The sequence below is a fragment of the Mycobacterium innocens genome (assembly GCF_900566055.1).
GTDB classification, from domain to species: domain Bacteria; phylum Actinomycetota; class Actinomycetes; order Mycobacteriales; family Mycobacteriaceae; genus Mycobacterium; species Mycobacterium innocens.
Window position 1 is genome coordinate 1 of sequence record NZ_UPHQ01000276.1, and the last position, 57,671, is coordinate 57,671.

At 67.2% G+C, this 57,671-nt stretch carries 42 protein-coding genes, 3 tRNA genes and 2 pseudogenes (1 of these 47 running past the window's edge); 28 read left to right on the forward strand and 19 right to left on the reverse strand.

Going from position 1 to position 57,671, the window contains the following annotated elements:
- The 3 genes and pseudogenes from EET03_RS26525 to EET03_RS26535 form a co-directional block, all read left to right on the forward strand.
- Positions 1 to 94, forward strand: a pseudogene (locus EET03_RS26525) (ExeA family protein); the annotation flags it as partial.
- A gap of 375 nt (positions 95 to 469) precedes the next feature.
- A complete protein-coding gene (locus EET03_RS26530) occupies positions 470 to 757 on the forward strand; it encodes a hypothetical protein (RefSeq protein WP_075544602.1) in 288 nt (95 codons plus the stop codon).
- Positions 754 to 1,155, forward strand: coding sequence for a type II toxin-antitoxin system VapC family toxin (locus EET03_RS26535; RefSeq protein WP_075544603.1), 402 nt, complete (start codon positions 754 to 756; stop codon positions 1,153 to 1,155). The genes EET03_RS26530 and EET03_RS26535 overlap by 4 nt, the downstream gene beginning before the upstream one ends.
- A gap of 334 nt (positions 1,156 to 1,489) precedes the next feature.
- Here EET03_RS26535 and EET03_RS26540 read toward each other — a convergent pair.
- Together EET03_RS26540 and EET03_RS26545 are read right to left on the reverse strand one after the other, a co-directional pair.
- Positions 1,490 to 1,562: transfer RNA gene (locus tag EET03_RS26540), tRNA-Arg, on the reverse strand.
- Positions 1,563 to 1,595: 33 nt separating this feature from the next.
- A tRNA-Ser gene (locus tag EET03_RS26545) sits at positions 1,596 to 1,684 on the reverse strand.
- 83 nt (positions 1,685 to 1,767) lie between these two features.
- Here EET03_RS26545 and hisC point away from each other — a divergent pair.
- The gene (hisC, locus tag EET03_RS26550) at positions 1,768 to 2,832 is read left to right on the forward strand and encodes a histidinol-phosphate transaminase (protein ID WP_075544604.1); all 1,065 of its coding nucleotides are present in this window, start codon (positions 1,768 to 1,770) and stop codon (positions 2,830 to 2,832) included.
- 46 nt (positions 2,833 to 2,878) lie between these two features.
- Here hisC and EET03_RS26555 read toward each other — a convergent pair whose 3' ends face one another.
- Positions 2,879 to 3,460: a TIGR03086 family metal-binding protein gene (locus tag EET03_RS26555; RefSeq protein ID WP_063473076.1), complete on the reverse strand. Its 582-nt coding sequence runs from the start codon at positions 3,458 to 3,460 to the stop codon at positions 2,879 to 2,881.
- Positions 3,461 to 3,483: 23 nt separating this feature from the next.
- Between EET03_RS26555 and EET03_RS26560 the strand changes: the two genes are divergently transcribed.
- From EET03_RS26560 to EET03_RS26575, 4 genes are all read left to right on the forward strand, one after another.
- Positions 3,484 to 4,308, forward strand: coding sequence for a crotonase/enoyl-CoA hydratase family protein (locus EET03_RS26560; protein ID WP_099193838.1), 825 nt, complete (start codon positions 3,484 to 3,486; stop codon positions 4,306 to 4,308).
- A 119-nt stretch (positions 4,309 to 4,427) separates the two neighbouring features.
- Complete coding sequence (gene lipE / locus EET03_RS26565; protein WP_075544606.1) at positions 4,428 to 5,663, forward strand: lipase LipE; 1,236 nt, start codon at positions 4,428 to 4,430, stop codon at positions 5,661 to 5,663.
- Between the two features lie 29 nt (positions 5,664 to 5,692).
- Positions 5,693 to 5,881 (forward strand): hypothetical protein, encoded by a 189-nt coding sequence (locus tag EET03_RS26570; RefSeq protein WP_075544607.1) that lies wholly within the window; start codon positions 5,693 to 5,695, stop codon positions 5,879 to 5,881.
- 43 nt (positions 5,882 to 5,924) lie between these two features.
- Positions 5,925 to 6,692 (forward strand): baeRF2 domain-containing protein, encoded by a 768-nt coding sequence (locus tag EET03_RS26575; protein ID WP_279637756.1) that lies wholly within the window; start codon positions 5,925 to 5,927, stop codon positions 6,690 to 6,692.
- Here the strand turns inward: EET03_RS26575 and EET03_RS26580 are convergent.
- A tRNA-Ser gene (locus tag EET03_RS26580) sits at positions 6,674 to 6,760 on the reverse strand. The two genes, EET03_RS26575 and EET03_RS26580, sit on opposite strands and share 19 nt — an antisense overlap.
- Before the next feature lie 33 nt (positions 6,761 to 6,793).
- Between EET03_RS26580 and EET03_RS26585 the strand changes: the two genes are divergently transcribed.
- Positions 6,794 to 7,780, forward strand: coding sequence for an NAD(P)H-quinone oxidoreductase (locus EET03_RS26585; RefSeq protein ID WP_075544608.1), 987 nt, complete (start codon positions 6,794 to 6,796; stop codon positions 7,778 to 7,780).
- A 66-nt stretch (positions 7,781 to 7,846) separates the two neighbouring features.
- On the opposite strand, the gene EET03_RS26590 is transcribed toward EET03_RS26585, so the two are convergent.
- The gene (locus EET03_RS26590; RefSeq protein ID WP_075544609.1) at positions 7,847 to 9,043 is read right to left on the reverse strand and encodes a cysteine desulfurase-like protein; all 1,197 of its coding nucleotides are present in this window, start codon (positions 9,041 to 9,043) and stop codon (positions 7,847 to 7,849) included.
- A gap of 119 nt (positions 9,044 to 9,162) precedes the next feature.
- Between EET03_RS26590 and EET03_RS26595 the strand changes: the two genes are divergently transcribed.
- The 13 genes from EET03_RS26595 to EET03_RS26655 all read left to right on the forward strand — a co-directional run bounded on the left by EET03_RS26595 (position 9,163) and on the right by EET03_RS26655 (position 26,059).
- Complete coding sequence (locus EET03_RS26595; protein WP_099193839.1) at positions 9,163 to 11,169, forward strand: DUF6541 family protein; 2,007 nt, start codon at positions 9,163 to 9,165, stop codon at positions 11,167 to 11,169.
- Positions 11,170 to 11,184: 15 nt separating this feature from the next.
- Positions 11,185 to 11,712, forward strand: a complete 528-nt coding sequence (locus EET03_RS26600; protein ID WP_099193840.1) for a bacterial proteasome activator family protein — start codon at positions 11,185 to 11,187, stop codon at positions 11,710 to 11,712.
- A gap of 3 nt (positions 11,713 to 11,715) precedes the next feature.
- A complete protein-coding gene (gene wzt / locus EET03_RS26605) occupies positions 11,716 to 12,558 on the forward strand; it encodes a galactan export ABC transporter ATP-binding subunit Wzt/RfbE (protein WP_075544611.1) in 843 nt (280 codons plus the stop codon).
- Positions 12,551 to 13,462, forward strand: coding sequence for a galactofuranosyltransferase GlfT1 (gene glfT1, locus EET03_RS26610; RefSeq protein ID WP_075544612.1), 912 nt, complete (start codon positions 12,551 to 12,553; stop codon positions 13,460 to 13,462). The genes wzt and glfT1 overlap by 8 nt, the downstream gene beginning before the upstream one ends.
- Positions 13,462 to 14,304 carry a galactan export ABC transporter permease subunit Wzm/RfbD gene (wzm, locus tag EET03_RS26615; protein WP_075544613.1) on the forward strand — a complete coding sequence of 281 codons (843 nt, stop codon included), beginning with the start codon at positions 13,462 to 13,464 and terminating at the stop codon, positions 14,302 to 14,304. Before glfT1 ends, wzm begins: the two co-directional genes overlap by 1 nt.
- A gap of 149 nt (positions 14,305 to 14,453) precedes the next feature.
- A complete protein-coding gene (locus tag EET03_RS26620; RefSeq protein ID WP_122508848.1) occupies positions 14,454 to 16,523 on the forward strand; it encodes a spermine/spermidine synthase domain-containing protein in 2,070 nt (689 codons plus the stop codon).
- Between the two features lie 434 nt (positions 16,524 to 16,957).
- Positions 16,958 to 17,365 (forward strand): hypothetical protein, encoded by a 408-nt coding sequence (locus EET03_RS26625; RefSeq protein ID WP_244232559.1) that lies wholly within the window; start codon positions 16,958 to 16,960, stop codon positions 17,363 to 17,365.
- 190 nt (positions 17,366 to 17,555) lie between these two features.
- A complete protein-coding gene (locus EET03_RS26630) occupies positions 17,556 to 18,041 on the forward strand; it encodes a GreA/GreB family elongation factor (protein WP_075544615.1) in 486 nt (161 codons plus the stop codon).
- A gap of 136 nt (positions 18,042 to 18,177) precedes the next feature.
- The gene (locus EET03_RS26635) at positions 18,178 to 18,543 is read left to right on the forward strand and encodes a GtrA family protein (RefSeq protein WP_099194290.1); all 366 of its coding nucleotides are present in this window, start codon (positions 18,178 to 18,180) and stop codon (positions 18,541 to 18,543) included.
- A 110-nt stretch (positions 18,544 to 18,653) separates the two neighbouring features.
- Positions 18,654 to 20,036, forward strand: a complete 1,383-nt coding sequence (gene dprE1 / locus EET03_RS26640) for a decaprenylphosphoryl-beta-D-ribose oxidase (protein WP_075544616.1) — start codon at positions 18,654 to 18,656, stop codon at positions 20,034 to 20,036.
- Positions 20,037 to 20,046: 10 nt separating this feature from the next.
- On the forward strand, positions 20,047 to 20,811 hold the full coding sequence (dprE2, locus tag EET03_RS26645) for a decaprenylphospho-beta-D-erythro-pentofuranosid-2-ulose 2-reductase (RefSeq protein WP_036411172.1): 765 nt from the start codon (positions 20,047 to 20,049) through the stop codon (positions 20,809 to 20,811).
- Positions 20,812 to 20,813: 2 nt separating this feature from the next.
- On the forward strand, positions 20,814 to 22,787 hold the full coding sequence (locus tag EET03_RS26650) for a galactan 5-O-arabinofuranosyltransferase (RefSeq protein WP_075544617.1): 1,974 nt from the start codon (positions 20,814 to 20,816) through the stop codon (positions 22,785 to 22,787).
- The gene (locus EET03_RS26655; RefSeq protein WP_099193841.1) at positions 22,787 to 26,059 is read left to right on the forward strand and encodes an arabinosyltransferase domain-containing protein; all 3,273 of its coding nucleotides are present in this window, start codon (positions 22,787 to 22,789) and stop codon (positions 26,057 to 26,059) included. Before EET03_RS26650 ends, EET03_RS26655 begins: the two co-directional genes overlap by 1 nt.
- Before the next feature lie 62 nt (positions 26,060 to 26,121).
- Here the strand turns inward: EET03_RS26655 and EET03_RS32055 are convergent.
- A pseudogene (locus EET03_RS32055) lies at positions 26,122 to 26,488 on the reverse strand (transposase); the annotation flags it as partial.
- Between the two features lie 313 nt (positions 26,489 to 26,801).
- Between EET03_RS32055 and EET03_RS26665 the strand changes: the two are divergent.
- Positions 26,802 to 30,077, forward strand: coding sequence for an arabinosyltransferase domain-containing protein (locus tag EET03_RS26665; protein WP_075544620.1), 3,276 nt, complete (start codon positions 26,802 to 26,804; stop codon positions 30,075 to 30,077).
- A complete protein-coding gene (embB, locus tag EET03_RS26670; protein WP_099193842.1) occupies positions 30,074 to 33,307 on the forward strand; it encodes an arabinosyltransferase EmbB in 3,234 nt (1,077 codons plus the stop codon). The genes EET03_RS26665 and embB overlap by 4 nt, the downstream gene beginning before the upstream one ends.
- A gap of 81 nt (positions 33,308 to 33,388) precedes the next feature.
- Here embB and EET03_RS26675 read toward each other — a convergent pair whose 3' ends face one another.
- Together EET03_RS26675 and EET03_RS32060 are read right to left on the reverse strand one after the other, a co-directional pair.
- On the reverse strand, positions 33,389 to 34,936 hold the full coding sequence (locus tag EET03_RS26675; protein ID WP_244232565.1) for an arylsulfotransferase family protein: 1,548 nt from the start codon (positions 34,934 to 34,936) through the stop codon (positions 33,389 to 33,391).
- Positions 34,937 to 35,022: 86 nt separating this feature from the next.
- A complete protein-coding gene (locus tag EET03_RS32060; protein WP_244232560.1) occupies positions 35,023 to 35,205 on the reverse strand; it encodes a hypothetical protein in 183 nt (60 codons plus the stop codon).
- Between EET03_RS32060 and EET03_RS26680 the strand changes: the two genes are divergently transcribed.
- The 4 genes from EET03_RS26680 to EET03_RS26695 all read left to right on the forward strand — a co-directional run bounded on the left by EET03_RS26680 (position 35,204) and on the right by EET03_RS26695 (position 38,494).
- Complete coding sequence (locus EET03_RS26680; protein ID WP_244232561.1) at positions 35,204 to 35,590, forward strand: hypothetical protein; 387 nt, start codon at positions 35,204 to 35,206, stop codon at positions 35,588 to 35,590. The genes EET03_RS32060 and EET03_RS26680 overlap by 2 nt on opposite strands.
- Positions 35,591 to 35,730: 140 nt before the next feature.
- The gene (locus EET03_RS26685; protein ID WP_244232562.1) at positions 35,731 to 36,198 is read left to right on the forward strand and encodes a hypothetical protein; all 468 of its coding nucleotides are present in this window, start codon (positions 35,731 to 35,733) and stop codon (positions 36,196 to 36,198) included.
- A 102-nt stretch (positions 36,199 to 36,300) separates the two neighbouring features.
- A complete protein-coding gene (locus EET03_RS26690) occupies positions 36,301 to 36,603 on the forward strand; it encodes a hypothetical protein (protein WP_075544624.1) in 303 nt (100 codons plus the stop codon).
- A gap of 118 nt (positions 36,604 to 36,721) precedes the next feature.
- Positions 36,722 to 38,494 (forward strand): acyl-CoA dehydrogenase family protein, encoded by a 1,773-nt coding sequence (locus tag EET03_RS26695; protein WP_075544625.1) that lies wholly within the window; start codon positions 36,722 to 36,724, stop codon positions 38,492 to 38,494.
- 70 nt (positions 38,495 to 38,564) lie between these two features.
- Here the strand turns inward: EET03_RS26695 and EET03_RS26700 are convergent, their stop codons facing one another.
- The 11 genes from EET03_RS26700 to glf form a co-directional block, all read right to left on the reverse strand.
- Positions 38,565 to 40,118 (reverse strand): acyl-CoA carboxylase subunit beta, encoded by a 1,554-nt coding sequence (locus tag EET03_RS26700; protein WP_075544626.1) that lies wholly within the window; start codon positions 40,116 to 40,118, stop codon positions 38,565 to 38,567.
- A complete protein-coding gene (pks13, locus tag EET03_RS26705) occupies positions 40,115 to 45,421 on the reverse strand; it encodes a polyketide synthase Pks13 (protein ID WP_099193843.1) in 5,307 nt (1,768 codons plus the stop codon). Before pks13 ends, EET03_RS26700 begins: the two co-directional genes overlap by 4 nt.
- 23 nt (positions 45,422 to 45,444) lie before the next feature.
- Entirely contained in the window at positions 45,445 to 47,334 is a 1,890-nt protein-coding gene (gene fadD32 / locus EET03_RS26710) for a long-chain-fatty-acid--AMP ligase FadD32 (RefSeq protein ID WP_075544628.1), read from the reverse strand.
- A gap of 349 nt (positions 47,335 to 47,683) precedes the next feature.
- Positions 47,684 to 48,700 carry a carboxylesterase Culp6 gene (gene culp6 / locus EET03_RS26720; RefSeq protein ID WP_075544629.1) on the reverse strand — a complete coding sequence of 339 codons (1,017 nt, stop codon included), beginning with the start codon at positions 48,698 to 48,700 and terminating at the stop codon, positions 47,684 to 47,686.
- 230 nt (positions 48,701 to 48,930) lie between these two features.
- On the reverse strand, positions 48,931 to 49,836 hold the full coding sequence (locus EET03_RS26725; RefSeq protein ID WP_075544653.1) for an esterase family protein: 906 nt from the start codon (positions 49,834 to 49,836) through the stop codon (positions 48,931 to 48,933).
- Between the two features lie 209 nt (positions 49,837 to 50,045).
- The gene (gene ag85A / locus EET03_RS26730; protein WP_063473049.1) at positions 50,046 to 51,077 is read right to left on the reverse strand and encodes a diacylglycerol acyltransferase/mycolyltransferase Ag85A; all 1,032 of its coding nucleotides are present in this window, start codon (positions 51,075 to 51,077) and stop codon (positions 50,046 to 50,048) included.
- A gap of 384 nt (positions 51,078 to 51,461) precedes the next feature.
- On the reverse strand, positions 51,462 to 53,453 hold the full coding sequence (gene aftB, locus EET03_RS26735) for a terminal beta-(1->2)-arabinofuranosyltransferase (RefSeq protein WP_208649143.1): 1,992 nt from the start codon (positions 53,451 to 53,453) through the stop codon (positions 51,462 to 51,464).
- The gene (locus EET03_RS26740) at positions 53,428 to 54,336 is read right to left on the reverse strand and encodes a decaprenyl-phosphate phosphoribosyltransferase (protein ID WP_075544631.1); all 909 of its coding nucleotides are present in this window, start codon (positions 54,334 to 54,336) and stop codon (positions 53,428 to 53,430) included. The genes aftB and EET03_RS26740 overlap by 26 nt, the downstream gene beginning before the upstream one ends.
- Positions 54,333 to 54,890, reverse strand: a complete 558-nt coding sequence (locus EET03_RS26745) for a phosphatase PAP2 family protein (RefSeq protein ID WP_063473046.1) — start codon at positions 54,888 to 54,890, stop codon at positions 54,333 to 54,335. The genes EET03_RS26740 and EET03_RS26745 overlap by 4 nt, the downstream gene beginning before the upstream one ends.
- A complete protein-coding gene (locus tag EET03_RS26750) occupies positions 54,883 to 56,802 on the reverse strand; it encodes a glycosyltransferase (protein WP_075544632.1) in 1,920 nt (639 codons plus the stop codon). Before EET03_RS26750 ends, EET03_RS26745 begins: the two co-directional genes overlap by 8 nt.
- On the reverse strand, positions 56,799 to 57,671 hold the 3' portion of the coding sequence (glf, locus tag EET03_RS26755; protein WP_244232563.1) for a UDP-galactopyranose mutase. 381 nt of this gene lie beyond the right edge of the window; the window shows 873 of its 1,254 coding nt (coding positions 382-1,254); its start codon lies off the right edge, out of view; it ends in the stop codon at positions 56,799 to 56,801. Before glf ends, EET03_RS26750 begins: the two co-directional genes overlap by 4 nt.

The window sequence follows — 57,671 nt, forward strand, 5'->3', positions numbered from 1 at the left end:
GCTACAAGCCCTCGTCGCCGCGTTCGCCGCCGACAAGGCCATCGTCGACGAATCCTCCACCCGCACCGCTGTTGCCGAAGTCACGGCGGACTGAACACCACACCGACACCCCGAACACCACCGACCCCGCCGGACATCCACCGGCGGGGTCGTTTCATACCCGCACATCCTCACGATCAACGCCGCCATCATCCTCATCGTGAATGCCGGTCAACAAACCATTCCGACCTGCAAGGCTTCATCGTCGGCCAAGACGACGCAATCGCCCTCGCCGAGGGCGCATTCGGGCCCCTGCTCGCCAGCTGACCAACCAGCTCAACCACATCCGAGGCAGCTGACGACCAGCACACTTCACTCCCGTGAAACCCTCGGATTGCAGCCAGGGACAGCCGCCTCTCGGCTCATCGATCAGGCGGGCTCGCAGGCTCTCCTAAGGCCGTTTCACCATGAACGCCCGCTCAACCCGTAGATGTCCCTCGTGATCGGGTATTTCTCCGACGTATCCTGTTCCGACGGGTGTCCGGGTATTTCCCTGCACACTGTCACCACATTCGTGCAGGTCGATAGAGTGGAGTTCGTGGCTGGCTTCCCCGATACCCCGTCGGACCCGGCGGTGGTCGTCCTGAACCCCGATGATGAGATCACGCCGGAGTCCTTCGCTGCGTGGCTTGATCGTCGTCAGACGGGTGAACCAGTTGATCCGGGCGTGCGGGCTGCTGACACCCTTGCCGAAGCGCGCGCCGCTGGCGAGGTGTGAACCCGGTCGTCATCGACGCCTCCGCTGGCGTCGAACTGGCCGCGGACACGCTGCGCGGGCGAGCGCTACGAGCGTTGTTGCCCGCCGACGGGGTGCCATGGGTGCCCGAGCTGTTCTTCGTGGAGTGCGGCGCGGTGTTGCGCCGATGGGACCTGAACCGCATCCTGACGCGCCCCCAGATCGATCAGGCCATCGATGCCCTGATGGGCTGGCCGCTGCGCGTTACCCAGGTGCGGGGGTTGTTCGCCGACGCATGGCAGTTACGGACAAACGTCACCTTCGCTGACGCGGTGTACGTGGCGCTCGCCGAGCACCTTGGCGCCGACCTGCTTTCCGACGATCGCCGACTGGCCAACACCCCTGGCCTGCCGGTCCGGGTGCTGCACCTCCCAGGCTGACGGCACCCATACGGGCAAACAAGACGCATCGTCCCGATACGTAACTGCGACGTTGCCTGCCGATGATTCGCCGCGGGATACGGTTGCTCGCGTTCCCCGCCCCGATGATGTCGACCTTTCGGCAACCTGTGTCGACTTGTGGCGAAATTGGCTGGCGTAGTGGAAAAGCTACCTAGGAGTGTTCGATGATGTGGCGTTCACGATGCGGACGTATGTGCACTCGCAGCCCGACGCGCTGGCCGACGGCGCGCAGAGTTTGGCACGAGTTGTGACAATCCGTGACAACTTTACCGGCAGCCTGATACCAACGGAACGCATTGGCGCTGGTAGAGAGCGCGCCCGAAGAGATTCGAACTCCCAACCTTCTGATCCGTAGTCAGATGCTCTATCCGTTGAGCTACGGGCGCTTGTCTTCAGTTGTGTTCCCCGGAAGGGTCCAGCGGAGGCGAGAGGATTTGAACCTCCGGTCCCCTTGAAGGGGGACAACTCATTAGCAGTGAGCCCCATTCGGCCGCTCTGGCACGCCTCCATGAACTTCCTGAGGGTACCCGATGCCGGGAACCCGGAGCTGCCGGACGCTTAGCGTACACAGCTGCCACATATGCTGTCGACGTGCCTGCCCGTCTGCGACCCGTGCTGGACGGGCTGCCAGTCTATATTCCCGGCAAGACGGTGCCCGGGGCGATCAAATTGGCCAGCAACGAGACCGTGATCGGCCCGCTGCCCAGTGTGCGCGCGGCCATCGAACAGGCCACCGACTCGATCAACCGCTACCCCGACAACGGCAGCGTCGAGCTCAGGGCAGCGTTGGCCAAGCACTTGGACGTCGGTCCCGAGCACGTTGCCGTCGGGTGCGGTTCGGTCAGCCTGTGCCAGCAGCTCGTTCAAATCGTCGCCTCGGTGGGCGACGAGGTGATCTTCGGCTGGCGCAGCTTCGAGCTCTACCCGCCGCAGGTTGCGGTCGCGGGCGCGACCGCCGTCCCGGTGCCGTTGACCAATCACACGTTCGACCTCGAAGCGATGCTGGCCGCGGTCACCGACCGCACCCGGCTGATCTTCGTATGCAATCCGAACAATCCGACGTCGACCGTTGTTCCCCCGTATGTGCTCGCCGATTTCGTCAACGCGGTTCCGGCGCACATCCTGATCGCGATCGACGAGGCCTACGTGGAATACGTCCGCGACGGCATGGCCCCCGACAGTCTGGAGTTGGTCCATTCCCACGACAACGTGGTGGTGATGCGAACCTTCTCGAAGGCGTACGGGCTGGCGGGTTTACGCGTCGGGTATGCGATCGGCCACCCGGACGTGATCGTCGCGCTGGACAAGGTCTACGTGCCGTTCACCGTGTCGAGCATCGCGCAGGCGGCGGCCATTGCCTCACTGGATGCCGCCGACGAACTGCTGGCCCGCACCGACGCGGTGGTCGCCGAGCGCACCCGGGTGGGTGCGGCGTTGCGCGACGCCGGATTCGACCTGCCGCCGCCGCAGGCCAACTTCGTCTGGCTGCCGCTGGGAGCGCGCACTCGCGACTTCGTGGAACAGGCGGCCGCCGCGCGCATCGTGGTCCGCCCCGTGAGCAGCGAAGGCGTCCGGGTCACCGTGGGTGCGCCGGAAGAAAACGACGCCCTGTTGCGGTTCGCCCGCAGCTGGATCACTGCCGCGGCTGCGACGTGATGAGTATGGCCGCGGCGCGATTCGTCGAAAAATCCGCTGCCGACGCTCAAGCCGGGTTGCGGCCGGTGAACGCGACGAGCCGATGCAGCGCGCTGGCGTGCTCGGGAACCTCGACCGGCGCATCAAACCCGGCGGCGCTGCGTTCGTGCGGCTTGATCAGCGTGTGCGCCAATCCCAGCACGTACTCGGCCAACGAATCGGCCACGCGCACCTCACGTCCCACTGCCGTCGCGTAATCCCAGGCGTGGACCAGGAATTCGATCGAAAAGACAGACACCGCCACCCTGGCGGACATCGAACCCGGACCCAGCGACACCTCACCTTCCAGGCCGTGGCGGTGCCAGGCATCCAGCGCCGGCCGAGCGGCGCCGATCACCAGACGCTCCACCGAGTCGGTGTCCTCTCGCATGGAGAATTCCGCGTCGACCATGCCGCCGAGAACCATGATCGAGTTGAGCAGATGCCCGGTCAGGCCCTTCACGTCGTACTCGGTGCACGGCGTCTGCTTGGCCCTGTCGTCGGCGGCGATGGTGTGCAGCACCTGCTGCAGGACCCCGAGTGAGGCCTCGGCGCTTTGCAGCTCGTCGGTCGGTGGAGAATCTGGTCCGGGTCGCAAATCGGAGGACATACTCGCCACGCTACGGTCTCGGCATGGGCGAAACATACGAATCCGTTACCGTCGAAATCAAGGACCGGGTCGCGCAGGTGACCCTGATCGGGCCCGGTAAGGGAAATGCGATGGGCCCGGCGTTCTGGTCGGAGATGCCCGAAGTGTTCGCAAAGCTGGACGCCGACCGCGAGGTGCGGGCCATCGTCATCACCGGTTCCGGCAAGAACTTCAGCTACGGCCTCGACGTCCCGGCGATGGGCGGCTCGTTCACCCCGCTGCTGTCCGGCGACGCCCTGGCGGGCCCGCGCGCGGAGTTCCACGCCGAGATCAAGCGCATGCAGAACGCGATCAGCGCGGTCGCCGATTGCCGCACCCCCACCATCGCCGCGGTACACGGCTGGTGCATCGGCGGCGGCGTCGACCTGATCTCGGCGGTGGACATCCGCTACGCCAGCGCTGACGCCAAGTTCTCGGTGCGCGAGGTCAAACTGGCCATCGTCGCCGATGTCGGCAGCCTCGCCCGCCTGCCGCTGATCCTGAACGACGGTCACCTACGCGAACTGGCGCTGACGGGCCGCGACATCGACGCTGCCCGCGCCGAGAAGATCGGCCTGGTCAACGACGTCTACCCGGATGCCGACGCCACGCTGGCCGCGGCGCACGCCACGGCCGCCGAGATCGCTGAAAACCCGCCGCTGACCGTGCACGGCATCAAGGATGTCCTTGACCAGCAACGTATTTCCGCCGTGTCGGAGAGCCTGCGCTATGTCGCCGCGTGGAACGCCGCGTTCCTGCCGTCGAAGGACCTGACCGAGGGCATCTCGGCGATCTTCGCCAAGCGGCCACCGCAGTTCACCGGGGAGTAAGTCCTGCCGCCCGGTACAGCGGCGAGATTGCCGTCATGGCTGTGGTTGCGGCGCCGACCACGACCGTGGCGGCAATCTCGCTGCGGCTATAGCCACGTACCCTCGCGAAGGTGGCAGAGATGACCCCCGACGGAAAGATCCGCGTCCCCGCCGACCTGGACGCCGTGACGGCGATCGCCGACGAAGACCACTGCGACATCGACAGCGCGGCCGTCGAACGGATCTGGCAGGCCGCCCGCTACTGGTACCAGGCCGGAATGCACCCCGCTATCCAGGTGTGCCTGCGGCACAACGGAAACGTGGTGCTCAACCGGGCGATCGGCCATGGCTGGGGCAACGCCCCGACCGATGCACCCGACGCCGAGAAAATTCCGGTCACCACCGACACCCCGTTCTGCGCCTACTCGTCGGCCAAGGCTATTACCGCGACCGTCGTGCACCTGCTCGCCGAACAGGGCCACTTCAGCCTCGACCACCGCGTCTGCGAGTACCTGCCCACCTACACCAGCCACGGCAAGGACCGCACCACGATCCGCCACGTGCTGACCCACAGCGCCGGCGTCCCGTTTCCCACCGGCCCCAGGCCGGACGTGACCAAGGCCGACGACCACGATTACGCGCTGCAGAAGCTGGGCGAATTGCGGCCGCTCTACCGGCCCGGGCTGGTCCACATGTACCACGCCCTGACCTGGGGTCCGCTGATGCGCGAGATCGTCTGGCGGAGCACCGGCAAGGAAATTCGCGACATCCTGGCCGCCGAGATCCTCGACCCGCTGGGCTTCCGGTGGACCAACTTCGGTGTCGCCAAGAAGGACGTCCCACTGGTCGCGCCCAGCCACGCCACCGGACGGCCGTTGCCGCCGCTGATCGCAGCGGCGTTCCGCAAGGCCATCGGCGGAACCGTGCACGAGGTCATCCCGTACACCAACCAGCCGCTGTTTCTGAGCACCATCGTCCCGTCGTCCAACACCGTCTCCACCGCTAACGAGCTGTCGCGGTTCATGGAGATCCTGCGCCGCGGCGGCGAACTCGACGGGGTACGGATCATGCGGCCCGAGACGGTGCGCAACGCGGTCAAGGAATGCCGGCGGCTGCGGCCCGACGTCGCGACCGGTCTGATGCCGTTGCGCTGGGGCACCGGATACATGCTGGGTTCGACGCGGTTCGGGCCATTCGGGCGCAACGCGCCGGCCGCGTTCGGTCACCTCGGCCTGGTCAACATCGCCGTCTGGGCCGACCCGCAGCGCCGCCTGGCCGCCGCGGTGATCAGCAGCGGCAAACCCGGCAGAGATCCCGACGCCGGCCGCTACGGGGCGCTGCTGAACACGATCACCGCCACGATCCCATCCGGTTGACCTCGCCGGCCGGCGGGAACCCTGGGGGCATGTCTACCTACCGAGTGATCAACCCGCACGGCGAAGTTGTCGCCACCAAGGACATCGCCAGCGCCGACGACGCCCACGCGTGGTTCGTCGATAACCAGGCCGACAAAACCGAGTTCGGCTGGCGGATGGAAGTCGATATTGACGGCGACTGGCGATTCTTCGACCAAACCGACGGGGACCGGGCTTAGCGGGTTTGCCCGCCGACCGGCACGGCAACCCGACAGGTATGCAATCCGACCGCTTCCGCCAATTGTTGGACACACCGTCCGCAGCCACGACACCTTGCGCTCAGAAACCGTCGACGGCGGCGGTTATCCGGTCCACAAAGCCGCCGGCGCGGAAACGGCGGGATATGGCGACCCGCAGTTGCGCACCGACGAAGCCGCGCGCAAGAACCTGCGCGCCGTCGCCGACCGCGTCACCGAATTGGTCGACGAGACAGGCGTCGGCGCGTTCTTCGTGGTCGGCGAGGTGCGATCACGCTCCGACCTGCTGGTGGCCCTGCCGGAGCGGGTACTCGGCCGGGCGGTCCCGCTGAAGGTCGGTGCACGCCACAGCGGATACGACGTCGACGAGGTCCAACACGCCATCGAGTCCTGGTTCGTCCGGCGCCGACTCCGAGCGATCGATGACGCCGCGGAACGCTTCGGCGCCGAGATCGGCCGACGGTCCGGACGTGCCGCGCAGGATCTGGGCGCCGTCTGTTCAGCGTTGCGGCAGGGGGCGGTCGACACCCTGATCGTCGGCGACATCGGAGCCGCCACCGTGGTCGCCGACGAGACACCGAGCAGCGTCGCCCCCAACGCGGACGTGCTATCCGAGCAGGGGGCCGCGCCGGCCAAAACGCTGCGGGCCGACGAGGCGCTGCCGCTGTTGGCGATCTCGGTCGGGGCCTCGCTGGTACGCACCGACGAGCGGATGGCTTCGACCGACGGCGTCGCCGCCGCGCTTCGGTATGCGCCGACACTTGCACTGAACGGCGGTGGCGGAGGGATTTGAACCCCCGGACGGTTTTAGCCGTCTCTCGCTTTCAAGGCGAGTGCATTAGGCCGCTCTGCCACGCCACCGCTGCTTAGGGTAGCGGTTGTAGCGTGGCCCTCATGCGTGCCATCGTCGCCGAATCGGCGGATCAACTGGTTTGGCAGGAAGTGCCCGATGTCTGCGCGGGCCCGGGCGAGGTGCTAGTCAAGGTCGCCGCGGCTGGCGTCAACCGCGCCGACGTACTGCAGGCGGCCGGAAAATATCCGCCGCCGCCGGGCGCCAGCGAGACCATCGGTATGGAGGTCAGCGGCACGGTGGCCGACGTGGGTTCCGGTGTCTCGGATTGGGCTGTGGGACAAGAGGTTTGCGCGCTACTGGCGGGCGGTGGCTACGCCGAGTACGTCGCCGTTCCGGCTGGCCAGGTGATGCCGCTTCCACCGAATGTCGGTCTTGTCGATGCCGCGGCGCTTCCCGAAGTCGCCTGCACGGTGTGGTCGAACCTGGTGATGACCGCCCACCTGAGCCCGGGTCAGCTGCTGTTGATCCATGGCGGCGCCAGCGGCATCGGCACCCACGCGATCCAGGTCGCGCGCGCTTTGGGCGCCCGGGTGGCGGTGACCGCCGGGACGCCGGAAAAGCTGGAACTCTGTCGCGGCCTCGGGGCGCAGATCACCATCAACTATCACGACGAGGACTTCGTCACTCGCCTCAAAGAGGAGAGCCCCGGGGCCGACGTGATCCTCGACATCATGGGCGCGGCCTATCTGGACCGCAATATCGACGCCCTGGCCGTCGACGGCCAACTGGTGGTCATCGGCATGCAGGGCGGGGTCAAGGCGGAGCTCAACCTGGGCAAGTTGCTCACCAAAAGGGCCCGGATCATCGGCACCACGCTGCGGGCCCGTCCGGTGGCCGGTCCGAACAGCAAGAGCGCCATCGCGTCGGCGGTGACGGCCTCGGTCTGGCCGATGATCGCCAACGAGCGGGTTCGGCCGATCATCGGCAACCGGCTGCCCATCCAACAGGCGGCGGAGGCGCATCAACTGATGTTGTCGGGCAAGACGTACGGCAAGATCCTGCTGACCGTCTCGAACCCGCGAGCGTAACGCCGCGGCGATATCAGCGCGCCGAAATTTCGCCCTGGCGTTGCGGTCGCGAGTGATTAGCCCGACTCAACCCAGAGAAGCCAGCGCGCGCACCAACTGGTCCACTTCGGCCGTCGTCGAATAGTGAGCCAGCCCGACGGTCACCGCGCCGCCCACGTCGTTGGCGCCCAGCACGTCCAGCGCGCGGGAGTTGGCATTCGCGATCGCCAGAATGCCGTTGTCGGCCAGGCGCTGTACCACCCGATCGGCCGGCACGTCTTGAAATGCGAAGCTCAGCACCGGTATCCGCGCTTCCGGGCGGCCGATCAGGATCACCAACGGCAACGACCGCAACGACACCATCAGGTAGTCGAAGATCCGGTTCAGGTAGGCCGACGCCGAATGCATCGACACCGACAGGCGTTCGCGGCGGGTTCCGCGAGCCGACTCGTCCAGCGAGGCGAGGTATTCGATGCTGGCGACCACGCCGGCCAGCAGACCGAACTGGTGCCCGCCGATCTCCAGCCGTGCCGGACCGGTGGCATGCGGATGCGTCGACACCGAGGCGAAGGTGTTCAGCAGCGCCGGCTCACGGAAAACCATCGCCCCGACCGGCGGCCCGCCCCAGCCGACGGCGTTGACCGCCACCACGTCGGCCTCGGTTTCCTTGATGTCGATCAGCCGGTACGGGGCGGCAGCAGAATGGTCGACCACCACCAGACCGCCGACGTCGTGGACCAGCTTGGTCATCGCTCGCAGGTCGGTGACCGCGCCCAGCGTCCCGGATGCGGACGTGACCGCGACCAGCCGGGTCGACTTGCTGATCAGGCTCTCCCACTGCCACGTCGGCAGCTCACCGGTCTCGATGTCGACCTCGGCCCACTTCACCTTGGCGCCGTAGCGGTGTGCCGCCCGCAGCCACGGCGCGATATTGGCCTCGTCGTCGAGGCGGCTGACGATGACCTCGTAGCCCAAGCCGGCGCGCGAGGACGACGCCTCGGCCAACGACGACAACAGCACCGCGCGATCGGCGCCCAGCACCACGCCACCCGGATCACCGTTGACCAGATCGGCCACCGCGTCACGCGCCGCATCCAGCACGGCGGCGCTGCGTCTCGCCGAGGGGTGCGCACCCGCCGTGCTGGCGGCAGACCTGCGAAATGCCGTCGACACGGTGGTCGCGACAGAATCGGGAATCAACATGCCGGCCGGCGCGTCGAAGTGCACCCATCCGTCACCCAGCGACGGGTGCAACCCCCGCACCCGGGCGACGTCATATGGCATGCCAGCCACCCTAATGCTCTCGCTATATCTGCAAACTGGTGACGGTCGTGGGTGCCCCATCGACGTTGTAGCCGTTACGGCTTCCCGAGCCAGGACACCCGGCCAGCCATACTAGTCCAGTGAGCTTGTGGTTCGGAACGCTGATCGCATTGGTATTGCTGATCGCGCCCGGGGCAATCGTCGCACGCGTCGCTCAGCTGAATTGGCCCACCGCCATCGCGGTAGGCCCGCCGCTGACGTACGGCGTCATCGCCGTGGCGATCCTGCCCTATGGCGCGCTGGGCATCCCGTGGAACGGCTGGACGGCACTGCTGGCCTTGGCCGCCGTGACCGCGGCGGCCACCGGCCTTCAGCTGTTGCTCGGCCGCTTTCGGGACCGGGACGCCGAGGCGCGGGCGGTCGGTCGCGGTCCGGCGCTGACGATCGCGGCCGGGGTGCTGCTGGGGGTGCTGTTCATCGGCTGGGCGGCCTACCGCGGGATCCCGCACTGGCAGTCCATCCCCAGCACCTGGGACGCGGTGTGGCACGCCAACACCGTGCGCTTCATCCTCGACACCGGCCAGGCGTCGCCCACCCACATGGGCGAGCTCCGCAACGTCGAAACCCACGCGCTGCTGTACTACCCGTCGGTGTTCCACGCGCTGGCCGCGGTGTTCTGCCAGCTCACCGGCGCCGCAGCCACCACCGGTTACACGCTGAACTCGCTGGCCGCAGCGATCTGGCTGTTTCCGGTGAGCGCGGCGGTGCTGACCTGGCGGGTGCTGCGCTCACGGTTGGCCGAATGGCCGGCCACCTCGGCCTCCGCGGAGTGGCTGACCGCCGGGGCGGCCGCCACCGCGGCGGCATTGTCGGCGTCGTTCACCGCGGTGCCGTATGTCGAGTTCGACACCGCCGCGATGCCCAACCTGGCCGCCTACGGGGTCGCGGTACCCACCATGGCGCTGATCACCTCGACGTTGCGCCACCGCGACCGGATCCCGGTGGCCGTGCTGGCGTTCGTGGGGGTGTTGTCGGTGCATATCAGCGGGGGCGTCGTGGTCGTGCTGTTGGTGTCGGCCTGGTGGCTCCTCGAGGCGTTGTGGCGTCCGGTCCGCGGCCGGCCGGCCGATCTGCTGACCCTGGCCGGCGTGACGGTGATTTCCGGGCTGATCATGCTGCCGCAGTTCCTCAGCGTCCAACAGCAGGAAGACGTCATCGCCGGGCACTCGTTTCTCACCTACCTGAGCACCAAGCGAGGCATCTTCGACGCGGTTTTCCAGCACTCCCGCCACCTCAACGACTTCCCCGTCCAGTACGCCCTGATCGTGCTGGCCGCCATCGGCGGGTTCCTGCTGCTGGTCAAGAAGATCTGGTGGCCGCTGGCGGTGTGGTTGCTGCTGATCGTGATGAACGTCAACGCCGGCACCCCGCTGCGCGGCCCGATTGAAGTGGTGGCCGGGGGGCTCGGCAAATTCTTCTACAACGATCCGCGCCGGATAGCGGCAGCCACCACGCTGCTGCTGATGTCGATGGCCGGCGTCGCCTTGTTCACGATCGTCATGCTGGCAGTGGCCGGAGCGAAACGACTGACCCAGCGCTTCAAGCGCTTCAAGACGCTGCCGCAACCGTTCTGGACCTCGGTGACCGCCGCGCTGCTGATAGGGATATGCCTGGCCAGTTCCTGGCATTACTTTCCGCGGCACCGCTTCCTGTTCGGCGACAAGTACGACTCGGTGATGATCGACCAACGCGACCTCGACGCCATGGCGTACCTGGCGACCCTGCCCGGCGCCCGCGACACCCTGATCGGCAACGCCAACACCGACGGCACCGCGTGGATGTATGCGGTCGCCGACCTGCACCCGCTATGGACCCACTACGACTACCCCGTGCAGCAGGGCCCCGGCTACCACCGGTTCATCTTCTGGGCCTACGCGCGCAATGGCGATGCCGATCCGCGGGTACCGGAGTCCATCAAGGCGCTCAATATCCGCTACATCCTGACCAGCAGCCCGACGGTCAGGGGGTTCCCCGTTCCCGACGGACTAGTCTCTCTGGAGAAATCGCCGTCGTGGAAGAAAATTTACGACAACGGCGGAGCCCGGATTTACGAGTGGCGCGGGCAGGCCCTGGCGACGCACTCCTAGTCGACGCGTAAGAGGATGGTGACTGGATTGACTACCGGCAACGATGACCAAGATGTCGAGGGCGTCGAGATCATCGGTGACGAACCGCGGTTCATGGCGATAGCCGAAGACGACTCCGACGAGCGTTCGCTGACCGACCTCGTCGAACAGCCCGCCAAGGTGATGCGAATAGGCACCATGATCAAGCAACTGCTCGAGGAGGTCCGCGCCGCGCCGCTGGACGACGCCAGCCGCAACCGGCTACGCGATATCCACGCCACCAGCATCCGCGAGCTCGAAGACGGCCTGGCGCCGGAGCTGCGCGAGGAACTCGACCGGCTGACGCTGCCGTTCAGCGAGGACGCCGCGCCTTCGGACGCCGAATTGCGGATCGCGCAGGCACAGTTGGTCGGCTGGCTGGAAGGTCTGTTCCACGGCATCCAGACCGCGCTGTTCGCCCAGCAGATGGCCGCCCGCGCGCAGCTGGAGCAGATGCGCCAGGGCGCACTGCCCCCGGGCGTCGGCAAACCGGGTCACGGCCACGGCCACGGACAGTACCTGTAGACCGTGTCCAAGGGTCCGCACATCGAGACGCGCGAAGCGTGGGTGGAGTTTCCCATCTTCGACGCCAAATCGCGTTCCCTGAAGAAGGCCTTCCTGGGCAAGGCCGGCGGTGCGATCGGCCGCAACAGCTCCAACGTCGTCGTCATCGAGGCGTTGCGGGACATCACCATGTCGCTCGAACTCGGCGATCGGGTCGGACTCGTCGGCCACAACGGAGCCGGGAAATCGACTCTGCTGCGCCTACTTTCAGGCATTTACGAGCCGACGCGCGGCTGGGCCAAGGTCACCGGCCGGGTGGCGCCGGTCTTCGATCTGGGCATCGGCATGGACCCGGAGATCTCCGGCTACGAAAACATCATCATCCGCGGCTTGTTCCTGGGTCAAACCCGAAAGCAGATGCAGGCCAAGGTGGACGAGATCGCCGAGTTCACCGAGTTGGGCGAGTATCTGTCGATGCCGCTGCGCACCTATTCCACCGGTATGCGGGTGCGGCTGGCGATGGGTGTGGTGACCAGCATCGACCCGGAGATCCTGTTGCTGGACGAAGGCATCGGCGCGGTGGACGCCGAATTCCTCAAGAAAGCCCAGTCGCGGTTGCAGAGCCTGGTCGACCGTTCCGGAATCCTGGTGTTCGCAAGCCATTCCAACGAATTTCTGGCCCGCCTGTGCAAGACCGCGATGTGGATCGACCACGGCGTCATCAAGCTGACCGGCGGTATCGAAGACGTGGTGCGCGCCTACGAGGGTGCGGACGCGGCCCGGCACGTGCACGACGTGCTGGCCGAGACGGCGAACACCGGCATGGCGCAACAGCCGCTGGCGCAACAAGTGTCCGGGGATGAGTGAGTTCATCGCTGCCGTCGTGGTCACCCACCGGCGCCTCGACGAACTCGCCACGTCGCTGGATGTGCTGAGCACCCAGACCCGGGCGCCGGATCACCTGATCGTCGTCGACAATGACGCCGACGAACGGGTCCGCGATTTGGTTGCGGCCCAACCGATCCCCACCACTTACCTGGGTTCGCGCCGAAACCTGGGCGGCGCAGGCGGTTTCGCTCTCGGCATGTTGCACGCGCTGGCGCTGGGCGCCGATTGGGTGTGGTTGGCCGACGACGACGGACACGCCCAGGACACCGGCGTGCTCGCGACGCTACTGGCCTGCGCCGAGAAATACGGCTTGGCCGAGGTGTCGCCGATGGTGTGCAATTCCGATGATCCGCAGCGGCTGGCGTTTCCGCTGCGGCGCGGTCTGGTATGGCGCAGCCACACCAGCGAATTACGCACCGAACAGGGGCAGGAGCTGCTGCCCGGGATCGCGTCGCTGTTCAACGGGGCACTGTTTCGGGCCGCCACCGTGGAGGCGATCGGTGTGCCGGACCTACGGCTGTTCATCCGCGGCGACGAGGTGGAGATGCACCGCCGGCTGGTTCGGTCCGGCCTGCCGTTCGGCACCTGCCTGGACGCGGTGTACCTGCACCCGTGCGGATCCGACGAGTTCAAACCGATCCTGGGCGGCCGCATGCACACCCAATACCCCGACGACCCCGGCAAGCGGTTCTTCACCTACCGCAACCGCGGCTACGTGTTGTCGCAGCCGGGTCTGCGTAAGCTCCTGCCACAGGAGTGGCTGCGGTTCGGCTGGTTCTTCCTGGTGACCCGCCGCGACCCCAAAGGCCTGGTGGAATGGATTGGGTTGCGCCGCTTGGGACGTCGCGAGAGGTTCGGGCGGCCTGATCTGGGAGGGTCGTGATGACGTTCATCGACGCTCAAGCTAGTTTCAAAGCGCACTCGCGCACACTTGCCCGCGCCCGGGCCGATCTGATCGACGGGTTCCGCCGTCACGAGCTATGGCTGCACCTGGGCTGGCAGGACATCAAGCAGCGTTACCGGCGCTCGGTGCTGGGCCCGCTTTGGATCACCATCGCCACCGGAACCACCGCGGTGGCGATGGGCGGGTTGTACTCCAAGCTGTTTCACCTCGAGTTGTCGGAACATCTGCCCTACGTCACGCTCGGGCTGATCATCTGGAACCTGATCAACGCCGCCATCTTGGACGGCGCCGACGTCTTCGTCTCCAACGAGGGTCTGATCAAACAATTGCCGACGCCGTTGAGCGTGCACGTCTATCGGCTGGTGTGGCGGCAGCTGATCTTGTTCGCCCACAACATCGTGATCTATCTGGTGGTGGCGATCATCTTCCCCAAGCCGTGGTCGTGGGCGGATCTGTCGGTGATTCCCGCATTGGGACTGATCGTGCTCAATTGCGTATGGGTGTCACTGTGTTTCGGCATCCTGGCCACCCGCTACCGCGACATCGGCCCGCTGCTGTTCTCGGTAGTGCAACTGCTGTTCTTCATGACCCCGATCATCTGGAACGACGACACGCTGCGCCAGCAGGGCGCCGGACGGTGGTCGCGCATCGTCGAACTCAACCCGCTGCTGCACTACCTCGACATCGTGCGTGCCCCGCTGCTCGGCGCGCACCAGGAGCTGCGGCACTGGATGGTGGTGGTGATCCTGACTGCCGTCGGTTGGGCGCTGGCGGCGATTGCCATGCGGCAGTATCGCGCGCGGGTGCCCTATTGGGTTTGACAGCCACGGTGGCGACGTCGCGTCATCCCGTTGAAGGCCGCCAGCTCGTCGTCGCGACACTGCAGCCACGTCGCGCTTGAGGCTGTCGCGATTCGGCGACTATTTGTTCAAGGGCCTCGACGGCGGTCACGACATGTCATGATGCGGCGGTGAGCTCCTCGCTGCGGGCCCGGACCTCGACCCGGCCCGGGCAACCGGCGCCCGAACGGGCAACAGGGCGCGGTGCCCGGGCCGTCATCGCCCGATTGGTGCTGGGCAGCTCGGCGATACTGTTCATCGAGCTCGTCCTGATCCGCTGGCTCGGGTCGAACGTGCTGCATCTGTCGTACTTCACCAACTTCGTGTTGCTCGGCTCGTTCCTGGGCATCGGCATGGGTTTCTTGATCTCCCGGAAATCCTGGTCGATCCTGCCGCTGTCCAGCGTGTTGCTGATGCTGCTGGTGCTCGCCGTGCAGCTGTTTCCGATCAGATTGAACCGCAGCGGCAGCGACATCATCTACTTCACGTCGGCCAGCCCCAGCGGCCTGCCGGCCTGGATCGTGCTGCCGGCGGTCTTCGTCGTCGTAGCGGCGCTGATGGCCGGACCGGGCGAGGTGGTCGGTCGCTGCTTCGGGCAACTCGATGCGCTCACCTGCTACCGCTGGGACTTGATCGGCTCGCTGCTCGGCATCGGCCTGTTCACGCTGCTGTCATTCCTGCGGGCGCCGTCGGTGGTGTGGGGGATGATCGCCGCCGTCATGCTGGTGGCGCTGAACCAGCGCGGATTCAAAGTGGTTACCGCGATCTCGGGTGCCGGGCTGATCCTGGTCCTGCTGGCGGAGTCGATCACGGCCGGCGTCTCCTGGTCGCCGTACTACAAGGTGCAGACCTGGGGGCACCGGTCGTGGGACGGCGCGACGCTGGTGGCGATCTCGGTCAACGGCATCCCGCACCAGGTGATGGCGCCCGCAGACTGGATTCTCGCCCAGTCCGCTCCGACATACCAGCAGTACCGGGTGCCCTATGAGCGGACGAACTCGCTGCGCCTGGATAACGTGCTCGTCGTCGGGGCGGGGTCGGGGTCCGATGTCGCCATTGCCTTGTCCAAGGGGGCCAAGCACGTCGACGCGGTGGACATCGACCCGCGGCTCGTGCAGATCGGCGTCAGGCGCAACCCCGACCGGGCTTACGCGGACCCGCGCGTCACCGTGCACATCAACGACGGCCGGGCCTTCCTGCAATCGACCGACGCCACCTACGACCTGATCCTGTTCGCGCTGCCGGACTCGCTGGCTCTGGTCAACGGCGCCTCGCAGATTCGCCTGGAATCGTTCCTGTTCACCGATCGCGCGCTACGGACGGCCTACGAGCACCTCAAGCCGAGCGGTGTCTTCGCGATGTACAACGCCTATCGCCAGCCCTGGCTCATCGACCGGCTGGCCGAGACGGCGGCCGCCGCCTTCGGACATCGGCCGTGCGTCGACCAGACGGCCAGTCGCCGTGCGGTGATCACCGTCGCGGTCGATCCGGCCAATCAGAAGTGCGCCGCGCCGTACGCACCGCCGAGCGAGGTGGTCTCACCCGCCACCGACGACCGTCCGTTCCTCTACTACAAGGGCGGCGCGATCCCGGCCATGTATCTGTGGGCACTGGCCGGAATCATGCTGATCACGCTGCTCACAGTCCGGCTGCTGGGCGGGTCGTTTCGATCGATGCGGTCCTACTTCGACCTCTTCTTCATGGGCGCCGCGTTCCTGCTGCTGGAGACCAAGAACATCGCTACCTTCGCGCTGCTGTTCGGCACCACCTGGCTGGTGAACGCGCTGGTCTTCGGTGGGGTGCTGGTGATCGTCCTGGCGGCCGTCGAGACCACCCGGAAATTCCGCACTCCACCGCTTCCGGTGGTGTGGGGGACCATCGTCGCGTCCCTTGTAATGGCGTACGTGATCGACCCGGCCTGGTTGCTGAGTTGGCCGTTCTGGCCGCGACTGCTGCTGGCCTGCGTGGTCGGGTTCCTGCCGATTTACCTGGCCAACATCGCCTTTGCCAAACGCTTCGCCGCCACCGAGCACGCACAGTCGGCGTTCGCCATCAATCTGCTGGGTTCCATTCTCGGGGGCTGCCTCGAATATGGCGCCCTGGTCACCGGCTACCGCAATCTGTTGATCGTCGTCGGGGTACTCTACCTGCTCGCGTTCGTGCTGACCCCGAAACGGGACGGGGCGCTGGTCACCGTCTGACCACGGCCGCCTTGCACCGCATCCGCGTTGAGATGCATTGCGCCAGAAGCGATGCCGACGCCGGTGGTGGCGACGCAGTACCGCACGACGGGGTGCCCCGAGTGAACCCGGATTCGGCTGACAATTCCCAATTTTCAGCGCGGGCATTCGATTAAAGTCCTCGGGCGCGATACCGCCCAGCTGCCCGCCGGCCACGAGCCGGTCGCCCGATCGTCAACCGGAGCAGAACTGAGTCATCAAGGGCGACAACGGTTCCCGACCCGATCACGATACCGGGTCCGCCGGATCGGTAGCGGAGTCGACACTGGTGCCCCGGGTGCCGGCCCAAATCCGCGTAGCAGTTTTCCGTTCGAATTCGAATCGCTCTACCAGGTATCACGCGACGACCGATATGGGCAGCGGTTTGTCGGACGCGGCCGGCAAAACTCGACGCCGTGCCCCTTGAAGGAGCAGGATGCCTTCGTGAGCGACGCCTCGGTGATCGGTTGCGTCGGGACGTTGATCGTGGCGACCAGGGGCGCAGACGGGTCCGGATCCTGGCCGTCGCCGACGCGGAGAAAATGAAGATTCAGGCCGAAGCGGCGGCGTCGCACAACCGGGTGGCGCTGGACCGGATGCTCATCGACCAGCTGCCGGTCATCGTGGAGAAGGCCGCCCGAGGCCTGGCCGGGGCGAATCTGACCGTGCTCAACGGCGCCGAAGGGCTCAGCCAGGTGGCCGCCGGGCTGGTTTCGCAAGGTGTGGCCATCTTCGACGCGCTGCGCGGCGGAACGCTGGACTACGACGAGGACTCGGACAACGTGGTGTCGCCGCTCACCAGCGGCGCCAAAGAGGGTGCGTAACCACGTGATCGGCACGCCGCTCCGGGCGGCAGGGCCGCCCGATGGTTAACCGCGCGAATAAGCGGCTATATCCGCTTGGCGAATATCAGTGACGGCCGGGCGTTAGTGGTGTAACACTGAAACGCCGCGATTCCGATGTGCAATCGGCGCACGGCACCTACCGGCAACCTGGGGCGAAAGGTCTGCGGACGTGAGCGAGGAAGTCCAATCAACGGGGCTGGCGGAAGCGGCACGCGATCACCTCGCCGCCGAGCTGGCCAGGCTGCGGCAACGCCACGACCGCCTCGAGATCGAGGTCAAGAATGACCGAGGGATGGTCGGTGACCACGGGGACGCCGCCGAGGCGATCCAGCGCGCCGACGAGCTGGCCCTACTCGCAGACCGGATCAACGAACTGGACCGGCGGCTCAAGTCCGGGCCGCTGCGCGACACCGGGTCCGACACACTGCCCGGTGGCACCGAGGTGACGTTGCGGTTTCCCGACGGTGAGGTCGTCACGATGCACGTGATCTCCATCATCGAAGAGAGTCCCGAAGGCCACGAAGCGGAAACGCTGACCGCCAATAGCCCGCTCGGTCAGGCGCTCGCCGGGCGTCAACCCGGCGACACCGTCACCTACTCCACCCCCCGGGGGCCGAGTCAGGTCGAGCTGATCGCGATGAAGTTGCCCGCCTGATCGGCCGACGCACGGAAACGGAAGGCACCCGAGGCGCGGGCCGGCCCAGTTAGACTTCCCCCCGATGATCCCGCCCGAGCCTGATGCCGCGCCCACGCGCGAGCACCATCAGCACTTGCATCTGACGACCCAGATGATGCGTTTCGTCGTCACCGGCGGTTTCGCGGCGATCGTCGACTTCAGCGTCTACGTGGCGCTCTACAAAGGGGTGGGCCTGCAGGTTGACCTGTCGAAGTTCATCAGCGTCGTGGTCGGCACCATCACCGCCTACCTGATCAACCGCCGATGGACCTTCCAGGCCTCGCCGAGCGGAGCGCGGTTTGCCGCGGTCATGGGCCTTTACGCGGTTACCTTCGCCGTGCAGGTCGGGCTCAACCATCTGTGCCTGGCGCTGTTGCACTACCGGGGGTGGGCGATACCCGTCGCGTTCGTGATCGCGCAGGGCACCGCCACGGTGATCAACTTCGTCGTGCAGCGAGCGGTGATCTTCCGGATCCGCTGAGCGGACTGCGGACCTATCGTCCGGCTTCGCCGCACACTCGATCGAGCTGTTCCGCTGCCGGACGTCGGCGTCCCGCGGCGTCACCGCGGGAGGCGGTACCCTCTTTGACGATGTCGAGCAACGCCAGTTCCACCACCCCAACCCGGTTGACCGGGTGGGGCCGCACCGCGCCCTCGGTGGCCGACGTGCTGCGCACGCCCGATCCGGAAGTGATCGCCAAGGCGGTGGCCCGGGCGGCCGAATCCGGTGCCCGGGGTGTGATCGCCCGCGGCCTGGGCCGCTCCTACGGCGACAACGCGCAAAACGGCGGCGGCCTGGTGATCGACATGAGCGGGCTGAACAACATCCACTCCATCAGCGCCGACACCAAGCTGGCCGACGTCGACGCCGGCGTCAACCTCGACCAGCTGATGAAGGCCGCCCTGCCGTTCGGGCTGTGGGTGCCGGTGCTGCCCGGCACCCGGCAAGTCACCGTCGGTGGCGCGATCGCCTGCGACATTCACGGCAAGAACCACCACAGCGCGGGCAGCTTCGGCAACCATGTGCGGTCGATGGACCTGCTGCTGGCGAACGGCGAGGTCCGACGGCTCTCCCCGGACGGTGACGAGGCCGAGTTGTTCTGGGCCACCGTCGGCGGCAACGGGCTGACCGGCATCATCCTGCGCGCCACCATCGAGATGACACCGACCGAGACCGCGTACTTCATCGCCGACGGTGACGTCACCGCCACCCTGGACGAGACCATCGCCCTGCACAGCGACGGCAGCGAAGCCGACTACACCTATTCCAGCGCCTGGTTCGACGCGATCAGCGCCCCCCCGAAGCTGGGCCGGGCGGCCATATCGCGCGGCTCGCTGGCCCGGCTGGAACAGCTGCCCACGAAGTTGCAGCGCAACCCGCTGAAATTCGATGCGCCCCAACTGCTCACATTCCCCGACGTGTTCCCCAACGGGCTGGCCAACAAATACACCTTCGGGCCGATCGGCGAGCTGTGGTACCGCAAGTCCGGAACCTACCGCGGCAAGATCCAGAACCTGACGCAGTTCTACCACCCGCTAGACATGTTCGGTGAATGGAACCGCGCCTACGGTCCGGCGGGTTTTCTGCAGTACCAGTTCGTGATTCCCACCGAGGCGGTCGACGAGTTCAAGAAGATCATCCGCGACATCCAGGCCAGCGGCCACTACTCGTTTCTCAACGTGTTCAAGTTGTTCGGCCCCGGCAACCGGGCACCGCTGAGCTTTCCGATCCCGGGCTGGAACATCTGCGTCGACTTCCCGATCAAGGCCGGCCTGAACGAGTTCGTCAGCGAACTGGACCGCCGGGTACTGGAATTCGGCGGCCGGCTCTACACCGCCAAGGATTCCCGCACCACCGCCGAAACCTTCCACGCCATGTATCCGCGCATCGACGAATGGATTGCCGTGCGCCGCAAGGTCGACCCGCTGCGGGTGTTCGCCTCCGACATGGCCCGACGTTTGGAGCTGCTCTAGATGGTGCGCAATGGTTCTTGATGCCGTGGGAAACCCCCAGTCCATCCTGCTGCTGGGCGGCACGTCCGAAATCGGGCTGGCCATCTGCGAGCGCTACCTGCGCAACGCTCCGGCCCGTATCGTGTTGGCCTGCCTGCCCGACGACCCGGGCCGCGACGACGCGGTCGCTGCGATGAAGGCCGCCGGCGCGCGGTCGGTGGAACTCGTCGACTTCGACGCGGTGGACACCGAAAGCCACCCGAAGGTGATCGAGCAGTGCTTTGCCGATGGCGACATAGACGTGGCCATCGTCGCGTTCGGCCTGCTCGGGGACGCCGAAGAGCTGTGGCAGAACCAGCGCAAGGCGGTGCAAATCGCCGAGATCAACTACACCGCGGCGGTTTCGGTGGGTGTGCTGCTGGCCGAGAAGATGCGTGCCCAGGGCTTCGGCCAGATCATCGCAATGAGCACCGTGGCCGGCGAACGGGTGCGCCGGTCCAACTTCGTCTACGGCTCCACCAAGGCCGGTCTGGACGGCTTCTACCTTGGATTGTCAGAGGCGTTGCGCGAGTACGGGGTTCGGGTTCTGGTGATCCGGCCGGGCCAGGTCCGTACCCGGATGAGCGCGCATATCAAGGAAGCTCCGCTGACCGTCGACAAGGAGTACGTCGCCAACCTCGCGGTGACCGCGGCCGCAAAAGGTAAGGAATTGGTTTGGGCGCCAGCAGCATTCCGTTACGTGATGATGGTGTTGCGACACATCCCGCGAAGCATCTTCCGCAAGCTGCCCATCTGAGCATGCCGGGCGCCCGCAACGCGCTGGCCACTATTGGCCAGATGGCCCTGGCAGCGCTGGTGGCTGTGGTCGTAGCCGTGGTAGCGCTGAACGCTATTTCGCGGGTGGAGTGGCCGGCTTTCCCGTCGTCCAACCAGTTGCATGCGCTGACCACTGTCGGCCAGGTCGGCTGTTTGGCCGGGCTGCTCGCCGTCGGCTGGGGGTGGCGCTCCGGGCGGTTTCGCCGGCTGGCGCAGCTGGGCGGGCTGGTGCTGGTGTCGGCGTTCACCGTCGTCACGCTGGGCATGCCGCTGGGCGCCACCAAGCTGTACCTGTTCGGCGTCTCGGTCGACCAGCAGTTCCGCACCGAGTACCTGACCCGGCTCGCCGACAGCCCCGCCCTGCAGGACATGACCTACCTCGGGCTGCCGCCGTTCTACCCGCCCGGCTGGTTCTGGATCGGCGGTCGCGCCGCCGCCCTGACCGGCACACCCGCCTGGGAGATGTTCAAACCCTGGGCGATCACCTCGATCACCGTCGCTGTCGCGGTCGCGTTGGTGCTGTGGTGGCGGCTGATCCGCTTCGAATACGCGCTGCTGGTCACCACCGCCACGGCGGCGGTGACGCTGGCCTACAGCTCGCCGGAGCCGTACGCCGCGATGATCACCGTGCTGCTGCCGCCGGTGCTGGTGTTGACCTGGTCGGGGCTGCGCGCCGGCGATCGCCGCCGCGAGCGTGACGCCACAGTCACGCCCGAAGCCGAGGGTGACGCCATAGTCACACACGCCTGGATGGCGCCGACGAGGGCGGGTTGGGCCGCCGTCGTCGGCGCCGGCGTCTTCCTGGGCTTCGCGGCGACCTGGTACACGCTGCTATTCGCCTACAGCGCGTTCACTGTCGCGCTGATGGCGCTGCTGCTGGCCGGGTCCCGGTGGCGTCAGGGCGGCCTCAAGGCGGCCGTCGACCCGCTGCGCCGGCTGGCCGTCATCGGCGTCATCGCGGCGGCCATCGGCTCCAGCACCTGGCTGCCGTATCTGCTGCGGGCGGCCCGCGACCCGGTCAGCAACACCGGCAGCGCCCAGCATTACCTGCCGGCCGACGGCGCCGAACTGGCCTTCCCGATGCTGCAGTTCTCGCTGCTGGGCGCGCTGTGCCTGCTGGGCACCCTGTGGCTGGTGGTCCGGGCGCGGTCGTCGACCCGGGCCGGCGCGCTGGCCATCGGTGTGCTGGCCGTCTACCTGTGGTCGCTGCTGTCGATGCTGACCACGCTGGCGCGCACCACGCTGCTGTCGTTTCGGCTGCAGCCGACGTTGACCGTGCTGCTGGCCGCGGCGGGCGTGTTCGGCTTCGTCGAGGTGGCACAAGCGCTGGCCGTAAGGCGGCACGCTGTGCTCCCGGTGGCCGGCGCGATCGGACTGGCCGGTGCCATCGCGTTCAGCCAGGACATTCCCGACGTGCTGCGGCCCGACCTGACGGTCGCCTACACCGACACCGACGGCCACGGCCAGCGCGGTGACCGGCGCCCGCCCGGCTCCGAGAAGTACTACCCGGCGGTCGACGCGGCCATCCGAAAGGTCACCGGCAAACCGCGCAATCAGCTAGTGGTGCTTACCGCCGACTACAGCTTCCTGTCGTACTACCCATATTGGGGTTTCCAGGGGCTGACGTCGCACTACGCCAACCCGCTGGCGCAGTTCGACAAGCGCGCCGCCCACATCGAGAGCTGGGCGAAGCTCAAGACCGCCGGCGAGTTCATCGCCGCCCTGGACAAGCTGCCCTGGCCGGCGCCGACGGTGTTTCTGATGCGCCGCGGCTCCAATGCCGCTGGAGCTAATACCTACACCCTGCGGCTGGCCGAAGACGTCTACCCCAACCAGCCCAACGTCCGTCGCTACACCGTGGATCTGAAGTCCGCCCTCTTCGCCGACCCCCGTTTCAGCGTCGACACCATAGGCCCCTTCGTCCTGGCCATTCGCAAACCGGCGGCGGGCGCCTGATGGCCACCGAAACCGCACCGGGCGCGCTGCAACAATTACCATCTACCTCCGTGAGCGACGCGGGAGCAAACTACCGGATCGCTCGGTTCGTCGCCGCCGTCGCGGGCCTGCTCGGGACCATCCTGGCGCTGGCCACCCCGCTGCTGCCGGTCAAGGAGACCACCGCGCAACTGAACTGGCCGCAAAGCGGCACCTTCACCAGCGTCGAGGCGCCGCTGATCAGCTATGTGGCCACCGAACTCAACATCGCCATCCCCTGCCAGGCCGCCGCCGGACTGGCCGGGCCGCAGAACACCGGCAAGACCGTGCTGTTGTCGACGGTGCCCAAGCAGGCCCCCAATGCCGTCGACCGCGGGCTGCTCATCCAGCGCGCCAACGACGACCTGGTGCTGGTGGTGCGCAATGTCCCGGTGGTCAGCGCTCCGCTGAGCCAGGTGCTGAGCCCCGCATGTCAGCAGTTGTCGTTTACCGCCCACGCCGACAAGGTCGCCGCCGAATTCGTGGGGCTCAAACAGGGTCCCAACGCCGAACATGCCGGCGAACCGCTGCGCGGGGAGCGCAGCGGCTACGACTTTCGGCCGCAGATCGTCGGGGTGTTCACCGATCTGTCCGGGCCGACACCGCCGGGTCTGAGCTTCTCGGCGACCGTCGACACCCGCTACAGCAGCAGCCCCACCCCGCTGAAGATGGCCGCGATGATCCTGGGCCTGCTGTCCACCGCCGTCGCCCTGGTGGCATTGCACGTCCTCGACACCGCCGACGGCACTCGCCACCGGCGCATCCTGCCGCAGCGCTGGTGGTCGATCGGCGGGCTTGACGCCCTGGTCATCGCCGTGCTGGTGTGGTGGCACTTCGTCGGCGCCAACACCTCCGATGACGGCTACATCCTCACCATGGCCAGGGTGTCCGAACGTGCCGGCTACATGGCGAACTATTACCGTTGGTTCGGCACGCCCGAGGCGCCCTTCGGCTGGTACTACGACCTGCTGGCACTGTGGGCACACGTCAGCACCGCCAGCGTCTGGATGCGGCTGCCCACCCTGGCGATGGCCTTGACGTGCTGGTGGTTGATCAGCCGCGAGGTCATCCCCCGTCTCGGCCACGCCGTCAAACACAGCCGCGCTGCGGCGTGGACGGCGGCGGGGATGTTCCTGGCGGTGTGGCTGCCGCTGAACAACGGCCTGCGGCCGGAGCCGATCATCGCCCTGGGCATCCTGCTGACCTGGTGTTCGGTCGAGCGCGCGGTGTCCACCAGCCGGCTGCTGCCGGTGGCGATCGCCTGCATCCTCGGTGCGCTGACGCTGTTCTCCGGGCCAACCGGCATCGCCTCCATCGGCGCGCTGCTGGTCGCGATCGGGCCGCTGCGGACCATCCTGCACCGGCGCTACAAACAGTTCGGCGCGCTGCCGCTGCTGGCGCCGTTGCTCGCCGCGGCCACCGTCACCGCGATCCTGATCTTCCGCGACCAGACGTTTGCCGGCGAGACCCAGGCAAGCCTGCTCAAGCGGGCCGTCGGCCCCAGCCTCAAGTGGTTCGACGAACACATCCGCTACGAGCGGCTGTTCATGGCCAGCCCCGACGGGTCGGTGGCCCGCCGCTTCGCGGTGCTGGCGCTGGTCGTCGCGCTCGCCGTCGCGGTGGCAATGTCGTTGCGCAAACGGCGAATTCCGGGCACGGCCGCCGGTCCCAGCCGCCGCATCATCGGGATCACCATCATCTCGTTCCTGGCGATGATGTTCACCCCGACCAAATGGACCCACCACTTCGGGGTGTTCGCCGGGCTGGCGGGCTCACTGGGGGCGCTGGCCGCGGTCGCGGTAACCGGGGCGGCAATGCGGTCCCGACGTAACCGCACCGTGTTCGCCGCCGTGGTGATCTTCGTGATGGCGTTGTCCTTCGCCAGCGTCAACGGCTGGTGGTATGTCTCCAATTTCGGTGTTCCGTGGTCGAATTCGTTCCCGAAGTGGCGCTGGTCGCTCACCACCGCGCTGCTCGAGCTCTCGGTCGTGGTGCTGGTGGTGGCGGCGTGGTTTAACTTCGTCGACACCGACGACGGGTCGCCCAAGACCCGGATCGGGGCACGGCTGGCCCGGATAATCCAGTCCCCGTTGGCAATTGCGACGTGGCTGCTGGTGATCATGGAGGTCGCGTCGCTGACTCTGGGGATGATTTCCCAGTACCCGGCGTGGTCCGTCGGCCGGTCCAACCTGCAAGCTGTCACCGGCAAGACATGCGGGCTGGCCGAAGACGTACTGGTGGAGCTCGATCCCGACGCCGGCATGCTGCCGCCAGTGAGCGCTCCGGTTGCCGAGGCGCTCGGGGCCGGATTATCAGAATCCTTTACGCCCAACGGAATTCCCGCTGACGTCTCCGCCGACCCGGTGATGGAACGTCCGGGCGACCGCAGCTTCATCAACGACGACGGCCTGGTCACCGGCACCGAAGCCGGCACCGAAGGCGGCACCACCGCCGCACCGGGGATCAACGGCTCCCGCGCCCGGCTGCCCTTCAACCTGGACCCAGCCCGGACCCCGGTGCTGGGCAGCTGGCGGGCCGGCATCCAGGTGCCCGCGCTGCTCCGGTCGGGCTGGTATCGCCTGCCCCCCAAGGAGGAACGCAACAAGACACCGCTGCTGGTCGTTTCGGCAGCCGGCCGCTTCGATCCCCGTGAAGTCCAGGTGCAATGGGCCACCGACGACCAAGCGGCGTCCGGACACCCCGGCGGCTCGATGAGCTTTGCCGATGTCGGCGCGGTGCCGGCCTGGCGTAACCTACGCGCGCCGCTGTCGGCCATTCCCGACAGCGCCACCCAGATTCGCCTGGTGGCCGACGACGAGGACCTGGCTCCGCAGCACTGGATCGCCTTGACACCGCCGCGGATTCCGCGGCTGCGCACACTGCAGGACGTGGTGGGTTCCAAGGATCCGGTGTTCCTGGACTGGCTGGTCGGGCTGGCATTCCCATGCCAGCGACCGTTCGGCCATCAGAACGGCGTCGTCGAGACACCGAAATGGCGGATCCTGCCGGACCGGTTCGGCGCCGAGGCCAACTCTCCCGTCATGGACAAAAACGGCGGCGGCCCGCTGGGCATCGCCGAGCTGCTGCTGCGCGCGACGACGGTGGCCAGCTATCTCAAGGACGACTGGTTCCGCGACTGGGGCTCGCTGCAGCGGCTGACCCCCTACTACCCCGACGCCGAGCCGGCACGCTTGCAGCTGGGCACGGTGACCCGTAGCGGTCTGTGGAATCCCGCGCCAATGCGCAAGGGGTAGGGGTGGCGGTTGACCTCTTGAGTGTTGGGGCCCGGCCCACCGACAAGATCCAGCCGGCACGAGGCAACGGCTACGCATGGCGCTTCCTTCGGAAAGCTCGCTGTCAGAGCGTCAGCGACCCAGATCCAATTTCGCGCCGACCTCCTCGGGATCGGCGTGGGCGAAGATTGCCTTGACCGCCGCGGTCGCCCACCGCAGCCTGTTTGCCGGTAACCGCCGGGTGCAGGTTGTGCACCAAATGGACTCGGCGCCGCTGCCACGATGCTCCGTGGAACTATTGGGCCACACGGGCTTTCAATCCGGCGTGGGTATCGGAGATGACCAGATGTACCCGCACAATCTGCGAGCTTGCAATGACGCCACAAACTCCCGCCAGAACGAATCGCTGTCACCAACGGCGGTACCTAACACCTCGGGGCTGCTCTCGATCGGGCGTTAGTTAGCTAACAAAGCTATACAGCGGGAGCAGGTTTTTCCGGCGTCGCAGCATGCTGCTTTCAGAAACGGCCTGGATACCTGCGCATTTCCGACGGCTCCTCCTGGCCCCAGGCAGAAGTTTTCGCAGTTCGATGCCACCAGCCGCCCACCGTCCGAGCCCGCGCTGACGGCGCCGAGACTGCGCCCACATCGCCGCTTAGCGCCGGCTTCACGCACCTGACGCAGACTCGATCGCAATAACCGCCCACGCTGTCCGGCCCCGCATCGCAAAGCCACTCAGCCTCGTCGCCTACGATCGACCCTCGTGCCCCTCGACGGTAATGAGCGATCTCACCGGATCGCCCGCCTAGTTGCCGTCGTCTCGGGAATCGGCGGATTGCTGTTGTGCGCCCTGGTTCCGCTGCTGCCGGTGAAGCAGACGACGGCGACGATCCTGTGGCCCCAGGGCAGTACCGCCGACGGCGGCGTCACCCAGATCACCGCCCCATTGGTATCCGGGGCACCGCGGGCACTCGACATCTCGGTCCCGTGCCCGGCAATCGCCACCCTGCCCGCCGGCGGCGGTCTGGTGCTGTCGACCCTGCCGGCCGGCGGCGTCGACACCGGTAAACATGGCCTGTTCGTCCGGGCCGACAAGGACACCGTCGTCGTCGCCTTCCGCGACACGGTGGCCGCGGTGGCATCGCGGTCGGCAATCGCCGAGGGACGCTGCAGCGTGCTGCACCTGTGGGCCGACGCCGGCGGCGCGCACGCCGACTTCGTCGGCATTCCCGCCGCCGCGGGAACGCTGCCCGCCGAAAAGAAGCCGCAGGTCGGCGGGATCTTCACCGACCTGAAGGTGCCCGCCCAGCCCGGCCTGTCGGCCCGCGTGGACGTCGACACCCGATTCATCATCAACCCCACCGCCGTCAAAACGATCGCGATGACCCTGGGCGCGCTGGCGGTCGCGGCCGCGATCCTGGCTTTGGCGGTCCTGGATCGCCAGAGCCGGGGCGGTGTGCGGCTCTCCCGACGCCGCCCCCGGGCGGGCTTTGCGGCCTGGCTTGCCGACGCCGGGGTGATCGCCACGCTGCTGCTCTGGCACATCATCGGCGCCACCTCGTCCGACGACGGCTACAACCTGACCATCGCCCGCGTCGCGCCCAAGGCCGGCTATGTCGCCAACTACTACCGCTACTTCGGCACGACGGAGGCGCCGTTCGACTGGTATCTCGGGGTGCTGGCCCGTCTGGCGTCGGTGAGCACCGCCGGCGTGTGGATGCGGCTGCCGGCCACACTCGCCGGCATCGGCTGCTGGCTGATCATCAGTCACTTCGCGCTGCGGCGGCTGGGACCGGGCAAGGGCGGCCTGGCGTCCAACCGGGCGGCGGTGCTGACCGCGGGCGCGGTGTTCCTGGCCGCGTGGCTGCCGTTCAACAACGGCCTGCGCCCCGAACCGCTGATCGCGCTGGGCGTGCTGGTCACCTGGGTGCTGGTGGAACGCTCGATCGCGCAACGGCACCTGGCGCCGGGCGCGCTCGCCGTCATCGTCGCAATGCTGACCGCCACGCTGGCGCCGCAGGGCCTGATAGCGCTGGCCCCGCTGCTCACCGGCGCCCGCGCCATCGCCCAAATCATCCGGCGGCGCCAGGCCACCGACGGCCTGCTGGCGCCGCTGGCAGTGCTGGCGGCATCACTGTCGCTGATCACCGTGGTGGTGTTCCGCAGCCAGACGTTGGCGACGGTCGCCGAGTCGGCGCGGATCAAGTACCAGGTCGGCCCCACGATCGCGTGGTACCAGGACTTCCTGCGCTACTACTTCCTCACGGTCGAGTCCAATGCGGACGGGTCGATGTCGCGGCGATTCGCCGTGCTGGTGATGTTGCTATGCCTGTTCGGAATGCTGTTCGTGCTGCTGCGGCGCGGCCGGGTGCCGGGGCTGGCCAGCGGTCCGGCCTGGCGGCTGATCGGCACCACGGCTGTCGGCCTGCTGCTGTTGACGTTCACCCCCACCAAATGGGCCATCCAGTTCGGCGCGTTCGCCAGCCTGGGCGGCGCCCTGGGGGCGGTCACCGCGTTCACCGTGGCGCGGATCGGCCTGCACAGCCGGCGAAACCTCACGCTCTACATCACCGCGTTGCTGTTCGTGCTGGCGTGGGCCACCTCGGGCATCAACGGCTGGTTCTACGTCGGCAACTACGGCGTGCCGTGGTACGACATCCAGCCGGTCATCGCCAGCCGCCCGGTGACGTCGATGTTCCTTGCGCTGTCGGTGCTGACCGGCCTGCTGGCCGCCTGGTACCACTTCCGGATGGACTACGCCGGACACACCGAGGTCAAGGACAACCGGCGCAACCGGGTCCTGGCCTCAACCCCGCTGCTGGTCGTCGCGGTGATCATGGTGCTGGGCGAAGTCGGCTCGCTGACCAAGGGGGCGGTGTTCCGCTACCCGCTGTACACCACCGCCAAGGCCAATCTGGCCGCCCTGGAATCCGGGCTGTCGCCCAGCAGCTGCGCCATGGCCGACGACGTGCTGGCCGAGCCTGATCCCAATGCCGGTATGCTGCAACCGGTTCCGGGTCAGACCTTCGGACCCGACGGACCGCTCGGCGGCGTCAACCCGGTCGGCTTCAAGCCCGAGGGCGTGGGTGAGGACCTGAAGTCCGACCCGGTGGTCAGCAAACCCGGAGTGGTCAACTCCGACGCATCGCCCAACAAGCCCAACGCCGCCATCACCGACTCCGCCGGCACCGCCGGCGGCAAGGGCCCGGTCGGGGTCAACGGGTCGCACGCGGCGCTGCCGTTCGGGCTGGACCCCACTCGCACCCCGGTGATGGGCAGCTACGGCGAGAACACCCTGGCCGCCACGGCCACCTCGGCCTGGTATCAACTGCCTGCCCGCAGCGCGGACCGGCCGCTGGTCGTGATCTCGGCCGCCGGGGCCATCTGGTCATACAAAGAGGACGGCGACTTCGTCTACGGCCAGTCACTGAAACTGCAGTGGGGTGTCACCCGGCCCGACGGCGGCATCCAGCCGCTCGGGCAGGTGTTCCCGATCGACCTCGGGCCGCAACCGGCGTGGCGCAACCTGCGGTTCCCGCTGATCTGGGCCCCGCCGGAGGCCGACGTGGCGCGCATCGTCGCCTACGACCCCAACCTGAGTCCCGAGCAATGGTTCGCCTTCACCCCGCCGCGGGTCCCGGTGCTGGAAACGCTGCAGCAGCTGATCGGCTCCCGGACACCGGTGTTGATGGATATCGCGACCGCCGCCAACTTCCCCTGCCAGCGGCCGTTCTCCGAACACCTTGGCGTGGCCGAACTTCCGCAATACCGGATCATGCCCGACCACAAGCAGACGGCGGTGTCGTCGAACCTGTGGCAGTCCAGCTCCACCGGCGGGCCGTTCCTGTTGACCCAGGCGCTGCTGCGGACCTCGACGATCTCGACGTACCTGCGTGGCGACTGGTATCGCGACTGGGGAACGGTGGAGCAGTACTACCGGCTGGTGCCGGCCGATCAGGCACCGGATGCCGTCGTCCAACAAGGCGTGGTGACCGTGCCCGGCTGGAGCCGGCAAGGACCGATCAGGGCTCTCCCATGACCGGGGCCATGAGCATGACCGCAGCCAGCCGCGACGTCCGGGTGACCCGCTGGGTGGCGACGGTCGCCGGCCTGGTCGGCTTCGTATTGTCGGTCGCGACGCCATTGCTGCCCGTCGTGCAGACCACCGCGATGCTCAACTGGCCGCAAAACGGACAACTCAATAGCGTGACGGCACCGTTGATCACGCTGACGCCGGTCGACCTGACCGCCACCGTGCCGTGTGAGGTGGTGCGCGGCATGCCGCCGCAGGGCGGGGTGGTCCTGGGCACCGCACCCAAGCAGGGCAAGGACGCCAACCTGCAGGCGATGTTCGTCGTCGTCAGCAGTCAGCGGGTCGACGTCACCGACCGCAACGTGGTGATCCTGTCGGTGCCGCGTGACCAGGTGGTCGGCGGCGCAAATGCGCCGGGATGTTCAAGCATCGAGGTCACCTCGACGCACGCCGGAACGTTCGCCACCTTCGTCGGTCTCAAGGATCCCGGCGGACAACCATTGCGCGGCGGTTTCCCCGATCCCAACCTGCGCCCCCAGATTGTCGGGGTGTTCACCGACCTCACCGGCCCCGCACCGGCCGGGCTAAGGCTGTCGGCGACCATCGACACCCGGTTCTCCACCACCCCCACCACGCTGAAACTGCTGGCGATCATCGGCGCGATCGTGGCCACCGTCGTCGCGTTGATCGCGCTGTGGCGGCTCGATCAGCTGGACGGCCACCGCATGCGTCGGTGGATTCCACAAAACTGGCGCAGCTTCACCCTGCTCGACGGCGTGGTGATCGTCGCGTTCCTGCTCTGGCACGTCATCGGCGCCAACTCCTCCGACGACGGCTACATCCTGGGCATGGCCCGCGTCGCCGACCGCGCCGGCTACATGTCCAACTACTTCCGCTGGTTCGGCAGCCCGGAGGACCCGTTCGGCTGGTACTACAACCTGCTGGCGCTGATGACCCACGTCAGTAACTCCAGCTTCTGGGACGCCAGCATCTGGATGCGGTTGCCGGACCTGTTCGCCGGACTGGTGTGCTGGCTGCTGTTATCGCGTGAGGTGCTGCCACGGCTGGGGCCGGCGGTGGCGGCCAGCAAACCTGCCAACTGGGCCGCGGCGATGGTCCTGCTGACCGCGTGGATGCCGTTCAACAACGGCCTGCGGCCCGAAGGCATTATCGCGCTGGGCTCGCTGGTCACCTATGTGCTGATCGAGCGGTCGATGCGGTACAGCCGGCTCACCCCGGCGGCGCTGGCGATCATCGCCGCCGCGTTCACGCTCGGAGTCCAGCCCACCGGCTTGATCGCGGTGGCCGCACTGGTGGCCGGCGGCCGCCCGATCCTGCGGATCTTCGTGAAACGCCACCGCCTGGTGGGCACGTTGCCGTTGCTGTCGCCGATGCTGGCCGCCGGCACCATCATCCTGACCGTGGTATTCGCCGACCAGACGCTGTCAACGGTGTTGGAAGCCACCAGGGTTCGCGGCAAAATCGGTCCCAGTCAAGCCTGGTACACCGAGAACCTGCGCTACTACTACCTCATCCTGCCCACCGTCGACGGTTCGCTGTCGCGCCGGTTCGGCTTTCTGATCACCGCGCTGTGCCTGTTCACCGCGGTGTTTATCATGTTGCGGCGCAAGCGAATTCCGGGAGTGGCGCGGGGGCCGGCGTGGCGGTTGATGGGCGTCATCTTCGCCACCATGTTCTTCCTGATGTTCACCCCGACCAAGTGGGTGCACCACTTCGGCCTGTTCGCCGCGGTGGGGGCGGCGATGGCGGCGCTGACGACGGTGTTGGTATCACGAGAGGTGCTGCGCTGGTCGCGCAACCGGATGGCGTTCCTGGCGGCGGTGTTGTTCATGCTGGCGTTGTGCTGGGCGACCACCAACGGCTGGTGGTACGTCTCCAGCTACGGCGTGCCGTTCAACAGCGCGATGCCGAAGATCGCCGGAATCACGGTCAGCACAATCTTTTTCGCGCTGTTCGCGATCGCTGCGCTGTATGCGGCCTGGCTGCATTTCGCACCCCGGGGCAGCGGTGAGGGGCGCCTGACCCGAGCTGTCACCAGCGCGCCGGTCCCACTGGCGGCCGGCTTCATGGCTTTGGCGTTCGTCGCGTCGATGGTGGCCGGGATCGTGCGCCAGTACCCCACCTACTCCAACGGCTGGTCCAACCTGCGGGCGTTCGTCGGCGGCTGCGGCCTGGCCGACGACGTGCTCGTCGAGCCGGATCCCAACGAGGGCTTCATGACGGCGCTGCCCGGCGATTACGGCCCGCTGGGGCCGCTGGGCGGCATCGACCCGACGGGCTTCACCCCCAACGGCGTGCCGGAACACACCGTCGCCGAGGCGATCGTGATGAAACCCAACCAGCCGGGCACCGATTACGACTGGGATGCGCCGACCAAGCTCAAGACCGCGGGCATCAACGGGTCCACGGTGCCGCTTCCCTACCGGCTCGATCCGGCACGGGTTCCGCTGGCCGGCACCTACACCACCGGGCCGCAGCAGCAGAGCAGACTCGCCTCGGCGTGGTATCTGCTGCCCAAGCCGGACGACGGACATCCGCTGGTGGTGGTGACCGCCGCCGGGAAGATCGCCGGGCACAGCGTGCTGCACGGCTACACCCCCGGGCAGACGGTGGTGCTGGAGTACGCCCGGCCGGGGCCGGGCGCGCTGGTGCCCGCCGGACGGCTGGTGCCCGACGACCTCTACGGGGAACAGCCCAAAGCCTGGCGCAATCTGCGGTTCGCCCGCGACAAGATGCCCGCCGACGCCGTCGCCGTCCGGGTGGTGGCCGAGGACCTGTCCCTGACCCCCGAGGACTGGATCGCGGTGACCCCGCCGCGGGTGCCGGACCTGCGGTCGTTGCAGGAATACGTCGGCTCCACCCAACCGGTGCTGCTGGACTGGGCGGTCGGGCTGGCGTTCCCGTGTCAGCAGCCGATGCTGCACGTCAACGGCGTCACCGAGATCCCGAAATTCCGCATCACACCGGACTACAACGCCAAGAAGCTGGACACCGACACCTGGGAGGACGGCGTCAACGGCGGCCTGCTGGGCATCACCGACCTGCTGCTGCGCGCCCATGTGATGGCCACCTATCTGTCGCGCGACTGGGCCCGCGACTGGGGATCACTGCGCAAATTCGACACCCTGGTCGATGCGCCGCCCGCACAACTCGACCTTGGCACCGCGACCCGCGGCGGATTGTGGTCGCCGGGCAAGATCCGGATCGGCCCCTGAGTTTCGACTCTGCGTTGATCGCGGGTTCGAGGCCCCGACGCACGCGGTGGTCACAGTTTCGGCGACATAAATGCAGTCTCATCACAAGGCGACCAGCACACTTGTGCCGATGACGGCCCCGTCGGCGGCCAGCGCCTCGAGTTGGTAGTAACCGTCCGGGCCTCCCGTCTGCGGGATCGACGTGTCGTAGCCGGACCAGGCGACGGTGGTCCGAGGCGTCAACGTGTTGCTTTCCCGGCCGTGCAGTAACCGCCATCGATTCACCCTGGTGGCGCCGTTCCAGACGGCGTGTGCGGTATCGCCGGCGAAGGTCAGTTGCGGGGGTTCGACGGGATTGCCGGGCCACTCGTCGAGGAACGCCCGATAGGTACCGCCGGGCAGGCTGGCGTCGAACACCATCTCACCACCCACGGTGAACTCGGAGATGTGTTCGGCGGTGCCCCATCCGGCGAAGGCGTTGCCACCCGGGAGCTGTTGCAGGTTACCCATGGCCCCCACGCTGAGATCTCCCGGGTGCCGCTGGGCCCGGACCAGGCTCGCCCGGCCGGCGGCGACATCCAGGTGGATCCATTTCAGGCTGGTCGGCACGACACCATCGCCCATGTGCCCCTGACTGCCCTCGTAGTGGTTGTCGAATAACGTGATCGTGGCGGCATCGGACATCTCCACGTCGTGCTGGTAGGCGAATTCGACGCCGTCGCCGAGGGCGAACGTGGACCGCTTACCACCCAGTCGCCAGTTGATGGCGCCGGTGCGGTAATCGACGTTGAAGACCGTGGAGAGGGCGCGCATGCTGATCACCAGGTTGCCCGCCGGGTCCAGCGCGATCGAGTTCATGTGGTACACGTCGAGCGTTTGACCGGCGGTGTATTTTGCCGGCGAATCGCTGATCGGGATGTGGCTCAACGCATCCCACCGGAACAACGTCTGTTTCGTGGCTAGGTCGACCACCGAGGCGGTGCAGTTGTAGACCCGGCCGTCCCTGGGTCCGCCGATGGCCGTCAGGTCGGCCGCGACCTCCGGGTAGGACGTGATCAGGGCGCGGCCGTCCGGGGTGAGCCGGAATTCGTGCATGTCCGACGACAACTCGCCGCCGGGCGTCAGCGTACTGATCACGTTGTAATGTTCATCGGCGATATAGCTGGCGCCGAGCCCGTGGCCCCATTGCTTGCGGCCCTGCCACCACGTCAGCACCGGCTTTCCCCGGTAGCGCTGGACCCGGAGGTTGCCCGCGGTCTCCCCGGCCGGAAGTTCGCGCTGCCACACCACATGTCCGGCTTTGTCGGCGACGACCAGCACACAGGGGCGCGACACGTTCCCGAGATGGGCCGCCGTGGTTCCGGAGACAAAGAATACGAAGCCGGGCGCCCCGCCGGGTTTGTTGACGTTGACCGTGTACCCCAGCGATTGCGGCGAGACGGCCGATGCCGCGGGGTTCGCGGACTTGTGCCCGCGGGTACCGACGGCGATCAGCCCGCCCGCGAGAATGGCGCCCGTGGCGACACCGAGTTGTCGCCGCGAGATCCGCAATTCGCGTGTCATCGAACTCGTTTCGACGTGCACATCACGCTGAGCGTCACACTCCTTGGAGAGCGCTACTTCCGGCGGCCGGTCGCTGTGGTTATACACCAGATTCAATGGGCGGGCAGCGTGATTCGTCTGCACCCAGCCGGCAATTCCGCGCGAGGTTTCGCCGTCGCCGACGCGGTCAATATCTAGTGCGGGTCGGGCAAACCGCGGGGAAAGACGGTGGGGGCCATGCGCAGGCTGACACGAAATATGACCTTTACGGCAGCAATCATTTTGGCAACGTGCCCGGGGGCGGCGATCACGGTCGCCACCGCGGCGGCCAATCCCGGCTTGAGCGGCGCCACCAGGGTGGCGTTGGGTGCAGCCATGCGGCAATGCGATTACAGCCGCACCTCGGTGGCGCCCATGCTGCCGGCGGTTTCACCCCCTACCGGGACCGGCTCCGCGCTCATCCGCCGAGGGGGATCGCAGGTGGTCGCCGAGGTACAGCTGGTCAACCCCGCGCAGCCGGGGATGCATTACGACGTCGGCCTTATCCAGGCGCCCCGCCCATCTACAGCCCCGTGCGGTCCCGGGGCCCCGGGCACCGCTTTCACCGGCCTTGACCTCGATGCGGGCGGGACCGGGACGGTGACCATTCAGGACACGGTGCGCCAGGGTACGACCGGGGTGTGGGTAATTGTCGAGCGTCCCAACGGCAATTCCCAAGACCCCGCCGAGTTCTATACCTCCGAGTTCCTGGTGCCCATGTAGGCGAGGCGGCCGCTTACGGCTCACCGGCTGACAAAAAAGGGGGGCCGCAAACCAGCGGGGACTTCGGTCCCTACCGCGGCAGGTCGTCGCATGATGCGATTCAAGGTGATTCGTCAATGGCGTCGGATGGAGGTACGGCCATGAACGTCTCACCTGATTCGCAGACCCGAACCCGTATGTTCTCCCGGGTGCTCGGTCCTTTCCTGGTGATCGTCGATGTGACGGCTGTGGTACGAGCCTCCGATATGGCGAACCTGCTGTCACAATTCGAGGCGAATTCGCTGTGGACCTGGGTGACCGGGGCTTTCGTCTTGCTGTTCGGCTTGGTGATGGTGGCCGGTCACCAGTGCTGGCGCGGTGCCGCGGCGATCATCGTGTCCCTGCTGGGCTGGCTCGTCACATTGCGCGGGCTGTTGCTGTTGGCCTTTCCCAGGGCCTTCGTATCGGTCGCCAACAGCATGATCGGGGCGCAGGGCGTGTGGGTGAGCTTGTGCGTCGTTTTTGCGCTGGTAGGGCTGTATCTGACCTACGTCGGCTGGGCGCCGACGCCCAGCCGGCCGACCCAGCACGCGGCGACGGGAAGGCCGGATCTGCCACGCGCCGGGTGAGCGGGCCCCGGTATCACCGCAGGGCGCTCAGGAAAAAACCGTGCGCAACAGATTGGGGATCGTCGGCCTGGCGGCGACGGCGGTGATCGTCGCCGCGGTCGGATGCGCTGTGCCCAATGGGAGCACGGCGGCCGAGTCGTCCGGCACGACCGCGCCGCGACCACTGACGGCGGATCATCGGTGGTGGAAGAAGACGTCGTGGTCAGGCTCGACACTGCCCAGCCGGACCAGCCGGTAGGTGTGCACTTCGGCCGCCATGCGGCCATCTACCTGCTGGAACGCGACGATCCTCAGTTCGCCGCGTGGTTGGCGGTGCTGCAACGAAGCCTGGACGAGGGGACGCCCGTTCGGTTCGCCTACGCGGTGGCGGGGCCACGGCTCACCCTGGTCGAGCCCGCGGATTAGCGCTGCGCTGGATTCCGTTGTGACGCAAGCTGTTTATCGCCACTGAAGCGGCCGGCCGGGGCGGAGCCGCGTCCCGGAAGTATAGACATATATAAAACCTATGTAATAGGGTCGCGGGATGAGCGAATACCTGCTGGAGGCCGTGGACCGGCTGCCGTTCTCGACACCGGAAAAAGCCGGCCGCTACCGCACCGAGAACTACCAGGGCGCCACCGATCTCAACTGGTACCTCACCGATCCCACGCTGCAGTTCACCATGGCGTACTACCTGGCGCCCGACGAACTGGGGGTCGCCGAGCCGCATTTGACCCGCATCGGTGCGCTGATGGGCGGCCCGGTAACGCGTTGGGCCGAGGAAACCGACCGCAACCCCCCGCAGCTGGAACGCTACGACCGGTGGGGCCACGACATCAGCCGGGTGGTGATGCCGGAATCGTTCACCCAGTCCAAGCGGGCCATTCTGGACGCCCAGCAAGCCTTGCGCGACGACTCCAAGCGGACCGGCGTGAGCCCGTCGCTGCCGCTGTTCGCTTCCAACTATCTGCTCAACCAAGCCGACATCGGGATGGCCTGCGCGCTGGGCACCGGCGGCAACATGGTGCGGTCACTGGTAACGGCCTACGCGCCCCCCGACGTACGCGACTACGTCCTGGGAAAACTCAACTCCGGCGAGTGGGACGGCGAGGCGGCTCAGCTGATGACCGAGCGCACCGGCGGCTCCGACCTGGGCGCGCTCGAGACGACCGCGACACGCTGTGGCGACGCCTGGCTGTTGAACGGCTTCAAATGGTTTGCGTCTAATTGCGCCGGTGAGGCTTTTGTGGTGCTGGCCAAACCCGAGGGCGCCCCCGACTCGACGCGGGGGGTGGCCTCCTTCCTGGTGTTGCGGGCACGGCGGGATGGCTCCCGCAACGGCGTGCGCGTCCGGCGGCTGAAGGACAAGTTGGGTACCCGCTCGGTCGCCTCCGGCGAGATCGAGTTCGTCGACGCCGAGGCCTTTCTGCTGTCCGGCGAACCACAGGCTGACTCCGGGCCGGCCGACGGCAAGGGGCTCGGGCGCATGATGGAACTGACCAACAAGTTACGGCTGGGCACCGCCTCGTTCGCCGTCGGCAACGCGCGCCGCGCCCTGGTCGAGTCGCTGTGCTATACCCGCCAGCGGCGCGCGTTCGGCGAGGCGTTGATCGACAAACCGCTGATCCGGCGCAAACTGGCCGAGATGATCGTCGACGTCGAAGCCGCGCTGGCGCTGATTTTCGACGGCACCGGAGCCACCAACCACCGTCAGCCGCAAACGATCCGGCAACGCATCGCCGTGCCGGTGACCAAACTGCGGGTGTGCCGGCTCGGGCTCACCGCCGCGTCCGATGCGGTCGAGATGCACGGCGGTAACGGCTACATCGAGACCTGGCCGGTGGCCCGGATCTTGCGGGACGCGCAGGTCAACACCATCTGGGAGGGCTCCGACAACATCCTTTGCCTCGACGTGCGGCGGGGCATGGAACAGTCGCGGGCGCACGAGCCGTTGCTGGCCCGGATGCGCGATGCGGTCTCGGTGTCCGACGACGGCGAGACCACGCGCCTGGTATCGCGGCGCATCGAGGACCTCGATGCGGCGATCACGGCCTGGACGAAGCTGGACCGGAGGGTGGCCGAGGCGCGACTGTTCCCGCTGGCCCAATTCATGGGCGATGTCTATGCCGGGGCGTTGCTCACCGAGCAGGCGGCGTGGGAGCGGGCCACCCGCGGCGCCGACCGCAAGGCGCTCGTGGCCCGGCTATACGCGCAGCGGTATCTGGCCGATCGCGGCCCGCTGCGCGGGATCGACACCGAATCCGTCGAAGCGCTGCAGCGCTTCGACGAGCTCGTGGCGGGGGCGCTCACTCTGTAGCGCGAGCAGTCGCAAAAGCCCCGCGACACGCCGGTCGACGGGCGCTTTTGCGACTGCTCGCGCTACCTGGCTACACCGGGATCAGCCCGTGCTTGCGGCCCAACCGTTGCCATTGCTGCTTGTCTCGCAACAAGTGCATCGATCGGCGCAGCAGCAGCCGGGTTTCGTGCGGGTCGATGACTGCGTCGATAAACCCGCGCTCGGCGGCGATCCATGGAATCGCCATGTTGAGGTTGTAGTTCTCGATGAAAGACTTGCGAATTGCCTGCGCTTCCGGCGCATTGGGGTCCGGGAAGCGCTTCATCAGCAGCTGCGCGGCCCCCTCGGCGCCGATCACCGCGATGCGCGCGGTGGGCCAGGCGAAGTTGAAGTCGGCGGTCAGCTGCCGGGAGCCCATCACCGCGTACGCGCCGCCGTAGGACTTGCGAACAGTGATGGTCACCTTCGGCACGTCGGCCTCGACCACGGAGTACAGGAACCGGCCGCCGCGCTTGATGATGCCCCGCTTCTCCTCCTCGGCGCCCGGCAGAAATCCGGGGGTGTCCACCACGAACACCAGCGGGATCTGGAATGAATCACAGAACCTGATGAACCGCGCCGCCTTGTCGGAAGCCTCGTTGTCGATGGCCCCGGACATGTGCATGGGCTGGTTGGCGATCACGCCCACCGGACGCCCGTCGACCCGGGCGTACCCGGTGATGATGGCCGGCCCGTGCTGCGCGGCGACGTCCAGGAAGTCGCCGTCGTCGAAGATGCGCATCAGGATCTCGTGCATGTCGTAGGCCGCATTGTCGGAGTCCGGGACGATCGAATCCAGCTCCAGGTCGGTCGGGGTGATCCCCGGTTCCAGTCCGGGATTGATGACCGGCGGCTTGCCGAAGCAGTTGGACGGCAGGAACGACAGGAATTCGCGCACGTACTGGAACGCCTCGGCTTCGGAGTTCACCACGTGGTGGATGTTGCCGTAGCGGGCCTGCGCGTCGGAGCCGCCGAGTTCGTCGAGGGTGACGTCCTCGCCGGTGACCTCCCGGATCACGTCAGGTCCGGTGACGAAGAAGTAGCCCTGGTCACGCACCGAGACCAGCAGGTCGTCCTGAATCGGCGAATAGACCGCTCCCCCGGCGCACTTGCCGAAGATGAGGGAGATCTGCGGCACCACCCCGGACAGCGCCTCGTGGCGTTGGCCCAGCTCGGCATACCATGCCAACGACGTGACGGCGTCCTGGATGCGGGCCCCGCCGGAGTCCTGGATGCCGACGATCGGGCAGCCGACCATCGCGCACCACTCCATCAGCCGGGCCACCTTGCGGCCGAACATCTCCCCGACGGTGCCGCCGAACACCGTCTGGTCGTGGGAGAACACCCCGACCGGGCGGCCGTTGATGAGCCCGTGCCCGGTCACCACCCCGTCGCCGTAGAGCGCGTTGGGGTCGCCCGGAGTGCGGCACAACGCCCCGATTTCGAAGAAGGTGCCCGGGTCCACCAGGTCGTAGACGCGGGCGCGGGCACTCGGGATGCCCTTCTTGTCGCGCTTGGCGGCGGCCTTCTCACCGCCGGGCTCCTTGGCCAGCTCCAGCTTTTCGCGTAGTTCGGCCAGCAGCTCGGCGGTGGTCTTCGTGCTCACTTAGGGGCCCTCTGTTCAGCCTCGACGTTGTCTAACGCGCGGCTCATGTGCTCACCCACCTTGGCGATGATCGGCTCGTCGATGGCCTGGATGTGCTCGCCGCCGATCGGCACGACCTCGAGGTCGGAGACGTATTCGCCCCACCCGCCGTCCGGCTGGCGAACGGCATATCGCGGCTCGAACATGATCGCGTCGTCATGGTAGCGGTCGGCCATGTAGAGGGTGACATGCCCGTCGTACGGCTGGATCTGCGCGGTGTCGATCGCCCGGTTGTCCAGGTACGACGTGCGCTGGTGCTCGATGATCCCGGCCGGGATCTGCACACCCGACTCCCGGACGGCGTCGAGCACCAACCGGACCTGGCCCTCGTCGTCGAGCTCCTCGAGCTGCTCGTACGGGATCGCCGGGATGGTGACGTTGAAGGTCTTCTCGGCGAAACGGGCATAGCGGTCCCAGCGCTTGCGGATCTCCTCCTTGGTCTGGGGGATCTCCTCGCCGGCCCGCACCGCATCGATCAGGCCCACGAATCGGACGTCCTTGCCGAGCCGCTTGAGCCCGATCGCGCACGCGTAGGCCAGCACCCCGCCCAGCGACCAGCCGACCAGGATGTAGGGCCCGTCGCCCTGCATCTCGATCAGCTTCGGGACATATTGGGCGGCACGCTCTTCGATCGACCCCTCGACCCGCTCGAAGCCGTACATCGGGGCGTCGGCCGGCAACCGGTTGAGCAATGGCTCGTAGACCACGGTCGACCCGCCGGCCGGGTGGAACACGAACACCGGCGGCTTGGTGCTGCCCTCCGGCCGGGCCCGCAGCGTGCGCACGAACCCGTCGATCTGCCCGGCCTCCAGGTAGCCGCGCACCTTGTCGGCCAGTGCCTCGATGTTCTCCGACGTCAGCACATCCTCGGCGGTGATCGGGCCTTCGGCGCGCTCGGAGAGCCGCTGCGCCATCTTGGCCGCCTTGTCGTCGTCCAACTTGGGCAGCGGGTTGAAGATGCCGCCCGGCGACTTGCCGGTGACGATCGCCCAGGTGGCGAAGGTGACCCGCTCGGCGGCATCGCGCGGCGGCACGTCGGAGTTGAGTGCCTTGGCGACCGCTTCCTGATTGAGCGCCTCAGCGGCACCCTTGAGATTCGGCTGTCCGTTACCCGACGGGCCAGAAGGATCGGCGGGCGGCGGCGGTACCGGAATGTCCGAAGCGGGTGCGCCCTGGGCTTCCGGTGCGGCTTGCGGATCAGGCACCGGTGCAGTCACCGTGGAAACCGTTGCACCACTGATCAATTCAGCCTGCGCCCGGGCAATCTCCTCAGCGGTCTGCGTCTTCTGGTACTCGCTGAGCTGCTCGACCTCGTCGCGGTGCTGGACCGCGTATTCGATCAGCTTCTCGACGGCGTAGAGGTTGGCGTCGCGCACCGCCGTCAACTGGATCGGGGGCAGGTCGAAGTCGTACTCGACGCGGTTCTTGATCCGCACCGCCATCAGCGAGTCGAGCCCGAGCTCGATCAGCGGCACCTCCCACGGCAGGTCCTCGGGCTCGTAACCCATGGCCGACCCGACGATCATGCCGAGCCGATCGGCGATCGTCTCACCGGAATCCGGCGACCATCTGCCCATGTCGGACGGCAGATAGCGATTGGTCAGGCTGTCGGTCAGCGTGTCAGCCTCCGGCTCGACAGGTGCTTCAGGCACCACCGGCGCCGCAGCGGCGATCGCCGCGCCCGCCCCAACCTGGACCGGCAACACCGCTTCGGAACCGGTCCGGGCCACCAGGGCGTCGTAGACCAGCGTGAACGATTCGTCGATGCGAGCGTGCACCTGGACGGAGGCCCCGCCCGGATGCCGGGTCATGGTGGTCACCAGCCGGGCACCCTCGGCGGGCACCGCACGCTGCTCGGCGGCCGTCAGCTGGGCGTCGGTAAGCACTTGCGCCGAAGCGGCTCTCACCAAAGCCGCGAGGTCCGCCTGGCCGTCTCGCGGGGCGTACTCCCACACGTGGCGGCCATCCGGCAGCGCGACATGGTTGCCCGGCATGATCACCGAGGCGTCGCCGGAGAAGTGTGCGTCGAGCCAGTGCTCCTTGCGCTTGAAGCGGGTCGGCGGGATGTTCGCAAAATCTTCGGGGCCCTTGGCACGGCTGAATAGCGTCCAGATGTCGAGGTCGTGGCCGTACACATAGAGCTGGGCCATGGTCGAGATCATCGACTCGACCTCGTCCTGCTTACGGGCCAGTGTCGGGATCAGCTGGGCGTCATGCAGACCGGCGGCGGCCGTGGTCAGGCCCACCTGCATCAGCGCCACCGGGTTGGGTGCCAGCTCCAGGAATGTGGTGTGCCCGCTGTCGACGGCGTTGCGGATCCCGTGGGTGAAGTAGACGGAATGCCGCAGCCCCTTCTTCCAGTATTCGACGTCGTGGATGGGCTCGCTGCCCGGCTTGATGTAGCTGCCCTCGTGCACCGTCGAGTAGACCCCGCAGGTGGGGCTCATCGCCTTGATGCCCTGCAGCTCCGCGGCCAGCTCGCCCAGCAGCGGATCCATCTGCTGAGTGTGGCTGGCGCCCTTGGTCTGAAACTTACGGGCGAACTTGCCCTCGGCCTCCGCGCGGGCGATGATCGCGTCCACCTGCTCGGGCGGGCCGCCGATCACGGTCTGGGTGGGTGCGGCGTAGACGCACACCTCAAGATCAGGAAAGTCGGAGAACACCGTCTTGATCTCGTCGGCGGAGTACTCCACCAGCGCCATCAACCGGATGTACTCCCCGAACAGCATCGCCTCGCCCTCACCCATCAGGTGCGAGCGCGAGCAGATGGTGCGGGTGGCGTCGCGCAGCGACAGACCGCCGGCGAAATACGCCGACGCCGCCTCACCCAGCGACTGTCCGACCACCGCGGCCGGCTTGGCGCCGTGGTGCTTGAGCAGCTCACCGAGGGCGATCTGGATCGCGAAGATGGTGACCTGGGTGGTCTCGATGCCGTAGTCCTGCGAGTCGTCGAGGATCAGCTCCAGCACCGAATACCCGAGTTCGTCCTGGACCAGCGCGTCGACCTTCTCGATCCACTCGGCGAACACCGGATTGCGCAGGTAGAGGCTCTTGCCCATCTTGCGGTGCTGGGCACCGAAACCGGCGAGCACCCAGACCGGGCCGTTGGTCACCGGCCCGTCGACGCTGAACACGTTCGGCGCCTGCTTGCCCGCGGCGACGGCCCGTAGCCCCTTGATCGCTTCCTCGTGATCGTGGGCCAGCACCACCGCGCGGGAGCGGCCGTGGTTGCGCCGCGACAGCGACCGGCCGATGGACTCCAGCGACGACGCCTGCCCTTCGGCGCCTTCCATCCAGTCGGCCAGCTCGGCGGCCGCGGCCTTCTTGCGGGAGGTCAGGAACGCCGACACTGCCAGCGGGATCAACGGCGGGCTAGCCTCTTGTGCCGCAAGCTCTTCCAGCGCGGCCTGCTTGAGCCGCAGCGCTTCCTCGGTGACGCCCGGCAGTTCGGGCTCTTCTTCGGCCCCGCTAACTCCCAACGCTGTGTCGGTGATGATGTTGCCGAAGTCGTCGAACCGCAGCGCGTGGCCTTCCAGCGCGGGCGCCTCGGACGGTGCCGCCTCGGCGGGCGTCGCCGGCTCGGGCTCCGGTTCACGCGCCTCTTTCTCCACCACGTCGCGCGGTAACACCTCACGCACGACCACGTGCGCGTTGGCGCCGCCGAAGCCGAAGCTCGACACCCCGGCGACGGCGTACCCGCCGTACCGCGGCCAGTCGGTCACCGTGTCGATCACCTTCAGCCGCATCGCGTCGAAGTCGATGTAGGGGCTGGGCCCGGCGAAGTTGATCGACGGCGGCAGCTTGTCGTGCTGCAGGGCGAGCACCACCTTGGCCATGCTGGCCGCACCGGCCGCCGACTCCAGGTGTCCGACATTGGTTTTCACCGCGCCGAGCAGCGCCGGCCGCTCGGCGGGACGGCCCTTGCCGACGACCCGGCCCAGCGCCTCGGCCTCGATCGGGTCACCGAGGACGGTCCCGGTGCCGTGCGCCTCGATGTAGTCGACGGTGCGCGGGTCGATGCCGGCGTCCTTGTAGGCCCGCCGCAGCACGTCGGCCTGGGCGTCCTGGTTGGGCGCGATCAGGCCGTTCGACCGGCCGTCGTGGTTGACCGCGCTGCCGGCGATCACGGCCAGGATCTGGTCGCCGTCGCGGCGGGCGTCGTCGACCCGCTTGAGCACCAGCATCCCGCCGCCCTCGGAGCGGGTGTAGCCGTCGGCGTCCGAGGAGAACGACTTGATCCGGCCGTCGGGGGCCAGCACCTGTCCGATCTCGTCGAAACCCAGCGTGACCACGGGCGTGATCAAGGCATTGACCCCACCGGCCACCGCGACGTCGCATTCGCCGTTGCGCAGGGCCTGCACCGCCTGATGGGTGGCCACCAGTGAACTCGAGCATGCGGTGTCGACCGCGACCGAAGGGCCGCGGAAGTCATAGAAGTACGACACCCGGTTGGCGATGATCGAGGTGGCGGTGCCGGTGATCGCGTACGGGTGGGCGACCGTGGGATCGGATACCGCCAGGAAGCTGTAGTCGTTGTTGGAGACACCGACGTACACGCCGACGGCCCCGCCGCGCAGGCTCGATGCCGGGATGCGGGCGTGTTCGAGCGCCTCCCAGGTCAGCTCCAGCGCCATCCGCTGCTGCGGGTCGATGTTGTCGGCCTCGGTCTTGGCCACCGCGAAGAACTCCGAGTCGAAGCCCTTGATGTCCTTCAGGTAGCCGCCACGGGTACGCGCGTTGGCGACCCGCTTGGCCAGGCGCGGCTCTTCGAGGAATTCCGTCCAGCGGCCTTCGGGCAGGTCGGTGATGGCGTCGCGGCCATCCAGCAGCGCCTGCCAGGTTTCGTCGGGTGTGTTCATGTCGCCGGGCAGCCGGGTGGACAAGCCCACGATCGCGATGTCGACCCGCTCGGCGGGACCGTTGCGGCTCCAGTCGGTGACGTCGATGCCGTCGTCGGCCCTTTCGGGTTCGCCTTCGACGATCCGGGTGGCCAGCGACTCGATGGTCGGATGCTGGAAGGCCACCGCGACCGACAGCGTGACGCCGGTCAGGTCTTCGATGTCGGCCGCCATCGCCACGGCATCGCGCGACGACAAGCCCAACTCCACCATCGGCACCGACTCGTCGATCGAGTCCGGCGACTTGCCGACCGCGTTGCCCACCCAGTTGCGCAGCCACTGCCGCATCTCGGGGACCGTGATCTCGGTCCTGTTGGCGGGCGGGTTCTCCGGGTCGTTCGCCTGGGATACGTCTATGTCAGCCATGGGTACCTTTGTGGTTCTGGGGCTCAGGATTCGGTGGCAAACGCCGTCGGGGAAGCGACGCCGCTGCGCAGGCTGCCGTCGAGGTAGGCAGCTCGGCACGCGCGCCGTCCGATCTTGCCGCTGGAGGTCCGGGGAATCGTGCCGGCCGATACCAACAGCAGATCCCGCACAGTCACCCCATGTCCGACGGCGATGGCGGCACGGATGTCGTCGGCGATGGGCTGGTACTCCAGTTTGTGCGTACCGGCAGCGCGTTCGGCGACGATCACCAGCTGCTCGGAGGTGTCCTCGGGGTCGAACTTCAGCCCGGCGTGCGGGTCGTCGAACACCTTCTGCGGTAACTGGTTGGCGGGCACCGAGAAGGCGGCCACGTAGCCGACGCGCAAGGCCTTGTTCGACTCCTGCGCGGTGAACTCCAGGTCCTGCGGGTAGTGGTTGCGGCCGTCGATGATGACCAGGTCCTTGATCCGGCCCGCTATATAGAGGTGTCCCTTGAAGTAGGTGCCGTAGTCGCCGGTGCGTACCCACAGTCCGTCGTCGGGGGCCCCCTCGGCGTGCGACTCGCTGATCCGCGACTTCAGGATGTTGCGGAATATCTGAGCGGATTCTTCTTCCTTGCCCCAGTAGCCGATGCCCAGGTTGTTGCCGTGCAGCCAGATTTCGCCGATTTGCCCGTCCGGCAACTCACTGGCGGTGTCTGGGTCGACGATAACGGCCCATTCGTCGACGCCGACCTTGCCGGCCGAAACCTGCGCGACGGCGTTCGGCGCGTCGGCGGGCACCTCGACGAAACGCTGCTTGTTCAGCTCGTCGCGGTCGACGTGGATGACGGTCGGCGGCTCGTTGGGCGCGGTAGTCGAGACGAACAGCGTCGCCTCGGCCAGACCGTAGGACGGCTTGACCGCAGTCTCGGGCAGACCGTACGGCGCGAAGGCATTGAAGAATTTGCGCATCGACGCCGGCGACACCGGTTCGCTGCCGTTGAGGATGCCCTTGACGTTGCTCAGGTCCAATGGTGGCTCGTCGTCGCGGGGCAGACCGCGCACCGCCGCATGCTCGAAGGCAAAGTTCGGTGCGGCGGAGAATGTTCCCCCGGTTTCGCCGGGCTTACGAGCGAGTTCGCGAATCCAGCGGCCGGGCCGGCGCACGAATGCGGCCGGGGTCATGAAGGTGAAGCTGTGGCCCAGCACCGACGTCAGCAGCACGGTGATCAGGCCCATATCGTGGAAGAACGGCAGCCAACTGACACCACGGTCGCCTTCTTGCCCTTCCAGGGCATGGAGCACTTGCAGCACGTTGGTCGGCAGGTTCAGATGGGTGATCTGCACGCCGGTCGGGGTGCGGGTCGATCCGGAGGTGTACTGCAGATAGGCCGTGGTCGACTCGTTGGCGTCGGGCTCCTGCCACGTCGCGGCGACCTCGGTGGGAACCGCGTCGACGGCGATGACCCGGGGCCGCTCCTTTGCCGAGCGGCTGCGGATGAACTTGCGCACACCTTCGGCGGAGTCGGTGGTGGTCAGAATGGTCGACGGGGTGCAGTCGTCGAGTACCGCGTGCAAGCGGCCGACGTGACCTGGCTCGGCCGGGTCGAACAACGGCACCGCGATCCGGCCGGAGTACAGCGCGCCGAAGAAGGAGATCAGGTAGTCCAGGTTCTGTGGGCACAGGATGGCGATACGGTCGCCGGGCTGGGTGACCTGTTGCAGCCGGGCGCCGACGGCGCGGTTGCGCGCGCTGAACTCCGACCACAGGATGTCGCGTTCGATGCCGTCCCGTTCGGTGGAGAAGTCCAGGAACCGGTAGGCCAGCTTGTCGCCACGCACCTTCGCCCATTTTTCGACGTGCCGCACCAGATTGGTGTTCTCCGGGAACCGGATTCGTCCATTCACGATGAACGGGTTGTGGTACGCCATGCCGCCCTCTCCTGTCACAACACTGCTTGGTCGGCTACGCCGACAGGGTTTACATCGTGGTCGGCTCCGCCGACGAGTTACATCCGTGCGCGATCCAGCCCCTGAGCGGCGCGAACACTCGCGGGCGCGCCGATCGTTGCCAGCTACGACCCCACAGGGTCATCCACATGCTCTTAAATTTCTCTTAATGTTAAGGGCCATGAAGCGTCAGACCAAATCACAAGGTACCGCTGATCCCATTACGATCAGGGCACTCGCGGCTGTGTCCCGGTGCCCCAATCCGCAAGCACCCGGGTGCTGCGGTGCCTGGCGCGTCCCCGCCCGCCGTGTTCGGGCCACCCGTCCCATCTCAGCCGTGTTTGGGATGCGGCGCCTTGTCGACGAGGTCACGCGCCCAGTTCAACGTCCATTGCGTAGCCGGCTGCCCGTCGGAGTTCCAGAATTCGGGGGTGGCGTACATCGCGTGGACCGGTTGGCCGGCCCCGCCGGCCAACGTGTTGAGGGTGGTCGGCAGGTTGGCGGGACTGAACGCCTCCTGCGGGGCGGCGCAAATCAGATCGCCCTGGGCACAGATCTCGTTGGTGCGACTGTCGAGCGCGCCGAAACCGCCCGGGCGTGCCCCCGTCATCGTCAAGCCGAGCCCGGACAGCACCGGCACCTCATGCAGGGTGACCTCGGCGCCCTCACCCGGCGGGCTGGGCGGGATGTCGTTGCCCACCCCCGGCTGGCGACGGCCATCGGCGATCAGCGTCACGCCCAGCACCAGGTCGTCATCGACCGACCCGCGGCCGTTGCCGATATCGCTGGCGACATCGCCGGCAATCACCGCCCCCTGCGAGAAACCGACGACCACATAGCTGGTCAACGGACACTTGTTATTCATGTCCGTCATGGCCTGCACCATCGCGCGGGTGCCCTCCGCCCGGCTTTCGTTGTAGGACATTTGACCGTCGGAAGTGAGCGGATTGTGGAACTGTGCGGTGTAGGGAACCGTGTACGTCTGCACCCGCGATCCGGGGAACTGCTGGGAGATCGGCCCGGTCACACTGAGTAGCAACGCCTTCGGGAACTGCATCGGGTCGAGCGGGTTGTCCTGCGGTGACGACTCCCAGGTGCCGGGTACGGCGATCAACTGCACGTCCGGGCAAGACGCATCCTGGAAGGCGGGCCGGGGCTTGCGTGGGTGAGAGGTGGTGGGACCCGGGGTCAGCACCCCGGGCGGTACTGCGCTGGGCGGTGCTTCCTGGCGGCGCAGCATGACCACGCCGGCGACGATGACCAGCGCGACGACCGACGCCAGGGCACCGGCCGCAACCCAGGCGAGGATTCGTTGGCGGCGTCTTCTGCGCCGGGAGTTGGTAGCCATGTTCTCCTGCTAGCAGCATCGGTAAGTCTGAGTACAGTGTGCGGTCGGCGGCGGTGTCGCGCATACTCGCCGCCCGAGCCGGCTGAAGTCACCCACACCGCGTCGGAACACGGTGGCGCCGCCCTCTGCTGCACCCCATACACGGTACCGGCTGGTGACGAAGTTCCGTCCCGGACGATGTCTGCGCCGCGCGTCCCCGGTGCGGCTAGGTGGATCCGCCCGTCGGCTCGCTAGCGGATCGCGCCGACGATATCGCCGGACATGGCGCCCAGCTGTGCCGACCACGAGCCCCAGCCGTTGTCGCCGCCGCCCGGGAAGTCGAAGTGACCGTTGTGCCCGCCGACGTTGCGATACTGCTGGTAGAACGACCTACTGTCACCCATCGCCGCGCCGGCCTGACCGATCATGGCGGCAGGATCACTGGCACCCAGGTTGGTCGGGCTCCATACCCACACCCGGGTGTTGTTCTGCGCCAGCAGAGCGACATGCACGCACGGGTCGTGCCACTTCCACCGGCCCAGCTGTGGGGCACCCCACATGCCGTTGCCGTCCACACCGCCGAACTCCTGCAGACCGGCGAGGATCGCGCCGTTGGTGGTGGTGCTCGACGGGTACAGAAACCCGGACAGCGATCCGGCGAAGCCGAATCGGTCCGGGTGGAACGCGGCCAGGGCCATTGCGCCATAGCCGCCCTGAGATGCGCCGACGGCGGCGTGACCACCGGGTGCCAGGCCCTTGTTGGCCGCCAGCCAATCGGGAAGCTCACTGGATAGGAAGGTTTCCCACTGCTTGCTGCCGTCCTGTTCCCAGTTGGTGTACATACTGTAGGCACCGCCGGCCGGGGCAACCACCGAGATTCCCTTGCCGGCCAGGGTGTTCATCGCGTTACCCGCGGTAACCCAGTTGCTGACATCCGGGCCGGCGTTGAAGGCATCCAGCAGGTACACCGCGTGCGGGCCGCTGCCCAGGAACGCGACCGGGATATCGCGGCCCATGGCGCCGGACGGCACCATCAGGGTCTCGTAGGGGGCGGCTTTGGCCGTGCCCGACGATCCTGCAGCCGCGGTGACACCGCCCAACGCGATCGACAGCGCCGCAACGCAGAGCAGCCGTAGCAACACCGACAGACCCCTCATGTCCACCTCCATCGTGTATCGCTGCGTGATGCCCGCAGCGCCCGACCCTGCGGCGGGTTCGAGGCATGCCCCGGCCCGCAAGGTAGCTAACCACACGGCACACAACCGGATAAAGGGGAGATAACGCAGAAATAACCAACGGCGGCGACCCCGAAGGGTCGCCGCCGTTGAATGCGGGTTATCGGACGCCGTTGCGGCGCCCAGGGCGTCTAGGTGCCCTGCGTGGTGCCGTTGCCGCCGCCGCCGGGTGTCGCGCCCAGCGTGTTCTGCAGATCCGGCTTCATGGCGTTGAGCTGCGCGCCCCAGTACTCCCAGCTGTGCGTGCCGTTGTCGTCGAAGTTCCACACGGCATTGTGCCCACCGGCCGCGTTGTAGGCGGTCTGGAACTTCAAGTTGCTGGTCCGCACGAAGCCCTCGAGGAACTTGGCGGGCAGGTTGTCGCCACCCAGGTCGGACGGCTTGCCGTTGCCGCAGTACACCCAGATGCGGGTGTTGTTGGCGACGAGCTTGCCCACCTGCAGCGTCGGGTCGTTGCGCTGCCACGCCGGGTCATCCTTCGGACCCCACATGTCGGAGGACTTGTAGCCGCCCGCGTCGCCCATGGCCAGACCGATCAGCGACGGCCCCATCGCCTGCGAGGGGTCCAGTAGCGCCGACAGCGATCCGGCGTAGATGAACTGCGCCGGGTGGTACGCGGCCAGGATCAACGCCGACGAGCCAGCCATCGACAGACCCACCGCAGCGCTGCCGGTCGGCTTGACCTGGCGGTTGGCCGACAGGTATTGCGGCAATTCGCTGGTCAGGAAGGTCTCCCACTTGTAGGTGGTGCAGCCGGCCTTACCGCAGGCCGGGTTGTACCAGTCCGAGTAGAAGCTGGACTGCCCGCCGACCGGCATGACCACCGAGAGACCCGACTGGTAGTACCACTCGAACGCCGGGGTGTTGATGTCCCAGCCGTTGAAGTCCTCCTGGGCGCGCATACCGTCCAGCAGATACACCGCCGGCGAGTTCGCCCCACCACTCTGGAACTGGACCTTGATGTCGCGGCCCATGGCCGCCGAGGGCACCTGCAGGTATTCCACCGGCAGGCCCGGCCGCGAGAACGCACTCGCGATCGCCGAACCGCCAGTGACGTCAATGACACCGACCAGACCCGACAGCAGGGCCGCACCAACGGCTCCCACCATGAGTCGGCGCGGCATACCCGTCACGGCGCCACGAAACCTGTCAACAAGCTTCATCCTTGCTTCCTCATCCTCAATCTTTTAGGCGCATCCGGTGGATAGGGCGCATCCTCAACTACGTCAGACTGCGCGCGCTCGGCGTCGCAGTGCCCGTGTAGTCAACCACAACCTGGGGTCGGTTCTCTCATCGAGCACCGCGCCGAAAGCGTTACCGGGCCGCAATTCCGGATGATTTTCGCGCCGGATGCAGCGGCCCGAGATCTCGTTTCCGCATGTGCCCGGGGTTTGGTGGTCGCTGGTGGCGGCTCAAATGTGATGTTGCTGTCAGTCTCGCCTCAAACCGCGGGACGCGCGTCGCGGACGCCCGATCGCAATTGGGCCGAAATTCTTCGCGGCACGGCCCGCGCGGCCCGGCATTCGGGCCGGATCGCTCACCCCGAATCACTCCCGAGCCGGGGCCGGCGGCACGTCGGGCACCTCGAGCCCGCACCTGATGAGTTCGTTGAGCGGCACCCGATCAATCCGGTACCGGGTGAATTCGAAGGAGTGCACCACGTTGGACATAAAACGGCGCACGGTCAACGGCGCGCGCACCGAGTTCAGCACCGCCTGAGTCGCAGGGCATCGCAGGGCCGTCTCCGCCTGCGCCACCCAGGCCGGGTCGAGGTAACCCGGAACACCCGGATACCACTTCACCCACGGACCGTCGGCGATCACCCAGTCGGGGAACAGGTTCTTGTCGTGGCCGATCCGGCCGTGCTTCAACCGTTCGGTGTGTTGGGCCAGCGGGTTTGCCAGCCCGATCTGGTCGATGACTCTCACATCGAGGCCCACGTTCATGCCCAGCATCCCCAAATTGGTGAAAAACACCGCGTGTTGCGGCTTTTGGGTGGCCGGGATACCGGGAGCGGTTCCCGGCGGGATCATGGGCACCAGATCCCACTGGTTGTAGTTGCCGGACGGCAGCAGCAGCGCGCCTTCGGGGGTGTTGTCGAGCGCGGTCAGCACTGCTGCCATCCGTGGGTAATCGAGATAGTCGGCGGCGGTCAGCGGATGGGCGCGTCCGGTGGCCTGCGCGTAGAAGCGGCGCTCGTCGACGATGCCCGTATAGGTGACGTGCGTGGCGTCGTCGCCCATCCCTGGCGAGTTCGCTGCCCACAGCGACCAGCCCGCCACACCCAGCCACAGGATGCTGACCACACCGGCCAGCCAGTAACCGGTCTCCTTGGAGAAGTCCTTGCCATCGGGCAGTAACACCGGAATTACCGCCACCGGAGCCAGTAAGCAGAAGAGCGGCGCCAGCAACACGCGGCCGTGCATGAAATCGCCGCCTTGCCGGATCCAGTACAGCGCCTGCAGCAGGCCGCTGCCGGCCATGAAGGCCACCGCCGCCGCCGGGCTCTGCACCGCCCGCGCCACCCGCCCGTAGTCGGGCGCCACCACCGGACGCAGGAACGACGGCCTGCGACGAGCCAGCATCAGAACCAGGCCAAGCGGCACCAAAAGCACGATCGGCACCCACAGGGCGTAGGGCCGGTTGAAATTCGAGAGATAGATCATGCCCTGCGACCACTTGTCGCCGGCGGCGTCCTTGGCCAGCGCGGTACCGGGCACCAACAACGCGTAGTAGCCCATCCGGAAGATCTGGTAGGTGACCGGCAGGAAGCCGCCGGCCACCACGATCAGCACCCGGCGGCGCCAGGTCCGCGCCGCGACCAGCATCATGATCAAGGCCAGGCCGCCCAGCAGCGCCAGCTCCGGCCGGACCAGGACGCTGCATCCCGCGACGAACGCCAGCGCACCGATGAACACCCGGCCGTGGGGACGGACCCGCAGCGGCTGCGCCCAGCACACCATCATCCACCACAGCAGCCCCAGATAGATCAGCACCAGTCCGCTTTCCAGCCCTGAGGTGGCGAAGTCTCGCGCCGGCGGCACCGCGATGTAGACCAGCGCGCCGGCCGGCAACATGATCGCCCGGCGGCCGCGCAGGCTGGGTGCATACAACCGGCCGGTGCCGAGCATCAGCAGCGCCACGCCCAGCAACGACAGCACCAGGGCCACGGCCAGCGCCACGTATTCCAGCCGCATCGGCCCGCCCACCCAGCTGGCCGCGTAGAGCAAATAGGTCCACACCGTCGAGGTGTTGGCCTCCACCCGCTCACCCATGTTGAACACCGGGCCGTTGCCGGCCAGCAGGTTGCGCACCGTGCGCAACACGATCAGCCCGTCGTCGGCGATCCAGCGTCGTTGCCACGCACCCCAGCCGAACAGCACGCAGATCACCACCACGCTGACCCACAGACTGATCCGGACCAGCGGCTCATAGGGAAAAACCGGCCACCTGACCCGCCGCACTGCGGGCCTGCGGGCCAGCGCGCTGGCCCGCAGGGCCTTGAATCTCGAACTAGCCGAAGGCAACAGCGGCCCCAACTGTTCCTATCCACGCCAGCGCCAGCAACTGCAACACCCGGTCGCGCAGTGCGATGTCTTCGGGCTCCCCGGCCAGCCCCCCATCGACGTCCACGGCGTAGCGCAGGATCGCGATGGTGAACGGGACCATCGACACCGCATACCACGACCCCGAGTACCGGTCACGTTCGAACGCCCACAGCCCGTAGGACACCACCACGGCGGTGGCCGAGAGCGTCCAGACGAATCGAAGATAGGTGCTGGTATAGCTCTCCAGCGACTTGCGGATCGCCGCGCCGGTGCGCTCGGCCAGCTGCAGCTCGGCGTAACGCTTGCCGGCCACCATGAACAGCGACCCGAACGCCGCCGTCAGCAAGAACCACTGGGATAGCGGGATGTCGGCGGCCGCGCCGCCGGCGATGGCGCGGATCAGATACGCCGATGACACGATGCAGATGTCGATCACCGCTTGGTGCTTGAGGCCGTAGCAGTACCCCAGTTGCATGGCCAGGTAGACGGCCATCACCACGGCCAGGCTGGGGGTAAGCCACCAGGCGGTGGCCAGCGAGGCCACCCCCAGCACCGCCGCCACCGCGTAGGCCAGCCATTCGGGCACCACACCGGCGGCGATCGGGCGGAACCTCTTGGTGGGGTGCTCGCGATCAGCCTCCACATCGCGCACGTCATTGATCAGGTAGATCGCCGAGGCGGCCAGGCTGAACACCACGAACGCGACCGAAACCTTGGTCAGCACCTCGGCGTAGTCGTATCGGACGCCGCGGCCCGCCGCGGCCAGCGGCGCGGCCAGGACCAGGACGTTTTTCACCCATTGCCGCGGGCGCATCGCCTTGACCACACCGGCAACCAGGTTGGCCGGAGGTCCGGTCACCAGGTCTTCACTCATATCGACACCCCACTCTGCAGGCCGACGTCGAGTCGCACTGCAACGGCCGCGACGGCGGCGCCGAGCGCCACACCGGCGGCGACGTCGCTGGGGTAATGCACCCCCAGCAGTATTCGGGAAAGGGCCATCGGTGGCACCAGCACCGCCGCGCCCAGTCCGATGGGCAGGCCGGCGGCCCTGCTCATCAGGATGGCCGCGGCCGTGGTGGAGGTCGCGTGCGCCGACGGGAAGCTCAGCTGACTGGGCGTGCCGACATTGACCGCGACTGCCGGATGGTGGGGCCGTTTGCGCCGGACCACCCGCTTGACCAATACCGCCACCGCGTGGGCGGCGAAGGCGCCGGCGCCGGCGACCAGCCAATCCCGGCGTCGCTGCGGGGAAACAACCGCCCCGAGCGCCGACACCGCCAGCCAGCCGATGCTGTGTTCGCCGAAGTACGAAAGCCCCTGGGCCACCGTCAGCGATTCCGGGCGGTCGGCCAGCGCCGACTGAACGGCCACGATTGCAGCGGCTTCGCCGTGCGCCGATGCCCCCAACGGACGGGCTTCAGGCATGTCGGTGCTCTTGGTTTTCCGCCGTGAAGAGCACCGTCTCCCACTTCTGCTTGCTGGACAGCACGGGCAACGCGGCGCGGTAGACCCTGCGCATCTCGTCGAAGCGCCGGGTCAGCTGACGCTGGCGGCGAAGCGACTGCCACAGCAGCGCGAACATCTTGGCCCGATCGCGCTGACGGTAGACCACTCCGCACCCGTCGGCCGTCGTGACCGTGACCCCGTCGACCGTGCACAACCGGAACCAGCGGGCGTCCTGGGTGGGCACGTTGTACTCGGGACGCTCATGGTGGGCCGGGTCGGCGGTCGTGAGATTGTGCACGATGCCCCGCGCGAGCCGGTAACCGATGGTGACCGGGTTCACCGGCGGCTTCATCACCTTGTTCCTGTGCAATGGCGGCGGCAGCTCGCTGGCGGCGGGCAGCACGACCGCATCGGGATAGGCCTTGCGGATCCGGTGTATTTCCGGCAGCGCCGATTCCAGGATGGAGAAGATGTGCTCGGGGCCGGCGAGGAAGTCGTCGATGGCCTTGTTCTGGATCGCCACCGTCGAATATTCCAGGCAGGCAAGGTGTTTCAGAGTCGCTTTGAGGTGGCTGCGGACCAGGCCGGTGACCTGCTTACTTGGGCCGTTCCAGTGCATCGCCGCCACCACCAGCCGGTTGCGCAAGTGGAAGTAGGCCTGCCAGTCGATCGCGTCGTCTTTGTCGCTCCAGGCCATGTGCCAGATCGCCGCGCCGGGCAGCGTGACCGTGGGGTAGCCGTGTTCGGCCGCGCGCAGACCGTAGTCGGCGTCGTCCCATTTGATGAACAACGGCAACGGCTGGCCCAGCTCCTCGGCCACCTGCCGCGGGATCATGCACGTCCACCAGCCGTTGTAGTCGACGTCGATGCGCCGGTGCAGCAGCTTGCTCAGTTCCTCGTTGTCGTTGAGGGGATACTCGGCGAAGTCGTGGTCGTATTCGGCGTGCGGCGCGGCGGTCCACATGAAGTTCGAGCGGTTGACCACCTCGCCCATGATGTGCAGGTGCGACGGCTCCTGCAGATTGAGCATCTGCCCGCCGACCAGCATCGGGCTCTTCGCGAAGCGGTGCATGGCCAGCACCCGCAGAATGGAGTCCGGCTCGATGCGGATGTCGTCGTCCATGAACAGGATCTGCTGGCAATCGGTGTTTTTCAGCGCCTCGTACATCACCCGGCTGTAGCCGCCGGAACCGCCCAGGTTGGGCTGGTCGTGAATGGAGAGCCGGTTGCCCAGTCGAGCCGCGGCGGCGGGGAAGTCCGGATGGTCGCGAACTTTGCGGGTGCCCTGGTCGGGCACGATCACCGCACCGATCACCTGGTCCACCAGCGGGTCTGCGGTGAGTTCGGCCAGCGCGTTGGCGCAATCCGCGGGGCGGTTGAAGGTGGGGATGCCGACGGCGATGTTGGCGGTGCCCGGGGCCGGGATGGGCGCGTACCAGCCACCATTGAGCAGGGTGACCGCGGTGTCGGTGGTGATGTCGAACCAGATCCAGCCGCCGTCCTCGAACGGTCGCAGCCCCACCTCGACCTCGACGACCTGCGGCTGGCCCGGCGGGCAGTCCTGAGCACCCGTGAACGCCCGGCCCTCGACGAAGATGCGGGCACCGGTGGCTTTGGTCCGGTAGACGTCGAGGCGGCCCGCTCCGGTCAGCTCGACGCGCAGCACCACGGACGTGCAGATCGACCAGCGTCGCCAATAGCTGGCCGGGAACGCGTTGAAATACGTGGCGAACGACACCTCTGACTCGGGGCCGATCTGCAGCGAGGTGCGGCTGGTCGCATGAGCGCGCCGCGAGTTGGTGGTCGACTCCTCGAGGTAAAGCTTGCGCACGTCGAGCGGTTCGCCCGGTCGCGGCAGGATGATCCGGGACAGCAGGCTCACGGCGGTCATTCGCGCCCGCCTCCGTCCTCGGCCGGTGACGATGCAGGCCGTGCTGGGACCTGAGGTGGGGCCGGCCCGTCCAGCAGATCGGCGCCGTCGCGCAGGTGCGGCGCAAGGACGTTTTCGTACATGCTCAAAGCGCTGGCAATGGCCATATGCATATCCAGATATTGGTAGGTGCCCAAGCGACCGCCGAACAAGACCTTCGCCGCCGCGGTCTCGGACTTCGCCCGGGTACGGTAGGCGGCCAACAGGGCGCGGTCGGCCTCGGTGTTGATCGGATAGTAGGGCTCGTCGTCGGCTTCGGCGAACCGGGAGTATTCGCGCATGATCACCGTCTTGTCCGTCGGGTAATCGCGCTCGGGGTGGAAGTGGCGGAACTCGTGGATACGGGTGTACGGGACGTCGATGTCGTTGTAGTTCATCACCGGCGTGCCCTGAAAATCACCGCAGTCGCCCAACACTTCCACCTCGAAATCCAGGGTGCGCCAGCCCAGCCGGCCGTCGGCGTAATCGAAGTAGCGGTCGATCGGACCGGTGTAAACGACCGGGGCATCCGGACTGGCCGCGCGCAGTGCGTCGCGAACGTCGAACCAGTCGGTGTCCAACCTGAGCTCGATGCGGTCGTCGGCGGCCATGTTCTGTAGCCACGCCGTGTAGCCGTCGACCGGCAGGCCCTCATAGGTGTCGCTGAAGTACCGGTTGTCGAAGGTGTAGCGCACCGGCAGCCGATTAATGACGGCAGCCGGCAACTCAGCGGGGTCGGTCTGCCACTGCTTGGCCGTGTAGCCCTTGACGAACGCCTCGTAGAGCGGCCGGCCGATCAGCGAGATGGCCTTCTCCTCGAGGTTCTGCGCGTCGGCGGTGTGGATTTCGGA

What these genes read in the sequence shown, in the direction of transcription:
- EET03_RS26635 (WP_099194290.1), top strand. Translation starts at nt 18,178, where the DNA reads ATGCGTTTCGTCGTCACCGGCGGTTTCGCGGCGATCGTCGACTTCAGC.
- ag85A (WP_063473049.1), bottom strand. Translation starts at nt 51,077, where the DNA reads ATGAAGCTTGTTGACAGGTTTCGTGGCGCCGTGACGGGTATGCCGCGC.
- dprE2 (WP_036411172.1), top strand. Translation starts at nt 20,047, where the DNA reads ATGGTTCTTGATGCCGTGGGAAACCCCCAGTCCATCCTGCTGCTGGGC.
- EET03_RS26680 (WP_244232561.1), top strand. Translation starts at nt 35,204, where the DNA reads ATGCGGCAATGCGATTACAGCCGCACCTCGGTGGCGCCCATGCTGCCG.
- EET03_RS26745 (WP_063473046.1), bottom strand. Translation starts at nt 54,890, where the DNA reads ATGCCTGAAGCCCGTCCGTTGGGGGCATCGGCGCACGGCGAAGCCGCT.
- EET03_RS26690 (WP_075544624.1), top strand. Translation starts at nt 36,301, where the DNA reads ATGCGCTGTGCCCAATGGGAGCACGGCGGCCGAGTCGTCCGGCACGAC.
- glfT1 (WP_075544612.1), top strand. Translation starts at nt 12,551, where the DNA reads ATGAGTGAGTTCATCGCTGCCGTCGTGGTCACCCACCGGCGCCTCGAC.
- EET03_RS26585 (WP_075544608.1), top strand. Translation starts at nt 6,794, where the DNA reads ATGCGTGCCATCGTCGCCGAATCGGCGGATCAACTGGTTTGGCAGGAA.
- EET03_RS26590 (WP_075544609.1), bottom strand. Translation starts at nt 9,043, where the DNA reads ATGCCATATGACGTCGCCCGGGTGCGGGGGTTGCACCCGTCGCTGGGT.
- EET03_RS26555 (WP_063473076.1), bottom strand. Translation starts at nt 3,460, where the DNA reads ATGTCCTCCGATTTGCGACCCGGACCAGATTCTCCACCGACCGACGAG.
- fadD32 (WP_075544628.1), bottom strand. Translation starts at nt 47,334, where the DNA reads ATGGCGTACCACAACCCGTTCATCGTGAATGGACGAATCCGGTTCCCG.
- EET03_RS26695 (WP_075544625.1), top strand. Translation starts at nt 36,722, where the DNA reads ATGAGCGAATACCTGCTGGAGGCCGTGGACCGGCTGCCGTTCTCGACA.
- culp6 (WP_075544629.1), bottom strand. Translation starts at nt 48,700, where the DNA reads ATGGCTACCAACTCCCGGCGCAGAAGACGCCGCCAACGAATCCTCGCC.
- wzm (WP_075544613.1), top strand. Translation starts at nt 13,462, where the DNA reads ATGACGTTCATCGACGCTCAAGCTAGTTTCAAAGCGCACTCGCGCACA.
- embB (WP_099193842.1), top strand. Translation starts at nt 30,074, where the DNA reads ATGACCGGGGCCATGAGCATGACCGCAGCCAGCCGCGACGTCCGGGTG.
- EET03_RS32060 (WP_244232560.1), bottom strand. Translation starts at nt 35,205, where the DNA reads ATGGCTGCACCCAACGCCACCCTGGTGGCGCCGCTCAAGCCGGGATTG.
- EET03_RS26750 (WP_075544632.1), bottom strand. Translation starts at nt 56,802, where the DNA reads ATGACCGCCGTGAGCCTGCTGTCCCGGATCATCCTGCCGCGACCGGGC.
- EET03_RS26600 (WP_099193840.1), top strand. Translation starts at nt 11,185, where the DNA reads ATGGTGACTGGATTGACTACCGGCAACGATGACCAAGATGTCGAGGGC.
- EET03_RS26740 (WP_075544631.1), bottom strand. Translation starts at nt 54,336, where the DNA reads ATGAGTGAAGACCTGGTGACCGGACCTCCGGCCAACCTGGTTGCCGGT.
- EET03_RS26530 (WP_075544602.1), top strand. Translation starts at nt 470, where the DNA reads ATGTCCCTCGTGATCGGGTATTTCTCCGACGTATCCTGTTCCGACGGG.
- lipE (WP_075544606.1), top strand. Translation starts at nt 4,428, where the DNA reads ATGACCCCCGACGGAAAGATCCGCGTCCCCGCCGACCTGGACGCCGTG.
- EET03_RS26685 (WP_244232562.1), top strand. Translation starts at nt 35,731, where the DNA reads ATGAACGTCTCACCTGATTCGCAGACCCGAACCCGTATGTTCTCCCGG.
- EET03_RS26560 (WP_099193838.1), top strand. Translation starts at nt 3,484, where the DNA reads ATGGGCGAAACATACGAATCCGTTACCGTCGAAATCAAGGACCGGGTC.
- dprE1 (WP_075544616.1), top strand. Translation starts at nt 18,654, where the DNA reads ATGTCGAGCAACGCCAGTTCCACCACCCCAACCCGGTTGACCGGGTGG.
- EET03_RS26570 (WP_075544607.1), top strand. Translation starts at nt 5,693, where the DNA reads ATGTCTACCTACCGAGTGATCAACCCGCACGGCGAAGTTGTCGCCACC.
- EET03_RS26655 (WP_099193841.1), top strand. Translation starts at nt 22,787, where the DNA reads ATGGCCACCGAAACCGCACCGGGCGCGCTGCAACAATTACCATCTACC.
- pks13 (WP_099193843.1), bottom strand. Translation starts at nt 45,421, where the DNA reads ATGGCTGACATAGACGTATCCCAGGCGAACGACCCGGAGAACCCGCCC.
- EET03_RS26650 (WP_075544617.1), top strand. Translation starts at nt 20,814, where the DNA reads ATGCCGGGCGCCCGCAACGCGCTGGCCACTATTGGCCAGATGGCCCTG.
- EET03_RS26725 (WP_075544653.1), bottom strand. Translation starts at nt 49,836, where the DNA reads ATGAGGGGTCTGTCGGTGTTGCTACGGCTGCTCTGCGTTGCGGCGCTG.